This window comes from Bradyrhizobium sp. AUGA SZCCT0177 (genome assembly GCF_018130125.1).
In the GTDB taxonomy this organism is placed as follows: domain Bacteria; phylum Pseudomonadota; class Alphaproteobacteria; order Rhizobiales; family Xanthobacteraceae; genus Bradyrhizobium.
Genome location: NZ_JAFCMA010000010.1, coordinates 1 through 57,416 on the forward strand (window position 1 = coordinate 1; position 57,416 = coordinate 57,416).

General features: G+C 63.4%; 51 protein-coding genes and 1 pseudogene. 24 read left to right on the forward strand and 28 right to left on the reverse strand.

The annotated features are described in order from the left end of the window. The 4 genes from JQ597_RS13465 to JQ597_RS13480 form a co-directional block, all read right to left on the reverse strand. Positions 1–1,798, reverse strand: a 1,798-nt coding sequence (locus tag JQ597_RS13465; RefSeq protein WP_249147832.1) for an adenylate/guanylate cyclase domain-containing protein, incomplete at its 3' end; no start/stop codon positions are given. Positions 1,799–1,832: 34 nt separating this feature from the next. Beyond that, positions 1,833–2,804 (reverse strand): ABC transporter substrate-binding protein, encoded by a 972-nt coding sequence (locus tag JQ597_RS13470; protein ID WP_212264761.1) that lies wholly within the window; start codon positions 2,802–2,804, stop codon positions 1,833–1,835. A 140-nt stretch (positions 2,805–2,944) separates the two neighbouring features. Further along, positions 2,945–3,805: a tetratricopeptide repeat protein gene (locus JQ597_RS13475; RefSeq protein ID WP_212264762.1), complete on the reverse strand. Its 861-nt coding sequence runs from the start codon at positions 3,803–3,805 to the stop codon at positions 2,945–2,947. A gap of 44 nt (positions 3,806–3,849) precedes the next feature. Further along, positions 3,850–4,503 carry a FecR family protein gene (locus JQ597_RS13480; protein ID WP_212264763.1) on the reverse strand — a complete coding sequence of 218 codons (654 nt, stop codon included), beginning with the start codon at positions 4,501–4,503 and terminating at the stop codon, positions 3,850–3,852. A gap of 288 nt (positions 4,504–4,791) precedes the next feature. Between JQ597_RS13480 and JQ597_RS13485 the strand changes: the two genes are divergently transcribed. After that, complete coding sequence (locus JQ597_RS13485; RefSeq protein WP_212264764.1) at positions 4,792–7,428, forward strand: VCBS domain-containing protein; 2,637 nt, start codon at positions 4,792–4,794, stop codon at positions 7,426–7,428. A gap of 185 nt (positions 7,429–7,613) precedes the next feature. On the opposite strand, the gene JQ597_RS13490 is transcribed toward JQ597_RS13485, so the two are convergent. Next, positions 7,614–7,772: a hypothetical protein gene (locus tag JQ597_RS13490; RefSeq protein ID WP_212264765.1), complete on the reverse strand. Its 159-nt coding sequence runs from the start codon at positions 7,770–7,772 to the stop codon at positions 7,614–7,616. 80 nt (positions 7,773–7,852) lie between these two features. On the opposite strand from JQ597_RS13490, the gene JQ597_RS37625 reads away from it, so the two are divergent. Continuing rightward, positions 7,853–8,284 carry a hypothetical protein gene (locus JQ597_RS37625; protein WP_249147836.1) on the forward strand — a complete coding sequence of 144 codons (432 nt, stop codon included), beginning with the start codon at positions 7,853–7,855 and terminating at the stop codon, positions 8,282–8,284. 186 nt (positions 8,285–8,470) lie between these two features. On the opposite strand, the gene JQ597_RS13500 is transcribed toward JQ597_RS37625, so the two are convergent. Beyond that, positions 8,471–9,760 carry an ABC transporter substrate-binding protein gene (locus tag JQ597_RS13500; RefSeq protein WP_249135714.1) on the reverse strand — a complete coding sequence of 430 codons (1,290 nt, stop codon included), beginning with the start codon at positions 9,758–9,760 and terminating at the stop codon, positions 8,471–8,473. Between the two features lie 338 nt (positions 9,761–10,098). Here JQ597_RS13500 and JQ597_RS13505 point away from each other — a divergent pair, with 338 nt between their 5' ends. After that, the gene (locus JQ597_RS13505; RefSeq protein ID WP_212264767.1) at positions 10,099–12,294 is read left to right on the forward strand and encodes a PAS domain S-box protein; all 2,196 of its coding nucleotides are present in this window, start codon (positions 10,099–10,101) and stop codon (positions 12,292–12,294) included. Positions 12,295–12,485: 191 nt separating this feature from the next. Here JQ597_RS13505 and JQ597_RS13510 read toward each other — a convergent pair whose 3' ends face one another. Beyond that, positions 12,486–13,181: a hypothetical protein gene (locus tag JQ597_RS13510; RefSeq protein ID WP_212264768.1), complete on the reverse strand. Its 696-nt coding sequence runs from the start codon at positions 13,179–13,181 to the stop codon at positions 12,486–12,488. A gap of 233 nt (positions 13,182–13,414) precedes the next feature. Between JQ597_RS13510 and JQ597_RS38085 the strand changes: the two genes are divergently transcribed. Beyond that, positions 13,415–13,540 carry a hypothetical protein gene (locus tag JQ597_RS38085; protein WP_283813420.1) on the forward strand — a complete coding sequence of 42 codons (126 nt, stop codon included), beginning with the start codon at positions 13,415–13,417 and terminating at the stop codon, positions 13,538–13,540. 210 nt (positions 13,541–13,750) lie between these two features. Further along, positions 13,751–14,908, forward strand: a complete 1,158-nt coding sequence (gene rnd / locus JQ597_RS13515) for a ribonuclease D (RefSeq protein ID WP_212264769.1) — start codon at positions 13,751–13,753, stop codon at positions 14,906–14,908. 9 nt (positions 14,909–14,917) lie between these two features. Here rnd and JQ597_RS13520 read toward each other — a convergent pair whose 3' ends face one another. The 3 genes from JQ597_RS13520 to JQ597_RS13530 all read right to left on the reverse strand — a co-directional run bounded on the left by JQ597_RS13520 (position 14,918) and on the right by JQ597_RS13530 (position 17,568). Beyond that, positions 14,918–15,094: a hypothetical protein gene (locus JQ597_RS13520; RefSeq protein WP_212264770.1), complete on the reverse strand. Its 177-nt coding sequence runs from the start codon at positions 15,092–15,094 to the stop codon at positions 14,918–14,920. A gap of 139 nt (positions 15,095–15,233) precedes the next feature. Beyond that, entirely contained in the window at positions 15,234–16,367 is a 1,134-nt protein-coding gene (locus tag JQ597_RS13525) for an autotransporter outer membrane beta-barrel domain-containing protein (RefSeq protein ID WP_212264771.1), read from the reverse strand. A gap of 211 nt (positions 16,368–16,578) precedes the next feature. Further along, positions 16,579–17,568: an AraC family transcriptional regulator gene (locus tag JQ597_RS13530; protein WP_212264772.1), complete on the reverse strand. Its 990-nt coding sequence runs from the start codon at positions 17,566–17,568 to the stop codon at positions 16,579–16,581. A gap of 332 nt (positions 17,569–17,900) precedes the next feature. Here JQ597_RS13530 and JQ597_RS13535 point away from each other — a divergent pair, with 332 nt between their 5' ends. After that, the gene (locus JQ597_RS13535) at positions 17,901–19,037 is read left to right on the forward strand and encodes a YadA family autotransporter adhesin (protein WP_212264773.1); all 1,137 of its coding nucleotides are present in this window, start codon (positions 17,901–17,903) and stop codon (positions 19,035–19,037) included. A gap of 136 nt (positions 19,038–19,173) precedes the next feature. Continuing rightward, positions 19,174–19,500 carry a hypothetical protein gene (locus JQ597_RS13540; RefSeq protein WP_212264774.1) on the forward strand — a complete coding sequence of 109 codons (327 nt, stop codon included), beginning with the start codon at positions 19,174–19,176 and terminating at the stop codon, positions 19,498–19,500. Between the two features lie 31 nt (positions 19,501–19,531). Here the strand turns inward: JQ597_RS13540 and purN are convergent, their stop codons facing one another. Next, entirely contained in the window at positions 19,532–20,182 is a 651-nt protein-coding gene (gene purN, locus JQ597_RS13545; protein ID WP_212264775.1) for a phosphoribosylglycinamide formyltransferase, read from the reverse strand. Positions 20,183–20,186: 4 nt separating this feature from the next. Further along, the gene (purM, locus tag JQ597_RS13550) at positions 20,187–21,260 is read right to left on the reverse strand and encodes a phosphoribosylformylglycinamidine cyclo-ligase (RefSeq protein WP_212264776.1); all 1,074 of its coding nucleotides are present in this window, start codon (positions 21,258–21,260) and stop codon (positions 20,187–20,189) included. A 159-nt stretch (positions 21,261–21,419) separates the two neighbouring features. On the opposite strand from purM, the gene JQ597_RS13555 reads away from it, so the two are divergent. The 4 genes from JQ597_RS13555 to ppx all read left to right on the forward strand — a co-directional run bounded on the left by JQ597_RS13555 (position 21,420) and on the right by ppx (position 26,618). Beyond that, the gene (locus JQ597_RS13555; RefSeq protein WP_192740702.1) at positions 21,420–21,962 is read left to right on the forward strand and encodes a CDP-alcohol phosphatidyltransferase family protein; all 543 of its coding nucleotides are present in this window, start codon (positions 21,420–21,422) and stop codon (positions 21,960–21,962) included. 88 nt (positions 21,963–22,050) lie between these two features. After that, entirely contained in the window at positions 22,051–22,728 is a 678-nt protein-coding gene (locus JQ597_RS13560; RefSeq protein WP_212264777.1) for a P-loop NTPase family protein, read from the forward strand. A 161-nt stretch (positions 22,729–22,889) separates the two neighbouring features. Continuing rightward, on the forward strand, positions 22,890–25,088 hold the full coding sequence (locus JQ597_RS13565; RefSeq protein WP_212264778.1) for an RNA degradosome polyphosphate kinase: 2,199 nt from the start codon (positions 22,890–22,892) through the stop codon (positions 25,086–25,088). A 27-nt stretch (positions 25,089–25,115) separates the two neighbouring features. After that, a complete protein-coding gene (gene ppx, locus JQ597_RS13570) occupies positions 25,116–26,618 on the forward strand; it encodes an exopolyphosphatase (RefSeq protein WP_212264779.1) in 1,503 nt (500 codons plus the stop codon). Between the two features lie 158 nt (positions 26,619–26,776). Here ppx and JQ597_RS13575 read toward each other — a convergent pair whose 3' ends face one another. The 3 genes from JQ597_RS13575 to JQ597_RS13585 form a co-directional block, all read right to left on the reverse strand. Then, a complete protein-coding gene (locus JQ597_RS13575; RefSeq protein WP_212264780.1) occupies positions 26,777–27,616 on the reverse strand; it encodes a TerC family protein in 840 nt (279 codons plus the stop codon). Between the two features lie 60 nt (positions 27,617–27,676). Then, positions 27,677–28,099: a nucleoside-diphosphate kinase gene (ndk, locus tag JQ597_RS13580; protein ID WP_192740707.1), complete on the reverse strand. Its 423-nt coding sequence runs from the start codon at positions 28,097–28,099 to the stop codon at positions 27,677–27,679. A gap of 445 nt (positions 28,100–28,544) precedes the next feature. Then, complete coding sequence (locus tag JQ597_RS13585; protein ID WP_212264781.1) at positions 28,545–28,739, reverse strand: hypothetical protein; 195 nt, start codon at positions 28,737–28,739, stop codon at positions 28,545–28,547. An 82-nt stretch (positions 28,740–28,821) separates the two neighbouring features. Between JQ597_RS13585 and JQ597_RS13590 the strand changes: the two genes are divergently transcribed. Beyond that, positions 28,822–30,696, forward strand: coding sequence for an ABC-F family ATP-binding cassette domain-containing protein (locus tag JQ597_RS13590; RefSeq protein WP_212264782.1), 1,875 nt, complete (start codon positions 28,822–28,824; stop codon positions 30,694–30,696). A gap of 187 nt (positions 30,697–30,883) precedes the next feature. Here JQ597_RS13590 and JQ597_RS13595 read toward each other — a convergent pair whose 3' ends face one another. From JQ597_RS13595 to JQ597_RS13605, 3 genes are all read right to left on the reverse strand, one after another. Continuing rightward, positions 30,884–31,381: a hypothetical protein gene (locus tag JQ597_RS13595; RefSeq protein WP_212264958.1), complete on the reverse strand. Its 498-nt coding sequence runs from the start codon at positions 31,379–31,381 to the stop codon at positions 30,884–30,886. Between the two features lie 161 nt (positions 31,382–31,542). Then, complete coding sequence (locus JQ597_RS13600; protein WP_212264783.1) at positions 31,543–31,995, reverse strand: DNA polymerase III subunit chi; 453 nt, start codon at positions 31,993–31,995, stop codon at positions 31,543–31,545. A gap of 10 nt (positions 31,996–32,005) precedes the next feature. Continuing rightward, positions 32,006–33,505 carry a leucyl aminopeptidase gene (locus tag JQ597_RS13605; protein ID WP_212264784.1) on the reverse strand — a complete coding sequence of 500 codons (1,500 nt, stop codon included), beginning with the start codon at positions 33,503–33,505 and terminating at the stop codon, positions 32,006–32,008. Positions 33,506–33,867: 362 nt separating this feature from the next. Between JQ597_RS13605 and lptF the strand changes: the two genes are divergently transcribed. From lptF to JQ597_RS13645, 8 genes and pseudogenes are all read left to right on the forward strand, one after another. Next, positions 33,868–35,034 (forward strand): LPS export ABC transporter permease LptF, encoded by a 1,167-nt coding sequence (gene lptF / locus JQ597_RS13610; protein ID WP_212264785.1) that lies wholly within the window; start codon positions 33,868–33,870, stop codon positions 35,032–35,034. Next, positions 35,031–36,128 carry an LPS export ABC transporter permease LptG gene (gene lptG, locus JQ597_RS13615; protein WP_212264786.1) on the forward strand — a complete coding sequence of 366 codons (1,098 nt, stop codon included), beginning with the start codon at positions 35,031–35,033 and terminating at the stop codon, positions 36,126–36,128. The genes lptF and lptG overlap by 4 nt, the downstream gene beginning before the upstream one ends. 98 nt (positions 36,129–36,226) lie before the next feature. Next, positions 36,227–38,626 (forward strand): LPS-assembly protein LptD, encoded by a 2,400-nt coding sequence (locus JQ597_RS13620; protein WP_212264959.1) that lies wholly within the window; start codon positions 36,227–36,229, stop codon positions 38,624–38,626. Positions 38,627–38,707: 81 nt separating this feature from the next. Beyond that, a complete protein-coding gene (locus tag JQ597_RS13625; protein WP_502754430.1) occupies positions 38,708–39,655 on the forward strand; it encodes a peptidylprolyl isomerase in 948 nt (315 codons plus the stop codon). Positions 39,656–39,658: 3 nt separating this feature from the next. Further along, positions 39,659–40,654: pseudogene (gene pdxA, locus JQ597_RS13630) on the forward strand (4-hydroxythreonine-4-phosphate dehydrogenase PdxA); the annotation flags it as partial. A 71-nt stretch (positions 40,655–40,725) separates the two neighbouring features. Then, a complete protein-coding gene (gene rsmA, locus JQ597_RS13635; protein ID WP_212264788.1) occupies positions 40,726–41,592 on the forward strand; it encodes a 16S rRNA (adenine(1518)-N(6)/adenine(1519)-N(6))-dimethyltransferase RsmA in 867 nt (288 codons plus the stop codon). A 12-nt stretch (positions 41,593–41,604) separates the two neighbouring features. Continuing rightward, on the forward strand, positions 41,605–42,663 hold the full coding sequence (locus tag JQ597_RS13640; protein ID WP_212264789.1) for an alcohol dehydrogenase: 1,059 nt from the start codon (positions 41,605–41,607) through the stop codon (positions 42,661–42,663). Positions 42,664–43,120: 457 nt separating this feature from the next. Continuing rightward, positions 43,121–43,345 carry a hypothetical protein gene (locus JQ597_RS13645; RefSeq protein WP_192740718.1) on the forward strand — a complete coding sequence of 75 codons (225 nt, stop codon included), beginning with the start codon at positions 43,121–43,123 and terminating at the stop codon, positions 43,343–43,345. Between the two features lie 189 nt (positions 43,346–43,534). Here JQ597_RS13645 and JQ597_RS13650 read toward each other — a convergent pair whose 3' ends face one another. Beyond that, positions 43,535–44,017: an Lrp/AsnC family transcriptional regulator gene (locus JQ597_RS13650; protein WP_212264790.1), complete on the reverse strand. Its 483-nt coding sequence runs from the start codon at positions 44,015–44,017 to the stop codon at positions 43,535–43,537. A 112-nt stretch (positions 44,018–44,129) separates the two neighbouring features. Between JQ597_RS13650 and JQ597_RS13655 the strand changes: the two genes are divergently transcribed. Continuing rightward, positions 44,130–44,669 (forward strand): RBBP9/YdeN family alpha/beta hydrolase, encoded by a 540-nt coding sequence (locus JQ597_RS13655; protein ID WP_212264791.1) that lies wholly within the window; start codon positions 44,130–44,132, stop codon positions 44,667–44,669. Between the two features lie 63 nt (positions 44,670–44,732). On the opposite strand, the gene JQ597_RS13660 is transcribed toward JQ597_RS13655, so the two are convergent. After that, a complete protein-coding gene (locus tag JQ597_RS13660; protein WP_212264792.1) occupies positions 44,733–46,409 on the reverse strand; it encodes a tannase/feruloyl esterase family alpha/beta hydrolase in 1,677 nt (558 codons plus the stop codon). 273 nt (positions 46,410–46,682) lie between these two features. Here JQ597_RS13660 and JQ597_RS13665 point away from each other — a divergent pair, with 273 nt between their 5' ends. Together JQ597_RS13665 and JQ597_RS13670 are read left to right on the forward strand one after the other, a co-directional pair. Continuing rightward, positions 46,683–47,978, forward strand: a complete 1,296-nt coding sequence (locus tag JQ597_RS13665; protein ID WP_249132897.1) for a caspase family protein — start codon at positions 46,683–46,685, stop codon at positions 47,976–47,978. A gap of 33 nt (positions 47,979–48,011) precedes the next feature. Further along, positions 48,012–48,515: a hypothetical protein gene (locus JQ597_RS13670; RefSeq protein ID WP_212264794.1), complete on the forward strand. Its 504-nt coding sequence runs from the start codon at positions 48,012–48,014 to the stop codon at positions 48,513–48,515. A gap of 86 nt (positions 48,516–48,601) precedes the next feature. On the opposite strand, the gene JQ597_RS38280 is transcribed toward JQ597_RS13670, so the two are convergent. Continuing rightward, positions 48,602–48,997: a hypothetical protein gene (locus tag JQ597_RS38280; protein WP_212264795.1), complete on the reverse strand. Its 396-nt coding sequence runs from the start codon at positions 48,995–48,997 to the stop codon at positions 48,602–48,604. 370 nt (positions 48,998–49,367) lie between these two features. On the opposite strand from JQ597_RS38280, the gene JQ597_RS13680 reads away from it, so the two are divergent. Further along, positions 49,368–50,402, forward strand: coding sequence for a hypothetical protein (locus JQ597_RS13680; RefSeq protein WP_212264796.1), 1,035 nt, complete (start codon positions 49,368–49,370; stop codon positions 50,400–50,402). Positions 50,403–50,454: 52 nt separating this feature from the next. Here JQ597_RS13680 and gmk read toward each other — a convergent pair whose 3' ends face one another. The 7 genes from gmk to fabD form a co-directional block, all read right to left on the reverse strand. After that, positions 50,455–51,108, reverse strand: coding sequence for a guanylate kinase (gene gmk / locus JQ597_RS13685; protein ID WP_212264797.1), 654 nt, complete (start codon positions 51,106–51,108; stop codon positions 50,455–50,457). 3 nt (positions 51,109–51,111) lie between these two features. Further along, positions 51,112–51,999 carry a YicC/YloC family endoribonuclease gene (locus JQ597_RS13690; RefSeq protein WP_212264798.1) on the reverse strand — a complete coding sequence of 296 codons (888 nt, stop codon included), beginning with the start codon at positions 51,997–51,999 and terminating at the stop codon, positions 51,112–51,114. Between the two features lie 85 nt (positions 52,000–52,084). Further along, positions 52,085–53,371 (reverse strand): endolytic transglycosylase MltG, encoded by a 1,287-nt coding sequence (mltG, locus tag JQ597_RS13695; RefSeq protein WP_212264799.1) that lies wholly within the window; start codon positions 53,369–53,371, stop codon positions 52,085–52,087. A gap of 126 nt (positions 53,372–53,497) precedes the next feature. Then, positions 53,498–54,763 (reverse strand): beta-ketoacyl-ACP synthase II, encoded by a 1,266-nt coding sequence (fabF, locus tag JQ597_RS13700; RefSeq protein WP_212264800.1) that lies wholly within the window; start codon positions 54,761–54,763, stop codon positions 53,498–53,500. Between the two features lie 97 nt (positions 54,764–54,860). Then, complete coding sequence (locus tag JQ597_RS13705) at positions 54,861–55,100, reverse strand: acyl carrier protein (RefSeq protein ID WP_006020277.1); 240 nt, start codon at positions 55,098–55,100, stop codon at positions 54,861–54,863. Between the two features lie 305 nt (positions 55,101–55,405). Further along, positions 55,406–56,143 carry a 3-oxoacyl-[acyl-carrier-protein] reductase gene (gene fabG, locus JQ597_RS13710; RefSeq protein ID WP_212264801.1) on the reverse strand — a complete coding sequence of 246 codons (738 nt, stop codon included), beginning with the start codon at positions 56,141–56,143 and terminating at the stop codon, positions 55,406–55,408. Positions 56,144–56,165: 22 nt separating this feature from the next. Beyond that, positions 56,166–57,119 (reverse strand): ACP S-malonyltransferase, encoded by a 954-nt coding sequence (gene fabD / locus JQ597_RS13715; protein ID WP_212264802.1) that lies wholly within the window; start codon positions 57,117–57,119, stop codon positions 56,166–56,168. Positions 57,120–57,416 lie beyond the last annotated feature (297 nt).

Consider the following 57,416-nt stretch of genomic DNA (forward strand, 5'->3'; position numbering starts at 1 on the left):
TGCCAAATCCCGTCCCGACGGATGGAACGCAGGCAGGCTGGCGCTGACAGCCAAGATGCCGGACGGATGGATCGCTGCGAACGACGGCGAACACCTCGACAGCATGATCGTAACCCTTGATCAGCTGCTTTCCGATCGAGGCCAGCGGGATGCGATCCCTCACCTGTTCGGTGACAACGGGGTCGACCAGTATCTCGGCGTCGTCAGCCAGACTGCAAAGCCGTGATGCCAGATTGACGACGTTTCCGATCGCCGTGTAGTCGACACGCCCGTGATAGCCGAGGGTACCGACGGTCGCGGGTCCCATCGCGATGCCCACGCCGAAGCCCACGGTGCAGCCACCGGCGGACCAGTTGTTGGCAAGGGATTGCACCGCGGCCTGCATGTCGATCGCAAGCCTGATGCCGCAATGCGCCGGGTCCTCGCACCTGACCGGCGCGTTGACCAGAACCATCACGCCGTCACCGGCGAAGCGTATCAGGGTGGCGGCATGGCGTGCGGTGACCGCGCCAATGGCTTCGTAATATTCCCTCAGCACGGCCAGAATGGCCTCGGGCTCGGCGCGGGCGGAAAACGCGGTGAAGCCGCGCAGATCGCCGAAAATAGCAACCACGTCACGGCGCTGTCCATCCAGCAGCCGCGGATCGGAGTGTTCCACCAGTTCGGCGACCTGTGGGGCAAGGAATTGCTTCAGGCGATTGATGCGCTCGGATTTCTGCTGTGATGCCCCGAGCTCCTCCGCCATCTGGTTGAATCGGACTGCCAATTGCTCCAGTTCGTCGCGGCTTTCGATTGCGATGCGATGATCGAGCTGTCCCATCCCGATCCGTTCTGCGCCCTCCTCGAGCTTGCGGATCGGCACCCACATGCGGGATGCACGCCAATAGGCGAGCACCAGCGCAAAAACGGTTCCGATGGCGATGAACATCAGGGAACGCCACAGCGTCGCGCGCATGGATTCAAACGCCTCCACGATCGGCTGCTGGGCAATCACGGTCCAACCCACATTCGCGGCAGGTACCGACAGCGCGACGAAATCTCTCCCGTCATCGCCTGTGGTGACGACCGCCGACCCATTCGCAGCTGACACAACCGATTTGAGCCGGCTGAACTCGCCTGACCCGGCGCCACTGCGCAGCACCAGGCTGATGTCCGGGTGGGCAATCAGGCGTCCTCCGTCATCGACGACAAGGGCGTGGCCGGTGTTGCCGATCTTGATCGCCGCGATGACATCCCAGATCAGTTTCAAATTGATGTCGGCAACGACAATTCCGGCGGCCGCGCGGTTTCCCGCGACGGCGATCCGCATGTATGGCTCTGAATCGCGCTGATATCGCACAGGACCGTACCAGACCCGGTTCGCGCGCGCTCCCACCACCGCGGGATCACTAGACATGTCCGTACCTCGACCGGTCCGGTTCAGACTCATCCTGGATACGAACACGCGTTCGGTGCCGGCCGGGTCAACCAGCGACACCGAAACGATCGCCGGCACCTGCTGCAGCAGCCGCAGCCCGTCGACCCTGCGCCGGTCGTCCTCGCCCTGGGTCCAGGGAAACTGCACGAGCCAGCCGAGCTGATCGCGTATGCCATCGGTAAAGGTCTGGATCCGGTCGGCTGCAGCGCGCGCCTCGATCTGAAGCACTTCATTGAGATGAAGACGATGGTCGCGAAAGGCGAACCAGGCTTCGATCACGGAGCCAAGTGTGAGCGGCACCACCACTGCGACAAACAGTGTGATGAAGTATTTGACGAACAGGGAGCGGCGCGGCCGGGTCACGCTGATGGCGCCCGGCAACTGGAGCTCCAAGTCACGATGAGATGTGCCGGCCTCATTCGATCACCTTGTTGGCGCGAAACAGGATGGAGGATTTGTCCAGGTCGATGCCGAGTTGCTCAGCCGTCCTGAGATTGACGACCAGCTCGAATTTGGTCGGTTGCACAACGGGAAGCGTGGCGGGGCTTTCGCCGCGCAGGATCCGGTCGGCGTAGGTCGCAAGCGCGAAATAGGTCGCGCGCTGGTTCGCGCCATAGCTGATAAGCCCGCCCGCGTCGCAATACTCGCTCCATCCGAACATCGAAGGCAGCCGATGCTTGATGGCGAACTGGGCGATCTTGGCGCGGTGCACCAGCGTGAGAACATCCGGAAAGACGAGCAACCCATCCGGGTGTGCGTCACCCACCAGTCCAAGCGCGTGGTCCAGCTCGTTCGCGCCGGCAAAGGGCACATAAAGCAGCGTAATGCCGAGCTGACGGGCGGCGTCCTGGGTCGCGCGCCACTCCGACTGTTCGCCCGGATGAAGGGAATTCGAAAGTACTGCCAGGGAGCGCAGGGTTGGAAAGATTTCCTTCAGCAGCTCCACCCGCTTTCCCGCCACATCAAGCGACAGGAAGGTCGAGCCGGTGAAATTGCCGCCCGGTTCCCCGAGACTCTTGACGAGGCCGAGCGCCACCGGGTCGCCGCTCAGGGCAAACAGGACCGGAACATCCGTTACCTCCGTCAGCGCGCGGGTCGCGGGGCCGCTCGACACGGCAAGGTCGACGTTGCCGCGGCGAACGTTCGATACCACCTCGCGCAGCGCCTGCGGATTGCCGGGCGCATAGTGCAATTCCAGGGCAACGTTCTTGCCCTCGACATAGCCCCGCGCGCGCAATCCTTCGCGGAACCCGTCGAGGAACGGGTCGGGCTGGGACCCGGTGGAAACCCAGAAAATGCGATAGATCCTTGTTGGATCATGAGCCAGTGCGGCGACCGGCCAAGCCATCGCAGCACCGACAAGCGTTATGAAATCTCTTCGTTTCATGCTGGCCACCATGGCCCAATCCGGCTTTCCAAGCTTCGAGCCGGCATTCAGATGAGCTGCAGATAACCTTGATTTTTCCCTTTTTTGGGCGGCTCGGGGTGCCGGGGCGTCCTCGGCCCAAGGTTCCAGCTGCGACGTCCCTACTCCACCCCATAGCGCGTGAAGTGATCGCCGATGCCGGCCTGGATGGTCCTGGCCGCCAAGATATCGCTATCGCTGCCGGCCTTGTCGCCCTTCCTGAGCTTGGCAAGCCCGCGCCCATAGAGCGCGCTCGCCAGCTTCGGCTCGGTTCGCAGCGCAGAATCATAATCATCGATCGCCGCGTCGAGCTGGCCCATCTTCAGATGGACCAGCCCACGCGAGTCGTACGTTTCGGCATTGTTCGGTCCCGACTGAAGCGCCTTGTTGCAGTCCGCCAGCGCGGTTTCCAACGCCCCGAGGACAGCACGTGTCCAGCACCGCCCGCTCCATCCGGCTGCCAGATCGGGCTGAAGGCGAACCGCCTCGTCATAGTCCCGCGCCGCGCGGTCGTACGCGTGCTTCTTCAGGTAGATTCCCGCACGGTTGGCGAAGGCTCTGCCGTAGTTGGGATTGAGCTTGATCGCCTGATCGAGAGATTGGATGGCGAGGTCGTATTCGCCCTTTTTCAGGTAAATTACACCCCGGTTGTTGAACGGCTTGGCATCGCCGGGATTGAGCTTGATCGCGGCATCGAAATTAGGGATGGCGCGGTCGTAGTCGCTCCTTGAGGCATAGGCATTGCCACGATTGTTATAGGCAACAGCCAGGGCTGCCGTCGTGAGTTGACCCGATCCGATAAGCGCCGTGCAAGCATTGATCCGACGCTCGAGCGACGCGCGATGCGAACCGTTGCACAATTCGAGATTCCCGAGATAGCCATCCGGCTTCGGGTTCTGTGCCGCCGCCGGTGATCCGAACAGCAGCAAGGCGAGGATCGGCGCCAGGCCGAGGACAATGCGCCCGCTTGCGCTGGATTCCATGTCAGGCTTCCGATTTTGGAACGAGAGATCGACGGTCGACCGCCCTAGCACCCCCGACAAATTTTCAGATTTGATCCGGGAGGCGTTGGTTCGGATGGCGCCGCCGCCGGTCTCCCCGGCTTTCGCGTGACCTTGCTCTTGCCCTCTTCAATGAGGGTGGAAAACTTGAATGTCCCGTCGTCCGACATTTCGACGTGTGGCGTAGTGCCTCGAATCCCCATTGTGGCGACGGGGGTATCGACCTTCATATCGCCGGTCTTGGCGACCTGGCCGGCAACAAACGTGAAGGTTCCCTTGGTCAGACTGAGCAAGGTCTTGTTGGACTTCCCGTTTGGGTCATACACGAACTCGCTCAAGGCCATGCGCGCGTTGCTCGACAGATTGAATGCTGTGCCATCCGTAAAAGTAATGCCGACCCGGCCGTCGGCGCCGGTCGCGACCACATCGCCCTCATAGACGACATCACCAACCTTCGCCTGCGCGGCTTGAGCGTCGGCACGAACCTGAATGACGGTCGCACCGGCACGTTCGATGGTGACCGAACCTGTCGCGACAACGACTTTTCCAATCGGTTTGGACGCGACATCCTGAACCGCGGGCGTCGCAGAACCGCGTTGCGCCTGGGCCGGGCCCGGGAAAGATCCGGCGATCGCCAGAGCGAAGCCTGTCAGCAAAACCGCAATCTTATGGTTGCACATGATCGGCCCTTCCCGAGCAAATCTCGTTCGCGCGGCCACACCGGTTCCTTGAACCGCCGGCCAGGGCAAAATGGATGCGATTGGATATTATGCCGGACCGGCCGCTTCGCGCCACCTCCCCCAAAAGGAGTACCCCTTTTGCGTCGCCGGCTTTGTGAAGACTTTCATAATCTCTCCCACTGGATTGGGCTATTTTGGCACAGGAGATTTCGACGGTCAGTCTTTGGCTGACCGCGCCAAATGTTTTGACCTGAATGCAACAGGCAGCGGCAGGCCGGGACGGAACTCATGTTCACAGGGTCCCACGCCGAAACCGGGGACGATCGTAACGCGGCAGCGGAGCGGCTTCCCCGCGTCATCGGCAATGTTCGGACGGAAGCCCGTAGCGGCCCCCTCGGCCAGGGGGCAAAGAGCGATTGTCCCCAAGCCAACAGACCATTTCCTGCCATTACTGGCCGCACGCACGCCCGGTTCGGCATGCTGTGGCTCACAGCGCTGACCTTCTCCACGATGAACGAAGCCGGAGCCGCGGACCCGAATGTCGTTTTCCTGGACGACGGCAGCATAACCTACAAGGATATGGAGCACGGAAGCTTCGAGCTTGTGACCAAGGAGCCCATCCCGCGGCACTTCTTCGTTGAGGATCCCGGCGAAACAATCGTCCTGCGCGCCGAAGGATCCTCGATCAATATCAGCCGGGTGACAAATTCCTCCTCGCGAATGGCGGAGTTGCAGGCAGCCCAGCAGGAAGCGCTCGCCACCCTTGCGAAAGGCATGGAGTCAACGGGGTCGAGCACACCTCCTTTGGTCGATCGGCTGCCGGTGCAACCGATCAATTTTATCGAGACTGACGTCCTCACCCCAGCGGGGGATTCGCTCCTGCCGCTGCCGGTGCCCAACTTCCCGGTCACCGAAATTATTACCGCAGCCATCCCGCCTGTCCCGCCGACGCTGAACGCCGTGGCAGGGCCGACCGAAATCGACACCTCGGCGTTTGACACCTTCACTGCGACGAGCGGCACTTTCGTCGCCAGCACTACCAACGGCGACACACTGACTTACGGCATCAGCGGCGGGACCGCCGGCGGCACGGTACTGGATGGGGAGACATTCGATGTCTCGCAGACGGGCCCCTACGGCACGCTTTACGTCGACAGCACGACCGGCGATTACACTTTCGTTCCGGACAGTCACGCGATCAATGCGCTGACGGAGCCGACGACCACGAGCTTCACCATCACGGTGTCTGACGGCACGCTCGCAGCCAGCCAGACCTTCACGATAGCCATCAACGGCGCCAACGACGCGGCCATCATTTCCGGTGCCGCGACCGGTTCAACGGTCGAGGCCAGTGGCGTCGCCAACCGCGCGCTGGGCATGCCGACCGTGACCGGCACGCTCACGAACACCGACGTCGACAATCCACACGATACCTTCACGGCGATCGAGACGCCCACTGCGAGTGCGGGCGGTTACGGCAACTTCGCCATAACGGCGAATGGCGTGTGGACCTACACGCTCGACGAGACCAACAGCGCGGTGCAGGCGCTCAATGTCGGCGGCACACTGACCGACACCTTCACCGTGACCACCGTCGACGGCACCGCCAAATTGGTCACGGTCACCATCCAGGGCGCCAACGACGCGGCCGTCATTTCCGGCGCCACGGCCGGCGCGGTGATCGAGGCGGACAGCGCAGAGCACGGCACGCCGGGAGCGACCGGCACGCTTACGGACACCGATGTCGACAACACGCCGAACAGCTTCACGCCGGTTGACTCGCCGACCGCGAGCGCGGGCGGCCATGGCAGCTACACGTTGACGGCGGACGGCGTGTGGACCTACGCACTCGACGATTGCGACCACGCGGTGCAGGCACTCAACATCGGGGACACGCTGACCGATACCTTCACCGTGACCACCATCGACGGCACAGCGCAGGTGGTGACGGTCGCCATCCAGGGAACGAACGACGCGGCCATCATCTACGGCACCACAACCGGGTCGGTGACCGAGGCTGGTCACCATGAATACGGCAAGGCGACCGCGTGCGGCACACTCACCGACACCGACATCGACAATACGCCCAATACCTTTACGGCCGTCAGCGCGCCGACTGTGAGCGCGGGCGGCTATGGCACCTTCACCATGACGGCGGATGGCAAGTGGACCTACACGGTCGACGACAACAACGGCGCGGTGCAGGCGCTCAATAGCTGCGACACGCTCTGCGACAGCTTCACGGTCACAACCATCGACGGCACCGCCCAGGTGGTGAAGGTCACCATCCAGGGCGCCAACGACCCGGCTGTCATTTCCGGTAGCACAGCCGGTAGCGTGATCGAGGCTGCTTGTCATGAATACGGCCAGCCGGTCGCGTGCGGCACGCTCACCGACACCGACGTTGACAATACGCCCAATACCTTCACGCAGGTTTGCTGGCCGGAGGCGAGCGCGGGCGGCTACGGCACCTTCACCATGACGGCGGCCGGCGTGTGGACCTACACGCTCGACAACGCGAACTGCACCGTGGAGGCGCTCAATAGCTGCGACACCCTTTGCGACAGCTTCACGGTCACAACCATCGACGGCACCGCCCAGGTGGTGAAGATCACTATTTACGGCACCAGCGACGGATTCGACTTCAAGGCGTCGGCCGCCGGTGACTCGTTCCAGTTCAACGACGAGATTTCCGGCTTTGGCGGTTCAAACGTCATCGATCCCCTTGATGTGGACTTTGCCCAAGCTGCAATCAGCCAAAGCGAAGATGCCGCAGGAATCAACGGACAGCTGGCGACGTCGGCGGGAGCACAAATGCTTGCGCAATCACTGTCAGGAAATCCCGCTGATGACAATTTCGGTTTCGCTCTGGAGCCGTTGGCGAGCGTCACCGCTTTTCATGCGCCGCACGACCTGATGGTGTGATGGCTTCCGAAACCGTGGCGTCAAGTCGTGCCGGAGATGCCGGCGATTCCCATCGAGGCGCGAGATAAACAGTCAGCAAACACGGATCCCGTATATCGCTGCGCTGATGCAGGCTGCTCGCTGCGCGCCTTCCGAGGAAACCAGGCTTCTCCGAAAGGCGCTGCAGGACTTTTACTTGGTGGCTTTTACTTGGTGACCTTGTCGACCACCGCATCGATGCCCATGCGGATCGCGGTGCCGGTGGCGAAGGCAACCACGACGACCGGGATCCAGATGAATCCGCCCGAGACGGAGTCGAGTTCGGCAGCATTCAGTTCGCGCGCTTCAGTGTTCAGCTTTGTCATATCAGTCTCTCCCGTTGTCGGTGGAAGGACTGTCCCCGCCACTCGTAAGAGATCGATAGTCCGCGGCGCGCCAGGCCGCTGTGTCGGACATCACACTCAAGTCGGTGGGTGGAACGGGTGTAGAGCACGGCCCGATCAAACCGGAATCCGTGATGCTGTCGCACCATCTTGATCCCGCGCAGGCCTTGGCCGCCAGCGAAGGGCGCAACCTGTTTTGGCGCAAACGCCACAGAATCGTGAAGCCGCTACGGATTGCGACGGCTCGGCCCGCGCATTACCTCGCACAATACGGTTTGCCTGGAGCAAATGTAATGCGCGCTGTTTTGGCCTTGGGCCTTTTGATCGCCCTCTGTGCTTCTGCCAACGCCGCAAAGGTGCAGCACTCCAAATCGCCTGCGGGCCAGTCGCGCTCGGCCCAACCTGTTGCTGCCACCAAGGGCTATGCCGTTCCCGGTTGGACCGACGCACAGACGCGGTATTGGATGGACAGCTTTCACGGCGGAACGGATTGACGCCGAGCGGCACTATATTTTTTCCGGCCGGCGTTAGTGCCAAAGCTTCCACCCATGCTGCAGTCCGTAGGACGGGTGGAGCGACAAGCGTTCGCCGAACGCGCGTCGCGCCCGGGTTTTGCAAATCTCTCGCCTGATGGAGGGCGTGGGGAATGCCGGGCGCCCGCAACCCAAAAGCCGACTTGACTATCCGCGCATCACCGCATTGGCCTTCTCGGCGGCGGCGGTCATGGCAATCTTCGCCGATTTCGCTCCCGAGACGACTTCATTCACGCCGATCATGAAGGCGTCCATGATGGGTCTCGATTGCGGATGGAAAAGTATAGCCTTCGCGCGGTCGACGTCGGCATTTTGCAAGTTGGTCAGCGCCGCTGCGGCGGCCTGCGGGCCGAACGCCTTCTTGAAGCCCTCGCTCGACCAGGCCGACAGGCGTGTCGTCGCGAGCCCCGCCGCTGCGGTCTGCAGCGAGGTCGCCTTGCTTGTCGCCCACATCAGAAACAGGAAAGCGGCCCGCTTGTTTCGCGATTTGGAATTGATGCACGCCTGCCAGTGCGACATGAAGGGAACGGATGCGTGCCCGGCTGCATGCGGAAAAGCTGCAAACTCAGCCTGCCTCGTCACGCGACTCTTGGCCGGGTTGGAGATGTCGGTCGCAAAGTTGCTGCTGTCGATGGCCATTGCCGTCCTTCCCTGCAGGAAGTCGTCCAATACGTGGTACCATTCATAGCTGCCGACGCCGACCGGCCCGGCCTGGCTGAGCAGCTGTCCGAACATCTCGACGGCCGCGATCGCCTCCGGGCTCGCGAACGCGGCCTTCTTGTCCTTGACCATGTGCCCACCGTAAGAGAACACGAAGCTCATGGCCGGCACGGACGAATTGCCGCCGGCCTGCGCCCGCATGGCAATCCCGGACATCTCGTTGGTCTTGAGCGTCTTGGCGCCGGCAAGCAGTTCTTCGAAAGTCTGGGGAACCGGCAGATTCTTGGCTGCCCGCGCATCGCCGTTGAGGAACAAGGTCACCGCCTCGGAGGTGATCGGGACGGCGTAACGTTCGCGGTCCGACCACAGCGGAAAGGCGCGGGCGGTCTTGAGAAGGTCGCTCTCGTCGTACCAGCCGAGATCAGTCAGCGACTTGTCGGAATAATAGCCGTTCAGCGGCTCGAGCCATCCTGCCGCGATGCCCTGGCCATAGGTCGTCCACATGAAGACGTCGGGGGTGCTGCTGCCACGGTTGAGCTGTATCGGCAGTGCGCCCAGATACGCGGTCTCCAACCGGAAGTCGGTAGCGACGATGATACCGGTGAGCTTGGTGAAGTCCCACAAAAGCGGAGTGATCGCGTTCGACCAGGGATGAATTGCTCCCGCGAGCGTGATCGTCTGCCCCGCAAATTGCTTCCAATCAATCGCAGCCCTGGCATAGCTCGCGGCGGCATCCTCCGCAAAACCCCACCGCGGCAGCATGGCGAGGGCCGGCAATGTCGCCCCCGCCGCGCCCAATCCTTTGACGAAGCTCCGCCGGCTGGCCGAGCTTGGACTGCTCGGAAACTTTTCACCTGTAGCCAAGTGGTTTGGAGCCAAATGGTTTGGAGACAAGTGGTTTGGAGCCATGTGGTTGCTCCTGCCGGGGGATCTGCCTTCACAACAAGCGGTCGGGGCCTTACCCGTGACGTTCTGGCCCCTTGCGTGTAATCTGCACGGTGGAGCTTGCCGGTTCCCGTCGCATCCCGCGGACCGCGGCTATGTTTTCATTATACTAGCAATGTTCTGCGTCGGCATCAGAAAATAATCGCTCACGCGAGCATCGAAGCAGGCCAATGTCAGTCACTCTAAGCCAGTCCTCTCGGTGGTTTGCTCGTCCGCTGGCGCTGGTGGTCGCGGTTCTTCTAACTGTGGTTGTCGCGACCGGGTTTCTCGGCTTCAGATATTGGCAGGAGCGACAAGCGGCAGATCTCTTGTTCGAGCGTGGTCGCCAGGTGCTCGAGACGCTGGATCGGCTGCGGACAGTCATCGCCGACGTGGAGGCCCAAAGGCGCGGGTATCTGCTGACTCTGGACCCCTCATATCTCAAGGCCTACGGCGTCTCCGACGAAAGCGTGCGCCGCGACGCCCACGCGCTCCAGGCTCTGGTAGCGAGCGATCCATTGCAGAACCATCGTGCGGGACATCTGGCGCTGACCGTTGCAGCAAAGCTGCGCGAGATCGATGACATCGTCAATACTGCCCGAACCAGTTCTGGGCCGGCAGCGCTGGCGATGATCCGCAGCCTGGACGAGATCCGGTCGCAAATCGACCAGATGGTGGACCACGAGCGCTTCCTGCGCGTGGATCAAGAGAGGCGCGCCAAGGCACTCGAACAGCGCAAAGCCTGGCTGATCGCTACGGCTGTCGTCGTTGTCGCGGTCCTGGCAGGGGCAGCGCTGGCGCTCGCACGGTTCGAAGCGAGGCGCCGGCGAAAAGCGACAGAGGAGAATGTCCAGCTCCAGAGCGAAATCGAAGAGCGTGACAGGAAGATCCGGCGCCTGGTCGACGCCAACATCATCGGGATCATCATCTGGGAAGTCGACGGGCGCATTCTTGAGGCCAATGACGAGTTTCTCCGCATGGTGGGATATTCCCGGGAGGACCTCACCGCGGGTCGCCTGCACCGGACATCCCTGACACCGCCGGAATGGCGCGACCGCGACGCGCGTACCGTGGCAGAGCTGAAGCGGATCGGGACGGCCCAACCGTTCGAGAAAGCGTACTTGCGGAAGGACGGAAGCCGCGTCCACGTGCTGATCGGCGGGGCGATGTTCGAAGAAGGTACAAATCAAGGTGTTGGCTTTGTCCTCGATCTGACCGAGCGCAAGCGGGCGGAAGAGGCGCTGCGGCAGAGCGAAGAGCGCTTTCGCACCCTCGTGCAATTCTCGTTCGATGTGTACTGGGAGACCGACACGCAGCATCGCTTTACGCACCAGGAGTTCGCGGAGAGCCTTACCGATGCACCGGCGTGGGGCGCCGAGCTCGGGAAGACGCGCTGGGAAGTGCCTTACCTGGAGCCTGACGCAGAGGCCTGGCGCAAGCACCGGGAGATGCTCGATGCCCACCTGCCGTTCCGTGATTTCGAGCTCGCGCGCCCTGCCCCCGACGGCAGCAAGCGTTACGTGTCCGTCTCGGGGCTGCCGATGTTTGACGAGACGGGGCGCTTCGTCGGCTACCGCGGCGTCGGACGGCACATCACCGAACGCAAGCGGGCCGAAGAAGCCTTGCGCTCCGCGCAGTCGGAACTCGCCCACGCCAATCGCGTCGCCACGATGGGCCAGCTGACGGCCTCGGTCGCCCATGAAGTCAGCCAGCCGATCGCTGCGACCGTGCTCAACGCCCAGGCGGCCTTGCGCTGGCTAGGCGCTCAGCCACCGAACCTCGGCGAGGTTCGGCAGATCCTCGGTCAGATCACGGGTGACGGCAAGCGTGCCGGCGACGTCATCGGCTGGATCCGGGCCCTCATCAAGAAAGCTCCGCCGCGGAAGGAGAGCCTGGAGATCAACCAGGCGATCCTCGAGGTCATAGCCCTGACCCGCGGCGAAGCAGTACAGAACGGCGTCTGGGTGCGGACGCAACTCGCAGATGGCTTGCCGCTCATTCAGGCGGACCGGGTCCAGCTGCAACAGGTGATCCTCAACTTGATCATCAACGCCATCGAAGCGATGAACGGCGCCAGCGAGGGGACGCGGGAGTTGCTGATCAGCACTGCCGCAGATGCCTCGAACGGCGTGCACGTCAGCTTGCGGGATACCGGTCCGGGACTGGATCCGGCGAGCCTCGAGCACCTCTTCGACGCATTCTTCACCACCAAATCCAGTGGCCTCGGCATGGGACTAAGCATCTGCCGTTCGATCATCGAAGCGCAAGGGGGACGGATTTGGGCCGACGCGAATAAACCTTGCGGCGCCGCCTTTCATTTCACCCTGCCCTTGGAACGCGAAGAGACCGCTGCTGCCGAGCACGCCGGCCCAATGCAGGCGGTATGAAATGCTGGTCCGGGGAGCGAGCCGTCCTCGGCGGCGAAAGCGCCTGCTGCGATCGCGGGCGTTAGCGGAAGCCCAACAGCCCGCTTCCCTCGTCCGCTTCCTTACCGAGATCTCATTCCGCATACCGCTGCGCTCGTGCGGGCTCGCTTACCAAGGGGATTGGGTTTCGCAAAGGGCTCCGCCCATCCTTTTCAGCGTCCGCTAATCAAGAGCCTGCGAGGCTCGACCGACCCATTCGATTGAAATCCCGCGCCGTAGAGAGATCGCCAAAATGTTTCTGTGCCCGAACTGTCGTCCAGCCATGGAATTTCATCCCGGAGCTTGTGAGAAATCGGAACGCCGGAAAGGCCGATCTGATTTAGCGGCGAATATCCGGCATCGACGATTTCAATCGTCGCTCGCACCAGCTTCAATCCGTGTCCCGCCGGGGCAACCAATTCCACATTCTTCGGGTCATTCACGTTTCGAAGCCTCACCATGGGTGGCACTGACCCGAGCGGGACCTCGCGCCGGCCCTCCAACGCGCCAATACGGCCGAGTTCTTCCACCCCGACACCCCCGCTCGTAACACCGTAGAGGACCGGCAGGACGTACTCCGGCCTCCGCTGATCCCCGCCCGGCGCGAGCAGCGCGAGCAAGGTGTCGCGCTCACCCAGATCGACCCAAACGGCCTCACCACGAACCTCCGCAACCATACTGGCGGAAGCGCCCAGGAATTGTGGATTCTTCCGGTAGGAGACCTCGCTGACGTTCGAACCGGTTTTTCGTTCGCCGTTCAACTCCACTTCAAGCGTCAAGCGATATCGTACGGTGACGCTCGGAAAGGCCGTCATCCAGAGCACGACAACGCCGGCGATCAGCAAGATCGTAATGCCCAGCCGTTTCACTCAAATAGCCCATGCGATGTGAGCGAGACTGTCTGCCCTTCCATCGCCCATACATGGCGCAGCTTCATTGACAATTCGCCTCGCCCCAAAGTTGCATTCGCCTCCGCCCCGTTAACCCACTTCTTAAGCGCCCATCCACCATTGCCGGACGGACCCGGCGCTTAACCATTTCGATTAACATCCCCTCAATCCACTCCCGACAATTCTAACGACCGTACTGGGGAGTGATTGCCGTGGACGGCTTTTCGTTGAACGTCTTTGCCATCGAATTCATCGGGCTGATGATGGTCGCGCTCTGCCTCATCGTACTCGCACTGCCCTCGGGGCGCCGGCCGTCGAAGCGCGCCCGCTACGAGTAATTCTTCCGGCCAGCCTGGCTTCGACCTGGCTTCGACCTGGGATCCTTGGCCGGAACCACCGTTTGCAGGGCTCGCCCCAAGCGCGTCCTGCCGCAAAGCGCACGCAGAAAGCGGTGCTTTGCCTCCTATTCCGGGCCAAAATTTGCCCAAAGACCCTTGACATACCAGCGCTTTCGGCCGAACGCCTGTCGTAAGCGTCATGGACTGTTCATGGATCTGATTACCACCACTTCCGACCTCGCGGCTGCCTGCGATCGCCTCTCCAAGCACCCGGTCATCACCGTCGACACGGAGTTCCTCCGCGAGACGACCTATTATCCCCTGCTCTGCGTCGTGCAAATGGCCAGCGCGGACGAAGCCGTCGTGATCGACACGCTGGCCGAGGGCATCGACCTCAAGCCGTTCTTCGAATTGATGGGCAATGAGGCGGTCCTGAAGGTGTTCCATGCCGCGCGGCAGGACATCGAGATCGTCTGGCACCAGTCCGGCACCATTCCGCACCCGATCTTCGACACGCAGGTGGCAGCGATGGTGCTCGGCTATGGCGACAGCATCGCCTATGACGCGCTGGTCGAGCGCATCACCGGCCACCGCCCGGACAAGACGCATCGCTTCACCGACTGGTCGCGCCGGCCCCTGACCGCAGACCAGATGCATTACGCGGTCTCCGACGTCACCCATTTGCGCGACGTGTTCGCGGCGCTGGACGCCGATTTGAAGAAGCGCGGCCGCAGCGAATGGGTCAGCGAGGAGATGGAAGTCCTGACCTCGCCAAAGACCTATGATTTCCATCCCGAGCGCGCCTGGGAGCGGCTGAAGACGCGGGTGCGCAAGCCCAAGGAATTGGCCGTGCTGATGGAAGTCGCAGCCTGGCGCGAACAGGAAGCGCAGAGCCGCGACGTGCCGCGCAGCCGCGTGATGAAGGACGACGCGGTCGGCGACATCGCCACCCATGCGCCGACCTCGCTGGAGCGTCTCGCCAATCTGCGCTCGCTGCCGAAGGGTTTCGACCGCTCCAAATGGGGCAGCGACATCGTCGCCGCCGTACAACGCGGCATCGCGCGCGATCCTGCGACCTTGCCGAAGCTCGAAAAGCCGCGCGGCAATTCGAATGGCGCTGCGATCGTCGAACTCCTGAAGGTGCTGCTGCGAATGACCTCGGAGCGTCATGCGGTGGCCAGCAAGGTGATCGCGACCGTCGACGATCTCGAACAGATCGCGGCCGACGATCAGGCCGACGTCGCCGCACTGCATGGCTGGCGCCGCGAATTGTTCGGCGAAGCGGCGCTGTCGCTGAAGCACGGCAGGCTGGCGCTCGCGATCGAAAAAGGCCGCGTGGTCAGGGTCGATCGGGATAAGGCGGTTTAGGCGCGCGGCCTAAATAATCTTGGTTCCTACCGGGTTCACCGGCTTCGGCGGTGGCGATTGGGTTTCGAGTTTGTCGAAGCCCTGAGGCGGGATGACAACGCCGTGCCCGGCCGAGATGTTGTCGAGCTCATCGAGCGTCAATTCACGCGGGTCGCTGGCTTGCCCATGGCCGTCTTTGTTCGCCATTTCGATTTCTCCACGGTGAGCGAGAAATTGTACGCGCGAAGGCGCGTTGTTTCAATGACGCCAGCCGCTCCACGGCTTCCCTAACCTCTACGAGCGAGCTTCGCTCGTCTCGACCCCGCTTGCGAGGGAGAAGGAAAAATCACCACTTCAGCTCAAGGCCGAACGTGCCCTGATGCGACTGCATCGCGGCGCGGAATTTGGCGTCGTAGTTGATGTAGAGGCGCGCGGTGTTGGTCAGGCTGAGCGAGGCCGAGGCGCCGGCATCCGCGCCGTACTGGCTTTCGCCGATGCCCTGGAAGGTCACGCTCTGGGCGCCGAGGCTCACCGTGGTGTCGGAGAAATTCTGCACGACGTTGTTGACGAACTTGCCATAGGCCGACAGGTCCAAAATCTTCTGATCGAAGATCCAGTAATGCCCGACCTCGGCACCAACAAGCACGCGGAAGCGCTGCACCGTCGCGCCCGTTGCCGTCACCGGATCGAGGCCGCCGAACTCCTGGAACGCTCCGGTCTGGGCGTGGACATATTCGACCGCGCCCTTGGGCACGATGCGGTACTGGTCCTTGGACCAGTAGTAGCTGATTTCGCTCAGCACGCCGTCGAGCATGGCGTTGTAGCCGGCAGTCGCGAAACCCAAACCGGTATCGCGGCGCGAATTGACGTTGCCAAAACCGTGCACGATCACGCTGGCCCAGGTCCACGGCCCGGCATCCACGGAGGCATTGAAGCCGAACTGGGTCAGGTCGATCCTGGCCGACTGCAACGCCAGCGGCACGTCGATGTCGGTGCGGCTCTGGTCGACGGAGAAGCCGACATTGACGCCGGTTGCGATGCGCGCGCCGATGCCGGCGACGCCGCCCCAGGTCTTGCGGGTGTCGCCGACGAAAAACCCGAGCGGACCGTTGTTGGCCGAAATGCCATAGCCCTCGAACCAGGTCCGGTAGCGCGGTGTTTCCGCAGCCTCGGAGGCGCCGCCGCCGCCGGGATTGGTCCGCATCATGCGGCTGAAGCCGCTGGTGGTGCCGAACCGTTCCAGGAAATTGCTGCCGAGGTTGGTGATGGTCGCGGTCGACGACACCGCTGAGTTGATCATCTGCGGCGTCGGGGACGGCGATGGTGCGGGCGAGGCCGTCGGTGTTGGCGTGGGGGTCGGTGTCGGCGTCAGCTGTGCCTGCGCGGAAGACACGCCGAACGCGAGCACGAACGCGATCGCCGCCAGTCGCGCCAAAGCGCGACCGCCCCCGATCCTCTCCGCTCGCGATGCGCAGCGCATCAATTTCATTCCCGAAGAAAGCGCCCGCTCGAAAACAGTGCACGACATGCCGGTCAGCAAGCCCGGATTTGCGCCCAGTTCGTGCACAGCGTCAATCGCTTACGGGCCTCACCAGGGACCGAATAGAAGCCGCTGTTGTTCGGCGGCCACAGTACCTTGCACTGGGTGGCACTGGGCGGCACTGGCCTGGTCCAAGACGGGCGAAACGGAACTAGGCGTCCCCGCCCCCACTGCCACGATATTGCGCCGGCGACGCGCCGAAGCGGCGGCGGAAGCAGCGGTGGAAATACGACACCTCGTTGAAGCCGCAGGCGAACGCGACCTCGTCGATCTTGAGGCGATCGTTGCGGTGATCGGCCAGCATCATGCGTGCCTTTTGCAGGCGCAACTCCAGGACGCGCGCGGCGAAGGAGTTGCCGGTCTCGGAAAGCAGGTCGTTGACATAGCGGCGCGATACGCCGAGAGCGCGGGCCGCCCGTTCCGACGAGAAGGCCGGATCGGAGAATCCTTTCCGGATCGTGAGGAGAACGTCTTGCAGGCGGGCAGCGCGCAGCCCGCGGTTGCGGGCAACTTCAGTCACGTCGCGGCGTGCGCCGAGCGCGAGCGCAAAGAGATCCAGAAAGGTCGTCTCGATGTGCGCATCCAATGGATTGCCGCCATCGTCGTTCGGCTCCTGGATGATGTCGAGATATCGCGCCAGATGCCGGAGCGTCGGATTGTTCAGGTCGAATTGACTGAGAATGAGATCGTCCGGATCGGCAACCAGTTCAATGAGATTTTGGCGTGCCACTGCGACGGTCGTCGATTTCAACCCGGCCTTGCTTTGACATATGCCTGCGTTGTCTGCGGTATAAAATGTTGCCCCGCCAGGCGCCATGATGCATTCACGGTTCGTCAGCTCGCATCGTATCGATACCGATTCGCGGGCATGATTGAACGTGAAGGCAAAGAGTTCAGTGGTGTCGTTCGCGATGTGCCGCGGCGTTCGCGCTAACCCATTGATCGCACCGCTGCTGAACCGACTGGTCCTCACGTTTCCGTACTGGGAGAATTGATAGCGCGCCGAAAACAGGGAGTCGTTGAGCCTTGAATAGTCGAACGCGCAATAGAGGTCGCTATGAAGCTCTCTCCAGAGCTTGAACCGCCCGTTGTCGTCGAGTTCAGTGGACAAATCATCGGTAGAGAAAACGACCTTATTCATACTGTTCTTGCGTCATCCATGATGTTCTTGGGTCCCACGCGGCTGGCTTCATCATAGGTCAGCGGCCAGAAGATAAAGTTCAACGCACAAACATCGCGTGAACACCGATACCGAGCGATCGCTGCGCATCGAGGCGCTCCCCTGAGGTGCCGTTAGCGCCATGCAGTTCATGTTTTCCCGTCGCCGCCGCCGCTTTCCTGTGACGCATCCGCAACATCAGATGAAATTGCCTGGCCGGTGCCATCCTGTTCATAACCAATGCCGCCGGGGATACGACGGTTTGCCCTCAGTCGAATAAGCCCTGCGGGAGACAGGAAATTTCAGGGGTATTTATGATCAAGTTTGCAACGCCTGCGATCCTCGCATTGATTGGCGCCATGGCATTGCCGATCTCGAGCGCGCTTGCCGCCGAGGACGGCGTCACCTACAGCGGCGCCGAGGTCAACAACGCGTTCGCCACCGGCGTTGGCGCGATTGCAGCGAGCGGCACCGGCAGCCTCGGAGCGCACGCCACCGGCGCCGGTTCGATCGCCATCGGCGTCAACGCATCGAGCACCACCGGCTCGATCGCGATCGGGTCGAGCGCAAACGCCAATACCGCTGCCGGCGAAAGCGTGGCGGTCGGTACCGGTGCCAGTGCGACCGCCACCAGTGCTTCGGCCTTTGGCACGGGCGCAACCGCAAACTTCAATTATGCCGCGGCTTTCGGCACCGACGCGACGGCAGGCGCCGCCAGCGCGACGGCGGTCGGCCGCGGCGCCAATGCCGGCGGCCAGGAAAGCGCGGCGTTGGGCTACAACAGCACCGCATCCGGAACCAACAGCGTGGCCGCCGGCGCCAACAGTGCCGCATCGGGGGTCAACAGCGCGGCATTTGGCACCAGCGCCAACGCCACGGCGACCGGCGCCGTTGCGGTCGGCGTCAACGCCTCCGCCACCGCCACCAACTCCGTCGCAATCGGCGCCAATTCGACCGCCACCGCCGCCAATACGGTCTCCGTCGGCTCCGCCGGCAATGAGCGGCGCGTCACCAATGTCGCCGCCGGCGTCAGCGCGACGGACGCTGCGAATATCAGCCAGCTCAACAGCGCGACGGCGAATTTCCAGTCGCAGGCCGCGGGGCTGCAGACCCAGGCCACCGGGCTGCAGAGCCAGGTTACCGGCCTGCAAAGTCAGGTCACCGGGCTGCAAACCCAGCTCAATGGCGTGCAAAGCCAGGTCGATGCCAACCGCACCGAAGCGCGCCGCGGCATCGCAGCCAGCGCAGCACTCGCCCCCGTCGTGATGCCTTCCGCCGCAGGCAAGCTCACGGTATCGGCGACCGGCGGCGCCTATCGGGGCGCCTATGGCGCGGGCCTCGGGCTTGCGTATCGCCTCAACACCCCGGCGCCGACCGTGCTGTTCGGCAGCTATTCGAACGGCGGCGGCACCGAACATATCGGCCGTGTCGGCATGGCCGCTGAATTCTGAGCAGCGATATTCAGCGATGCGGCGAAGTCGACGAACGCAGGGCCGGCGGCGCGCCCTGTCCACATGGCGCGTGTGTGCGGCAAGCCTTGCGCTGTCGCCGCCGCTTGCGCACGCCCAGCCGGTGGATTGGAGCAAGATGCCGACCATGCAGATCGAGCGGCAATTCGGAGGGCCGTTGAAAGATACCGTCATCCAGCGATTGCGCGATCCAGTCGACGGCACGATCTGCATGGTCTATCTGCCGATCAATGCGCCACATTCGCCGCAGCAGACCAGCGGTTACGTGCAATATGGTTCGACCACGATCGGCTCGATCAGTTGTTTTGCAGGCCCCGCACCTGCGCCGCCCCTAGCCGCCGCCCGGCCCAAACCAGCGCCGGCACAGCGCGCCAGCGTGCCCCCGCCAGAGCCCCCGGCGCCGCTTGACCAGCGCTGGCCGCCCGCCGCAGCGCCTGCCCGTTAGCCAGCCGCCCGCGCGCGCTGCAAGCGCCGCATCACACCGCGGGCCAGATCAGGGTTCCGTCCGGCGCGGCCTGTCCCGAAATCCTGCAGATGTCGCCTTCGAGGCGGACCTTGCCGCTGGCGAGCAGCCGCAGCGCTTCGGGATAGATGCGGTGCTCGATGACGAGGATGCGCTGAGCCAGCGTCTCGGCGGTGTCGCCATCGGCCACCGCGACCGCGCCCTGCATCACAATCGGCCCCGCGTCGGTTTCCGGGATCACGAAATGCACGGTGGCGCCTGAAATCTTCACGCCGGTCGTCAGCGCCTGGCCGTGCGGATCGAGGCCCGGAAAGGACGGCAGCAGCGAGGGATGGATGTTGAGCATCTTGCCGTACCAGCGTTTGACGAATTCGGCGGTGAACAGCCGCATGAATCCGCCAAGGCAAATCAGCTCGACATTCTTTTCATCGAGCGCCCGCTGCAGCACCGCTTCGAAGGCTGCGCGGTCCTTGCCGAACGGCTTGCTCTCGATCACGGTCGTGGGAATGCCGCTCGCAGCAGCCTTTTCCAGGCCACCGGCATCGGCGCGGTTGGAAATCACGGTGACGATTTCCGCCGGGAAATCCGGTGCTTTGGCCGCGTCGATCAGCGCGGCCATGTTCGATCCACGCCCGGAGATCAGAATGGCGACGCGGCGCTTCACGGCGTCACCGCGACAGGTCCAGATGACCGTTATAGACCACGCGATGCTCGCCTTCCGCCGCGATCACTTCACCGAGCAGGGCGACAGTCTCGCCGCCCTCGGTGAGGATTTCGGTGACCCTGTCGATCGCATCCGGCTTGACGATCGCGATCATGCCGATGCCGCAGTTGAAGGTGCGCAACAATTCGAGCTCGGCGATGCCGCCCTGCTCGGCCAGCCATTTGAAGACAGGCAATACCGGCAGCCGCGCCAGATCGATGCCGACCCCGAGATGCTTCGGCAGCACGCGCGGAATGTTGTCGGTGAAGCCGCCGCCGGTGATGTGGGCGAGGCCTTTGATGGCGCCGGTTTCGCGGATCGCGCGCAGGCACGATTTCACATAGAGCCGCGTCGGCGCCAGCAGCGCGCCGCCGAGCGTCATCACGGGCGAGAACGGTGCCGGGGCGTCAAAGCCGAGGCCGGAATTCTCGACGATTTTGCGGACCAGAGAGAAGCCGTTGGAATGCACGCCCGAGGAGGCAAGACCGATCACGGCGTCGCCGATCGCAATGTCTGAACTCGGCAGCAGCGTGCCGCGCTCGGCAGCCCCCACAGCAAAGCCCGCGAGGTCGTAATCGCCGTCCTTGTAGAGGCCAGGCATTTCCGCGGTCTCGCCGCCGATCAGGGCGCAGCCGGACTCCCTGCAGCCCTCGGCAATGCCGGCCACGATGGCGGCCGCAGCTTCCGGATCGAGCTTGCCGCAGGCGAAATAGTCGAGGAAGAACAGCGGCTCGGCGCCCTGCACCACGAGGTCATTGACCGACATCGCCACCAGGTCGATGCCGATTCCGCCGTGCAGGCCGGTCTCGATCGCGATCTTGACCTTGGTGCCGACGCCGTCGGTCGCGGCCACCAGCACCGGGTCCGTGAAGCCGGCTGCCTTGAGGTCGAACAGCCCGCCAAAGCCGCCGATCTCGGCGTCGGCGCCGGCGCGGGCGGTGGCACGCACCATCGGCTTGATGAGATCGACGAGGCGATTGCCCGCATCGATATCGACGCCCGAATCGGCGTAAGTGAGCCCGTTTTTGCGGTCGATCATGCTCAATTCCCGTCAGAAGACGGCTGGTTACGAGGATTTCGGCGATCCTGCAATGGCTCGCAAGCGCGGGGTCGATATACTATGTAGATAACAACCGGCCCGCCCCGCAAAGGGCCGGATCTGTTACGCAATTAGGCCGGTAGCCGGGAAGCGACCGAGTTGAATATTCCGAATATCATTACACTGGGTCGCATCATCCTGGTGCCCATTATCGTCTGGGCGATCGCCTCGAGGCAGATGGAGATCGCGTTCGCTATCTTCGTGATTGCCGGCGTCAGCGACGCCGTCGACGGTTTCCTCGCCAAGCGCTTCAATATGACCAGCGAGCTCGGCGCCCTGCTCGATCCCCTCGCCGACAAGGCGCTTTTGGTCTCGATCTACGTCTCGCTCGGAATCTGGGGCGCGGTGCCGCTGTGGATCGTGATCCTGGTGGTGTCGCGCGACATCATGATCGTCACCGCCGTGATTGTGTCATGGTTGTTCGACAAGCCTATCCCGATGAAACCCTTGATGGTCTCGAAGCTCAACACGGTGGCGCAGGTGGCGTTCGCCGCCCTGGTGCTGGCGTCGCTCGGCTTCAACTTCAAGCCGACGCCATACGACCTGATCCTGATGGGCTTTGTTACGGTCTTTACTTTGGTTTCCGTCTCCCTCTATCTCGTGGAGTGGGTGCGGCACATGAGTACGATCGAGGCCAAATAGGCGTTTTGTTTGAAGCGTTTTGTTTGACGCGTCCTCACGCGAACCGGTACCCACTTCGCTTGAAAACGCCATGGTTCCGGAGACTTGCGTGGCAGTTCGCGTTCAACCCCGTCAGCTTGCCTTTGCGCTGCCGCATGCAGAAAGCCTGACCCGCGACAATTTTCTGGAAGGGCCGGCCAATGAGGCGGGCCTGGCGCTGATCGAAAGCTGGCCCGACTGGCCCAACCGCATCATGCTGCTGGTAGGCCCGGAAGGCTCCGGCAAGAGCCATCTCGCCGCGATCTGGGCCGAGCAAGCCGGCGCCCGCTCGATATCCGCACGCGCTTTGACGCCCACCGCCGTACCCGGCGCGCTTGCGACGGGGGCGCTGGTGGTCGAGGACCTGAAACCGGGGGATTTCGACGAGCGTGCGATGTTCCACCTGATGAATCTGGGGCGGGAAGACGAAGCCTTCATTCTGATGACGGCGCGGATGGCACCATCGGCCTTCGAGGTCGAGCTGCGCGATCTGCGGTCGCGGCTGCGCGCGGTGCCGACGGTGCCGCTATTGCCGCCCGACGATCTGTTGTTCCGCAGCCTGATCGTCAAATTCTGCGCCGACCGGCAGCTGAGCATCGACGAGACTGTCGTGAGCTATCTCGCCAGCCGGATCGAGCGATCCTATGCGGCTGCGCGCCAGGCCATCGACCTGCTGGATAGCGAGGCGCTGCGGCTCGGCCGGCCGGTGACCCGGGCGCTGGCAGCCGAATTGCTGCGCAACGCCTGACGGGCGCTGCTGCCGCTGCGCGCCATGTCACGCCCCCGCCGCCTTGACGGCGGCGGCGGGCGGAACATCAATGTCATCGAAACGTCATCCAACTATCACATGGTGCGCACGGCATCCGCCTAAACTGGCGCTGCGCTCCAACTGAGATGGACCGAAACTTCATGGACTCGGCACAAGCTATTGAAATAACAGAAAAAGACGCAGTTGCCGAAGCGCCACTGGCCATCGCCACCAGCCCGGAGCGGTTCATCAATCGCGAGCTGTCCTGGCTGCACTTCAATCGCCGCGTGCTCGAGGAAGCGGTCAATCCCGGCCACCCCACGCTGGAGCGGGTCCGGTTCCTGTCGATTTCAGCCAATAACCTTGATGAATTCTTCATGGTCCGTGTCGCCGGTATCAAGGCGCAGGTCCGTGAAGGTATCGCCGAACGCAGCCCCGACGGCCTGACCCCGTCCGAGCAGCTCGTCGCCATCAACAAGACGGTTTCGGAACTCGCCTCGGATCAGCAGGCGATCTGGAGCGACCTGCGCACCATTCTGTCCAAGACCGGGATCATTCTGGTCGATGGCCATGACGTCACCAAGGCCGAGCGGAGCTGGATCGAGGATCACTTCCTCCATAACATCTTCCCGCTGCTGACGCCGCTCGCCATCGATCCGGCGCACCCCTTCCCGTTCATCCCGAGCCTTGGTTTCACGATCGCGCTGCATTTGTCGCGGGTCGCCGACGGCAAGCCGATGAACGCGCTGATCCGCATGCCCGGCAAGATCGACCGCTTCATCCGCATGCCCGCGGGCAAGGACGGCGCGGTACGCCTGATCACCCTGGAACAGGCCACCGGCCTGTTCATCGGCCGCCTGTTCCCCGGCTATACCGTCAAGGGCCAGGGCGCCTTCCGCATCATCCGCGATTCCGAACTGGAAATCGAGGAAGAGGCCGAGGATCTGGTCCGCCTGTTCGAGACCGCGCTGAAGCGGCGGCGGCGCGGATCGGTGATCCGGCTCGAGATCGAAGCCAAGATGCCGGAGGAGCTTCGCGCCTTCGTGCAGCAAGCGCTGTCCACCGCCGACGACGAGATTTTCCTGGTCGACGGCGTGCTGGCGATGAACGAGCTGTCGCAGCTGACGCGGCTCGACCGGCCCGACCTCGAATTCGTGCCCTATGTGCCGCGCCATCCCGAGCGCGTGCGCGACCATGGCGGCGATATCTTCGCTGCGATCCGGCAGAAGGATCTGGTGGTCCATCACCCCTACGAATCCTTCGACGTCGTCGTGCAGTTCCTGCAACAGGCCGCCCGCGACCCCGACGTGGTCGCCATCAAGCAGACGCTCTACCGCACCTCGAACAACTCGCCGATCGTGCGCGCGCTGGCCGAAGCCGCCGAAGCCGGCAAGTCGGTGACCGCCTTGATCGAGCTGAAGGCGCGGTTCGACGAGGAAGCCAATATCCGCTGGGCGCGCGACCTCGAACGCGCCGGCGTGCAGGTGGTGTACGGGTTCATCGAACTGAAGACCCACGCCAAATTGTCGATGGTGGTGCGCCGCGAGGGCGGCAACCTCACCACCTATGTCCACACCGGCACCGGCAATTATCACCCGGTCACCGCGCGCATCTATACCGACCTGTCCTACTTCACCTCGGACCCGATCATCGGGCGCGATGCGGCTCGGGTATTCAACTACATCACCGGCTACGCCGAACCCAGCGACATCGAGCGCATGGCGGTGTCGCCGCTGACGCTGCGCAACCGCATCATCGAACACATCAAGGGTGAATCCAATTACGCCCGCCACGGCAAGCCCGGCGCGATCTGGATGAAGATGAACTCGCTGGTCGACCCCGACATCATCGATGCGCTGTATGAGGCCTCGCAGACCGGCGTCGCGATCGAGCTCGTGGTGCGCGGCATCTGCTGCCTGCGGCCCGGGCTGCCCGGACTTTCCGAGAACATCCGCGTCAAATCCATCATCGGCCGGTTCCTCGAACACGGCCGAATCTACTGCTTTGGCATGGGTCAAGGCCTGCCGAGCACAAAAGCTGCTGTGTATATCTCGTCCGCCGACATGATGCCGCGGAACCTGGACCGCCGCGTCGAGGTGCTCTGTCCGCTGCAAAATCCCACGGTTCATCAGCAGGTTCTCGAACAGATCATGGTCGCGAACCTGAAGGATACCGAGCAAAGCTGGCAATTGTTGCCGGACGGGTCTTCAACGCGTATGAAGGCCGCGAAAGGCGAAGAGCCGTTCAATCTGCACAACTACTTCATGACGAATCCGAGTCTGTCAGGCCGTGGAAAGTCTCTCAAGGAATCTTCGCCGCGCCGCCTCACGCGCCGTAATGAGCGTCAGCATTCGTCCTAGCGGGTTGCGTCATATGGGGGATTGGCGGTGAAGCGGCCGCGCCAGCGCGCAACCAGCGTCGCCGTCATCGATATCGGTTCGAACTCGGTTCGTCTCGTCGTCTATGAAACGATGGCGCGCAGCCTCGTCACGATCTTCAACGAGAAGGCGCTGTGCGGGCTCGGCCGCGAGGTCCAGACCACCGGGCTGCTGGCGACCGACGCCGTCGCCAAGGCATTGACCGCGCTGCGGAGGTTTCGCGCGTTGTGCAAGATCCAGAAGGTCGGCCGCGTCTATGCGATCGCCACGGCGGCCTGCCGCGACGCCTCCAACGGCCCCGACTTCATCGCCAAGGCCGAGCGCATCTGCGGCGCCCCCATTCAAATTCTGTCGGGACCGCGCGAGGCCAAATTGTCGGCGCTCGGCGTCGTGTCCGGCGTGCACAATCCCGACGGCATCGTCGGCGATCTCGGCGGCGGTTCGCTCGAACTGATCGACGTGCACCGCAACCGCGTCCGCAGCGGCGTCACGCTACCGCTCGGCAGCCTGGCGCTGCAGGATCTGTCGGACAAATCGCTGAAACGCGCCGACCGAATCGTCCGGGACGAACTGTCCGACGTCGCCCAGCTCAAGGCCGGCCGCGGCCGCACCTTTTATGCGGTCGGCGGCACCTGGCGCGCGCTGGCGCGCATCCACATCATCCAGAGCGACTACCCGCTGCGGGTGATGCACGGCTATTCGATCCCGGCGGCGGAAGCGCTCGACTTCGCGCAGCGGCTGAGGCGGCTGGCCGCGGCCAACATGCTGGCCAATATCGAGATGATCTCCGACGCGCGGCGGCCGCTGCTGACCTACGCGGCGCTGGTGCTCGAACACATCATTCGCGTTGCCAGGCCCAAGACCATCGTGTTCTCGACCTTCGGCGTGCGCGAGGGGCTGCTGTATGAAAAGCTGCCACCATCCGAACGCGCCCTCGATGGATTTATCTGCGCCGCGCAAACGCTGAACCAGCTGTTGTCGCGGTCCGCCCGCCATGCCGAAGAACTGGTCTCGTGGACCGATCGTCTGGTCAGGGTCGTCAAGCTGCGCGAAACCGTCGAGGAACGGCGGCTGCGCCACGCCGCATGCCTGCTGTCCGACATCGGCTGGCGGGTGCATCCGGACCATCGCGGCGAGGAGACGCTGAGCCTGATCACCAACGGCAATTTCGGCTCGATCAGCCACCAGGGCCGCGCCTTTGTCGCGCTGTCGGTGTTTTATCGCTACGCCGGTCTCAGCGAGGAAAACGAACCGCCGGCGCGCATTCGCGAGCTGGTGCCTCCGGCGATGGACGAACGCGCCAGAATGCTGGGCGCGGCGTTCCGCGTTGCGCATCTGATCTCGGCGGCGCGAACCGGCGTGCTGCCCGCGACGCATTTCCGCAGCCAGGGCCGCAAGCTGATGCTGGTGTTCGAGCACCGGATGGTCGATCTGGTCGCCGACCGTGTCGGCAGCCGCTTCAAGCAACTGGCGCGGCTGGTCGGACGCTCCGGCTCGATCGTGCGGCGGTAAAGACAGAATTATCCCTGTCTCATTGCACAGCGGCCCCAAGGAGGGATGCGACGGATCGCCGAGAACGCCAAGCTCACATAAAAAACGCCCGGGAGATTCCCGGGCGTTACCGTTTTCGCGATGCGAGCCGTTCGCTACGCAATCCGCTGTCTGAACACCTACGCCGCCTTGGCGGCGTGCTCGGCGGCGTGTTTTTGCTGCGCGCTTTTGCGCCACATCGATCCCACCACCAGCACGATCGCGATGCCGATCAGCCCGCACACCACCTCGGCGCCATGACCGCCATTGGCGAAGTGCAGGCCGGTCCAGCCGAATAGCTTGTCGAGCTGGACGCCGACCGGGCCGTCGGAAAGCGCACGCAAATGCGGAACGACGGCAGGATCGGTGGCCATCACCTCGCCCGCGACCCAGCCGAGCAGGCCTGCACCGGCCCACACCAGAGCCGGCATGCGCGTCAGCAGCGCCATGATCAGCGCCGCACCGGCAACGATCAGGGGAACGCTGATCGCAAGGCCGATCACCAGCAGCGGAATGCTGCCATTGGCGGCCGCCGCAACCGCGATCACGTTGTCGAGGCTCATCACGATGTCGGCGATCGCCACGATCCGCACGGCAGCCCACAGATGCGCCGCCGCGTGCACGTCGCCCTCACCTTCATCTTCGGGCACCAACAGCTTGGCCGCGATGTAGAGCAGCGCCAGTCCGCCGACCAGCTTGAGGAACGGTAGCGCCATCAGCGACACGACGATGCCGGTGAAGATGATGCGCAGCCCAACGGCGACGCCGGCGCCGAGGATCATGCCCCAGAACCGCTGGCGCGGCGGCAGCCCGCGGCACGCCATCGCGATGACGAGCGCATTGTCGCCCGACAGCAGGATGTTGATCCACATGATCTTGCCGAGCGCGACCCAGAAGGCGGGCTGCTGCATCTCGGCCTGGAACTGCGTGAAGAAAGTCGAGATCGTCGCCGGATCGAAAATTTGCAGCACCCAGTTCACAGCATGCTCCCCCCGGCGCTTGGCCGTCCTGGGCGGCGCTCGCGCGCCGCTCGTTTTGAATTAACCGACGATTTCGTTGCCGGAGAAGAACTGCGCGATTTCAATCGCGGCCGTCTCCGTCGCGTCCGAACCATGCACCGAATTCTCGCCGATCGACTTGGCGTGAACCTTGCGGATCGTGCCCTCGGCCGCCTTCGACGGATCGGTGGCGCCCATCACGTCGCGATATTTCAGCACCGCACCCTCGCCCTGCAACACCTGCACCACGACCGGGCCCGACGTCATGAAGTCGACCAGTTCGCCGAAGAACGGACGCGCCTTGTGGACCGCGTAAAAGGTTTCAGCCTGGTCGCGCGTCATGCGAATGCGCTTCTGGGCCACGATCCGAAGACCCGCCTTCTCGATCAACGCGTTGACGGCGCCAGTCAGATTGCGCTCGGTCGCGTCGGGTTTGATGATCGAGAAAGTGCGTTCCATCGCCATAGTTACGTCCTTACAAACACTGATTGGGAGTTGGGGGCTTATATCGGCGCAGTCCTGCGACGGCAAGCGACCCAATGCCGCGCTATCGCGCAGTTTTGACGCGTTTTCGCTGGCCAGCCCCCTGCCCGCCCCCGGATCGGGCGTCTTGCGGGCCGATCCGAAGCGAGCTCACGGATGGCGCGTTTTCCGCGCCGAAACCTCGCGGAGACGATCACGCTTCGCGATCGGATGATCGCGTTTCGCAATCGATCGCATTGCATTGCCGGGGCTTCGCTGGGAGTAGGCCCGCATCCGCTTCGGCGGGCCCGCTATGGCCCCCGGCCATTCAGGGAACCAGTGGGACTGCGCTTTTTCGGCTCGTTTCAGATGCATGCATAGGAGTTCTGCAACCGGAAACAAATCGCAGCCTCGTGACTTGATCCTGCAGCAACTTACTCAGATCTACTCAAAAGCGACGCTGGAACTCGCCATGGATAGCCGAATCAATCCCGTTTTCGAGCAGATCGATCACCGGACTTCGCAATCGATCTGCGATGCCGTCGGCGAACGCTTGCAGCAGTATATGCGTCCGGAAACCGAACTCTCGCCCCGATTGCAGCAATTGATCAATGAGCTCCGCCGGCGCGAGAACGAGCGGCATTAACCTGTATCGGGAGGCTCAGGAGAGCCTGTTCGTCAGATAAATCGGTTGCGTTTGGCGGCGGGTCCGGTGACAAGGCCGCATGCTTTCAATCACAGATATCTCGATCCGGATTGCCGGACGGCTTTTGATCGAGGACAGCTCGGTACAGATCGTGCCCGGCGCGCGCGTCGGCTTTGTCGGCCGCAACGGCGTCGGGAAATCAACGCTGTTTCACGCGATTCGCGGTGATCTGCCGACCGAATCCGGTAGCATCTCGATACCTCCGCGCTGGCGCATCGGCAGCCTTGCGCAGGAAGCACCCGACGGGCCGGAAAGCCTCATCAACGTCGTGCTGAAGGCCGACCTGGAGCGCGACGCGTTGTTGCAGGAAGCCGAGATTGCCGACGATCCGCACCGGATCGCCGAGATCCAGACCAGGCTGGTCGATATCGATGCGCATTCGGCGCCTGCCCGCGCCGCGGCGATCCTCTCGGGCCTCGGCTTCTCGACCGCGGATCAGGCCCGCCCCTGTTCGGAATTCTCCGGCGGCTGGCGCATGCGCGTCGCACTCGCCGCGACGTTGTTCGCGGCGCCCGATTTGCTGCTGCTGGACGAGCCCACCAACTATCTCGACCTCGAAGGCACGCTCTGGCTGGAAGACCATCTGGCGAATTATCCGCGCACGGTGATCGTGATCAGCCATGATCGCGATCTGCTCGACACGTCGGTCGACCAGATCCTGCATCTCGATCGCGGCAAGCTGACGCTTTACAAGGGCACCTATTCGTCGTTCGAGGAGCAGCGCGCCACGCGCGAGATGCTCGACGCCAAGCACGCCAAGCGGCAGATGGACGAGCGCAAGCGGCTGCAGGCGTTCGTCGACCGTTTCAAGGCGAAAGCATCCAAGGCGCGCCAGGCCCAGTCGCGCGTGAAAATGCTGGAGCGGATGAAGCCGGTCACGGCGCTGGTGACGCAGGACGTGCGCGAGATTTCATTCCCGACGCCTGAAAAGATGCTGTCGCCGCCGATCATCGCGGTCGATGACGTCTCGGTCGGCTACGATCCCAAAAAGCCCGTGCTCAACCGCGTCACGCTGCGGATCGACACCGAAGATCGCATCGCGCTCTTGGGATCGAACGGCAACGGCAAATCGACACTTGTAAAACTGCTCGCGAACAAGCTGCCGCCGTTCTCGGGGCGGATCACGCGTGCGGAAAAACTGTCGGTCGGCTATTTCGCGCAGCATCAGGTCGACGAACTCAACCTCGATGGCTCGCCCTACGACCATGTCCGCAAGCTGATGCCCGAGACGCCCGAGAGCAAGGTGCGCGCGCGGGTCGGCGCCATCGGATTTTCCGGCAAGGCCGGCGACACCCTGGTGAAGAGCCTGTCGGGCGGCGAGAAGGCGCGGCTGCTGCTCGGCCTCGCGACGTTCTACGGCCCCAACATGATCATCCTGGACGAGCCGACCAACCATCTGGACATCGACAGCCGCGCCGCCCTGGCCGAAGCCATCAATGAATTTCCCGGCGCCGTCATCATGGTCTCGCATGACCGCTATCTGATCGAAGCCTGCGCCGATCAATTGTGGGTGGTCGCCAACCAGACGGTGACGACCTATGACGGCGATCTCGACGATTATCGGCGGATGGTGCTGTCGATCCGCGACGTCAGACCCGCTTCGCGCGACCGTGGCAATGAGCGCGCAAGGGAAAACGCAAAACCCGAGCGCGGCAAAAGCGAAAAGCGCACGCCGCTGCGGCAGAAAATCGCCGAGGCCGAGGCCGAGATCGCGCGCATCAACGGCATCATCGCCAAGATCGATACCGCGCTCGCGCTGCCGGATCTGTTCACGCGCGATCCGAAGCAGGCCGCCCAGCTCAGCAAGGCCCGCGCCGGTGCAGCCAGCGCGCTACAGCGCGCTGAGGAAGACTGGCTGGAGGCGAGTTCGCAATATGACGAGGCGACGGGTTAGCCAAGCCTATTGCTACGCGATTGGTGCGTAGTGCGCAGGATGGGCAAAGCCAACGGGTCGCGCGAACGCGCGCCCGATGACAGGCTCCGCGTCCCCACCATCAAGATCGCAAAAATGGAAGGCGGTGGGCGCGGCGCTGATGCGCCTTTGCCCACCCTACGGCTTCATGATGCCCTGAGGCAGATGACTACGTCGCTGCCGGCTTTCGCTTCGGCTTGGCGCCCCTCGGCTGTTGCACCGGCTCGGGCCCGCGCTCGATCGACGACAGACGTCCGGCGGTGAAGGTGTAGATGCCGGCGCGCTGGCCGCGCGAATAGGTAACGATAGCAACGCGATCGCCGCGGCCGTTATTGGAGAAGTTGACGTTGTCGGGCGCGCCGATGCCGCGCACCACGTCGCATTCGGTATGGCCAAGTGCGACGGTACCGCTCGTCGAGGGCGGCGGATTGCTACCCGCCTGCGCATTGGCGTCGGCCGCACCGGGCGGCGGCGCCATTCCCGGACAGGCGCCGTCGGCGGAGACAAGATCTTCCGCCGTGACCGGCTTGTCTGGCGTGAGCGGCGGCGTCTCGATCGAAATGTTTTTGATGAAGATGCGGCTGGGACGCGAAAACCAATCTGCATCCTTCGAAAGCAGGTCGGGCGCGCCGCTGCAGCCCGCGATCACGGGACCGAGCAGAAGCAACGCCAGCAATGGCTTTCGATTGAACGTTCCGTCTCGCACGCTGGACCCAGGCTCCCACCCCTAATGTAACTACTTGTCCCAACATCACTTTGCGGCACGACCATGGCTACCCACAAGCCCGCCGGAAGAAACTTCAAATTATCATTAATTGTCTTATGTCGCTATTGTCGGCGCTGCCAGCGGCCCCGCTCGTCGGCCTGCCAATAGGTCACCTCGAAGCCGCGGGCCTTGCAATCGGTCCAAACGCCACGCGCCGCGGTCAGCGCGTCGGAATCGTCGCCGTTGAACACCAGCACCAGGCGCTCGTAGCTGTCGGAATCGGCGGGCAACGTGGCATTGTCGATCAGGAACCTGACATTGGCGCGATTCGGATTGCCCTCCTCAGTCGAAAGGATGATGGGCTGATCCGGCGCATCCGCGGCGCGCCAGGTGGCGTGCGGCAGGAACGAATCATCACTGTAGGTCCACAGATGCGCATCGAGCGCATCGGTGCGTTCCTGCGAGGTCGATTGCACGACCACGCGCCAGCCGCGCTCCAGCGACTTTTCCAGGAGCGGCGGCAGGACGCTTTCGAGCGACATGTTCTGCAGATGGTAGAACAGGACTTCCGTCATCCGGCCTCTACTATTTCTTTGCTTCGTAGTATTCCGAGACCAGCCGGTCGAGCAGACGGACGCCGTAGCCGGAACCCCAGCTGTGATTGATCTCGGTTTTCGGCGCGCCCATCGCTGTTCCCGCGATGTCGAGATGCGCCCACGGCGTATCGTCGACGAAACGCTGCAGGAACTGGGCGGCGGTGATCGAGCCGCCGTACCGTGCACCGGCATTCTTCATGTCGGCAAACTGCGAATCCATCAGCTTGTCGTATTCCGGACCGAGCGGCAGACGCCAGACTTTCTCACCGGTCTCAAAGCCGGCATTGCTCAGCCGTTCCGACAACTCGTCATTGTTGGAGAACAAGCCGGCATGTTCGGTGCCGAGCGCGACCATGATCGCGCCGGTCAGCGTGGCCAGGTCGACCATGAATTTCGGCTTGAACTTCTTGTTGACGTGCCAGAGCACGTCGGCCAGCACGAGCCGGCCTTCGGCATCGGTGTTGATGATTTCGATGGTCTGCCCCGACATCGAGGTCACGATGTCGCCGGGACGCTGGGCATTGCCGTCAGGCATGTTCTCGACGAGGCCGATGGCGCCGACGACGTTGACCTTGGCCTTGCGCGCCGCCAGCGCATGCATCAGGCCGACGACGCAGGCAGCTCCCCCCATGTCGCCTTTCATGTCTTCCATGCTGGCGGCGCCCTTGATGGAAATGCCGCCGGTGTCGAAGCAGACGCCCTTGCCGATGAAGGCAACCGGCTGCGCGCCCTTCTTGCCGCCGTTCCAGCGCATGATCACGGTGCGGCTGGGCTGGGTCGAGCCCTGGCCGACGCCGAGCAGCGCACCCATGCCGAGCTTGGTCATCGCCTTGACGTCGAGCACCTCGACATTGACGCCGACCTTCTTGAGCTGACTGGCGCGGCGAGCGAACTCGATCGGGAAAAGCACGTTCGGCGGCTCGTTGACGAGCTCGCGCGCGATGATCACGCCGTCGACGACGTGCGATTCCGGCGCGAAGGCCTTGCGAGCGGCGGCAACGTCAGCCACCGCAATCGAAACATCTGATCGCAAGGCGCCGTTTTCGTCCTTTTTCTTGGTTTTGTAGCGGTCGAATTTATAGGCGCGCAGCCGGACGCCCGCCGCGATCGCGGCGGCCTGATCAGGCTGCATCGCGCCATCGGGCAGTTCGGCGATGATGGTGACGGCGTCGCTGGCGGCATTGAGCTTGCCAGCGGTGACGCCGCCGAATTTGAGAAAATCCTTCTCCTTCAACGCCGACAGTTTGCCGAGACCGACGACGATCAGCCGCGGCGCCTTGATTCCCTCCGGCGCCAGGATGTCCAGCGCCGCGCCGCTTTTGCCCTTGAACTGGTTGGCCGCCGCCGCCCGCTTGACGGTGTCGGCCGCTGATCCCAGCGCCTTGCGGGTCGCCGCGCCGAACTTCAGCGCATCGTCGCAAAACACCACCAGAATGCCGCGGGACGCCGCGGAAAACGGGACAAAGCCGACCTTGACGGCGTCGGACATAGGCAATTCCTCCAGAATTCAGGGCTGATTGCGGGACCGGAAACGGTCCCAAGGATACGCGGAGCGGTATTCAGAATGAGTCTCTTGGTGGCGGTCCCGATCTGCCGGGACCTTGATTTGCCACACTATGGCCTGTCAGCCGCGGCGCTGCCAAGCGCCTGCGTGGCCCCAAGGCCACAGGGGCCGAATAATTAACCATATCCTAAGGGTGCCACGGCCCGGCCATTTTGTTGACGGATCAAAGGGATGGTAGAGAGAGTGGAGACGGCTGAAAGGCTGGCGGCGCGACCTTGGGGATCCCGGTTTCGGGATTGGTCGCAAGCCGCTCTTTTGGCACGCTAGGTGGGATCGTGCGGTAAACGATGGGGTCTATCGACAAGTATATCTTCCGCACGACGCTTGCGTCGTTTGCGCTGGTCCTGGTCAGCCTGACGGGCGTGATCTGGATTACGCAGGCGTTGCGCGGCATCGACCTGATGACGAGCCAGGGTCAGACCATCATCACCTTCCTCGGCATCACCAGCCTGGTGATTCCCGCGCTGGTTCTGATCATCGCGCCGATCGCGCTGATGATCGCGGTCTCGCACACGCTGAACAAGCTCGCCACCGATTCCGAGATCATCGTGATGAACGCCGCCGGCTTCTCGCCTTTCCGGCTGTTCCGTCCCTTCTTCTACGCCACCTGCGTGGTGGCGCTGATGGTCGCCTTCATCGGCGCCTTTCTCGCTCCCGACGGCATGCGCCGGATCAAGCAATGGGACGCCGAGATCACCGCCGACGTGCTGACCAACATCCTGCAGCCCGGTCGCTTCGCCCAGCTCGACCAGAACCTGACGATTCGCATCCGCGAACGCCTGCCGGGCGGCGTGCTCGCCGGCATCTTCGTCGACGATCGCCGCGATCCGAAAGAGCGCGTCACCATCATCGCCGATCACGGCACGGTGCTGAAGAACGAGAACGGCTCGTACCTGGTGCTGGAAGACGGCAATCTCGAACGCTTCGAGGCGGGAAAACGCGACCCCGCGCTGGTGGCGTTCGGCCGCTACGCATTCGACATGTCGAAATTCTCCAATCAGCGCGACGCGGTGCTGGGGATTCGCGAACGCTACATCTGGGAACTGGTTTCGCCCGATGAAAACGATCCGGCGTTCAAGAAACTGGGCGGGCAATTTTACGCCGAATTGCACGACCGCTTGATGGCGCCGGTGTATCCGTTCGCGTTCGCGGTCCTGACGTTCGCGTTTCTGGGCACGCCGCGCACCACGCGGCAGAGCCGCAACTTTTCGATCGGCGGTTCGATTATCGCGGTGTTCGGCCTGCGCATGGCCGGATTCGCCTGCTCCGTCATGGCGGTGAAAAATCCCGCCGCCGCGCTGGTCCAGTACGCGATGCTGTTCGCATCGATCGGCGTCGGCTTGTGGATGATTGTCGGCGGCGTGGTGGTGGAACCGCCGGCCGCACTGATCGAGGCGATCAACAAATCGAATGCGCGCCTCGCGCGGCTCTTTGGACGGCCGGCCACAGCATGAGCATGTTGACCAATACGCTCGGGCGATACTTCGCCGGCCGCTTCCTGGTCGCGGCGGTGGGCGTGTTTGCGAGCATCTTCGTGCTGCTGGTGCTGGTCGACTACATCGAAATGGTGCGCAAGACCTCGGGGCTGGCGTCGGCGTCGGCGATCACGGTCGCGCAGACGTCGCTGTACCGCGTTCCGCAGCTGCTCGAAAAGCTGATGCCGTTCTGCGTCCTGATCGGCGCGATGACCTGCTACCTCGCGCTGTCGCGGCGGCTCGAACTCGTGGTGGCGCGCGCCGCCGGCGTATCGGCGTGGCAGTTCATCTCGCCGGCGCTGGCCAGCGCGATCATCCTCGGCACCATCGCCACGGTGGCCTACAACCCGATGTCGGCCAACCTGCGCGAACTTTCCAAGCGGATGGAGGCCGAACTGTTCGGCTCGGCACCCGGCGGCGGCATCCAGGACGCGTCCGGATTCTGGCTCAACCAGATCAACAGCGAGGGCCAGACCATCATCAACGCCGCCCGCAGCGAGCGCCAGGGCGTGCGGCTGACCGGTCTCACGGTGTTCCGGTTTGATACAAACCTGCAGTTCAAGGAACGAATCGAGGCCCGCGAGGCGTCGCTGGAAGAAGGCCGCTGGGCGTTCAAATCGGTGCGCCGATACTCCCTCGACAAGCCGCCGATCGAACAGGAAAACCTGTACATCACAACCACCCTGACGCCGGCCCAGATTCGCAACAGTTTCTCGACCCCGGAAACTGTGTCTTTTTGGCAACTCCCCGGCTATATCCGATCTTCGGAGAGCTCGGGATTTGCGACCGCCGGCTACCGTTTGCAGTATCACAAGCTCATCGCACAGCCGTTTTTGCTGGCTGCAATGGTGATGTTGGCGGCGTCGGTCAGCCTTCGCTTCTTCCGGATGGGCGGCGTGCAAAAGATGGTTTTGAGTGGCGTGGGTGCGGGCTTTCTGCTCTACGTTCTGTCGAAAGTAACTGAGGATTTGAGCAAGGCTGAGTTGATGCATCCCATCGCTGCGGCGTGGTTGCCCGTATGCGTGGGCGGCCTCACCGGTTTTTTGGCCTTGCTGTACCAGGAGGACGGGTAGTGGCCGTTGTCGCCGCCCGCCAGTTGAGGTCGCCTGCGTTCAGGCGGCGCAGCCTGCTGCGCCGCTATCGGAGCCGCTTGGCCGCCGTTGGCGTCCCGATGATCGCCCTGCTCGCCGGCTTTGCGCTCGCAGGCATGATCGGGCTTGCCTGGACGGCACCCGCCTCGGCGCAGGGCTTCACTTACAATCCGCGGCCGCCCAAACCGCCGCCCCGGCCCGTCAACAACAACGGGCAAATGCTCGTGCAGGCCGTCGAGGTCGACTACGACTACAATAACCAGCGCGTGTCGGCGGTCGGCAACGTGCAGATGTTCTACAACGGCACCAGCGTCGAGGCCGACAAGGTCATCTACGACCAGAAGACCAAGCGCCTTCACGCCGAGGGCAACATCCGCCTGACGGATGCCGAAGGCAAAGTCACCTACGCCAACATCATGGATCTGAGCGACGACTACCGTGACGGTTTCGTCGATTCGCTGCGCGTCGACACCGAGGATGCGACGCGGATGGCGGCAACCCGTGCCGACCGGACCAGCGGCAATTACACCGTGTTCGAAAACGGCGTGTATACCGCCTGCGCGCCCTGCAAGGACGATCCGAAGAAGCCGCCTTTGTGGCAGGTCAAGGGTGCGCGCATCATCCACGACCAGACCGAGAAGATGCTGTATTTCGAGAACGCCCAGCTCGAATTCTTCGGTGTGCCGATGGCGTATCTGCCGTATTTTTCGACGCCCGATCCCACCGTGAAGCGCAAGACCGGCTTCCTGATGCCGTTCCTCAGCTCGTACACGCCTTACGGCTACGGCGTGGAAACGCCGTTCTATTGGGCGATTGCGCCGGACTACGACGCGACCTTCAATCCGCGTATCACGACCCGGCAAGGCGTGCTGTTTCAGGGCGAATTCCGCCAACGCCTGATCAACGGCTCGTACCAGATCCGCGCCTATGGCATTAACCAGCTTGAGCCCAGCGCCTTCGCCGGCCAGCCCGGCGACCGCAACTTCCGCGGCGGCGTCGAAACCAGGGGCCAGTTCGCCATCAATGACAAATGGACCTGGGGTTGGGACGGCGTGCTGCTGTCCGACTACTTCTTCATGTCCGACTACCGGCTGGCCCAGTACAGGGATACGCTGGGATCGTTCCTGAGCCTGCCGACCGAAGCGATCTCGCAGCTCTATCTGACCGGCGTCGGCAATCGCAGCTTCTTCGACGCGCGCACGATCTACTACCTCAGCTTCTCCGGCAGCCAGGAGAAGGTTCCGGTCATCCATCCGGTGGTCGACTATTCCAACGTGATCAACAGTCCGATCTTCGGCGGTGAGGTCGGCTACAAGACCAACTTCACCAGCCTGTCGCGCTCGACCGCGGCGTTCGACCCGATCACGACGATGGCAAACACCAACGCGCTCTGCACCACCGCGTCCGCCGATCCGCTCGCGCGGGTACCCACGCAGTGTCTGCTGCGCGGCATCCCCGGCACCTACACAAGGTTCACCGCGGAAGCGCAATGGCGGCGGTCGTACACCGACCCTTACGGTCAAATCTGGACGCCGTTCGCGATCGCCCGCGTCGACGCCGTCGATGCCTCGATTTCGAATCAGCCGGGCGTCTCGAATTTCCTGCCTGTCGGCGATACCACCGCGCTGCGCGTGATGCCGACCGTCGGCCTCGAATATCGCTATCCCTTCATCAACGTTCAGCCCTGGGGCACCACCACGATCGAGCCGATCGCGCAGGTCATCATCCGCCCCAACGAGACCTATGCCGGCAGGCTGCCCAACGAAGACGCGCAGAGCATGGTGTTCGACGCCAGCAATTTGTTCGCGATCGACAAATTCTCGGGCTACGACCGCATCGAAGGCGGCGGCCGCGCCAATGTCGGCGTGCAGGCGACCACGCAATTCGACCGCGGCGGCAGCGTCAATGTGCTGTTCGGACAATCCTATCAGCTGTTCGGCATGAACTCGTTCGCGGTCGCCGACCTGACCAATACCGGTGTCGATTCCGGCCTGCAGAACACGCGCTCCGACTATGTCGCCCGCGTCAACTATTCGCCCAACCGGACCTATACGTTCAGCGTGCGCTCGCGCATGGACGAAGCAACGCTCAACCTCAATCGTTTCGAGGCCGAGGGCCGCGCCTCATTCGACCGCTGGTCGGTCAGCCTGCTGTACGGCAATTATGCGGCGCAGCCAGCCCTTGGATACCTGACCCGGCGCGAGGGCCTGCTCGGCAGCGCATCGGTCAAGCTGGCGACGAACTGGGTGGTGTCGGGTTCCGCGCGGTGGGATCTTGAAGCCAACAAGCTCAATCAGTACATCATCGGCGCAGGCTATGTGGACGACTGCTTCGTGCTCGCTGCCAATTATGTGACGTCCTATACCTATTCCGCCGGCACCACGCCGCCGGTCCTCAGTCACGGGTTCATGCTTCAGATCGGCCTGCGGACCATTGCCAATTCGTCCACGTCGGCCTCCGGCGCCGGCGGCATTCAGTAGCGTGGGCGAAGCCTTGAACGTGGGAAGCCTTGCCGAACAGTTCCCGGCGTATTGCGGATCGAATTGGTTGATGCGCCTGACATGAGCATGACGACCATCAAGCCTCGACATCATCGCCTTCGGTCCCGGATCGCAGGCTGCTCGGTTGCGCTGGCCATGCTCACCAGCAGCGGCACTCACCTGCACGCGCAATCGATCGCCTGTATGGTCACCGGCGAACCCATCACCAATCTCGATATCGAGCAGCGCACCAAGCTGAACTTCCTGACGACCCGCAAGCAGATGCCCCGCCAGGAAGTGATCGACCAGCTGATCGACGAAAAGGTGAAGATCCGGGAAGCCAAGAAGTATGGCGTCGACCCCACGGGCAGCGATGTCGATCAGTCCTACGCCCAGATGGGTTCGCGGATGCGGCTCTCGACCGAGCAGCTGACAAAATCACTTGAAAGCCAGGGCATCCGGCCGGAGACCCTGAAGGCCCGCCTCAAGGCCGAGATGGTTTGGACCAGCCTGGTGCGCGGCCGGTACAAGGAGAGCCTCCAGGTCGGCGAGAAGGAGGTCAACGCCGCCGCCCAGGAAGGCGGCGAGGCAACGAAGGTCGAAGCCTTCGAATACAAGATGCAGCCGATCGTGCTGCTGGTGCCGCGGGGTGCTCCGCCGGGCGCGATCGAAGCGCGGAAAAAGGAAGCGGAAGTGCTGCGCGAGCGCGTCCAGAGCTGCGAGGCGGCCAACTCCTACTTCAAGTCGATGCAGAACGGCACGATCCGCGACTCCGTCACGAAAACATCGGCTGAGCTTGCTCCCCCGTTGCGCGAGATGCTCGACAAGACTCCGATCGGCCATCTGACCCCGCCCGAGATCACCAAACAGGGCGTGGAAATGGTCGCCCTGTGCAGCAGGAAGCCCACCACCGTCGATTCGCCGAAGAAGCGGGAAATCCGCGAAAAGATGTATACCGAGAAGTACGAGGCGAAGCAGAAAGCCTATCTGGCCGAGATCCGCAAAGCCGCAATGATCGAATGTCGTTGATGCATGGCAAAGCCCCTCGCGCTGACATCCGGCGAGCCTGCGGGCATCGGTCCCGACATCGCCATCGCAGCGTGGCTCCGGCGTAACGAACTGGACCTCCCGCCGTTCTATCTGCTCGGCGATCGCAACTGCTTCGCCGAGCGGGCAAAGATTCTCGGATTGAAAATCGAACTCGCGGACACCAGTCCGGAGGATGCGGCCGCCGTTTTTGCCAGCGCATTGCCTGTCGTGGCGACGGGCGAAGCCGCAACCGCGCCGCCGGGCCAGCCGGATACCACCAGCGCAAGCGCCGCACTCGCTTCCATCCGTCAGGCCGTCGACCATGTCCGAGCCGGACGGGCCAGCGCTGTGGTCACCAACCCGATCGCCAAGAGCGTGCTGTACCGCGCCGGCTTCCGTCATCCCGGTCATACCGAATTTCTCGCCGAGCTTGCCGCCAATGGCGGGGCGGCACCGCAGCCGGTGATGATGCTGTGGTCGCCGGCGCTCGCGGTGGTGCCGGTGACGATCCATCTATCGGTGCGCGACGCGCTCGCGCAGCTTTCGACCGATCTGATCGTGACGACGGCCCGCATCGCGGTGGCCGACCTGAAAGCCCGCTTTGGCCTCGCCAGCCCGCGTCTGGCCGTATCAGGCCTCAATCCACATGCCGGCGAAGACGGCTCGCTCGGCATGGAAGATATCGAGGTGGTGGCGCCGGCCGTCGACATCCTGCGGCGCGACGGCATCGAGGTCCGGGGGCCGTTGCCCGCCGACACCATGTTCCACGAAGCCGCGCGAAAAACCTACGACTGCGCGATCTGCATGTATCACGATCAGGCGCTGATCCCGATCAAGACCATCGCGTTCGAGGATGCCGTCAACGTCACGCTGGGATTACCGTTCATCCGCACCTCGCCCGATCACGGCACCGCGTTCGACATCGCCGGCACCGGCCGCGCCAACCCGTCGAGCCTCGTCGCGGCGTTGCGGCTCGCCGCGCGCATGGCGGCGGCCAGAGCGTTTTCCAGCGAAGTGGATACCGGTTCGCGTCAAGAAAACGCGTCAAATCAAAAAAGCTCTAGCCCTGAATGAGCGCGATCGACGATCTGCCGCCGCTGCGCGACGTCATCCGCGAACATTCCCTGTCGGCCCGCAAATCGCTCGGCCAGAATTTTCTGCTCGACCTCAACCTCACGGCACGGATCGCGCGCGCCGCAGGTCCGCTCGAGGGCGCCACCATCATCGAGATCGGCCCCGGCCCCGGCGGGCTGACGCGCGCATTGCTGGCGCTGGGCGCGCGGCGCGTTATCGCGGTCGAGCGCGACGAACGCGCACTGGCGCCGCTCGATTATATCGCCAAGCGCTATCCGGGACGGCTGGAGATCGTGCATGCCGACGCGCAGCATTTCGATCCCCGCCCCCTGCTCGGCGGCGAGCCTGCCAAGATCGTCGCCAACCTGCCCTACAACATCGCCACGCCATTATTGGTGGACTGGCTCTCGATCGAGCCCTGGCCGCCCTGGTACGACATGATGGTGCTGATGTTTCAGCGCGAGGTCGCCGAACGGATCGTCGCGAAAGAAGACGACGAGGCCTATGGACGCCTCGCCGTGCTTGCCAACTGGCGCGCCGAGACCAAGATCCTGTTCGACATATCGCCGGCAGCCTTCGTGCCGCAGCCCAAGGTTACGTCGTCGGTGCTGCGGCTGGTGCCGCGCAGCGCGCCGGAGCCGTGCGACCGCCGCGCGCTCGAGCAGGTGGCGGCTGCAGCCTTCGGCCAGCGCCGGAAAATGCTGCGCCAGAGCCTCAAATCGCTGTCGGTCGATCCGGCCCGGCTGGCCGCCGCGGCCGGCGTCGATGCGACCCGGCGCGCCGAGACGATCCCGGTTTCCGGCTTTGTTGCCATGGCCCGTGAATTGACCAATATACGAAGCACAAAATCAAACGTTCCCTGAGGAGAAAATGCCATGGCGCTGATGCGACGCCAATCGCTGGTCAAATTCGATGCGCCCCTGTGCGAAACCATCGTCGACACGCCCAAACCTCAAGGTAGCGAAGTCCTGGTCCGCATCGAACGTTGCGGACTGTGCCACTCCGACCTGCATATCCAGGACGGCTACGCCGATCTCGGCGGCGGCAAGAAGCTCGATACCACGCGCGGCATGACGCTGCCGTTCACGCTGGGCCATGAGATCGCCGGCGTGGTCGAGGAAGTCGGACCCGATGCGCCGAAAGACCTGATCGGAAAGAAGCAGGCGGTATTCCCCTGGATCGGTTGCGGGCAATGCCGCGACTGCGCGAACGGCGATGAGAATCTCTGCGTCAAGCAGCGCTTCCTCGGCGTTTCCATCGACGGCGGCTTTGCCAGCCACGTGCTGGTGCCCGACGCGAAATATTTGCTGGATTACGATCCGCTGCCGGTCAACCAGGCCGCGACGCTGATGTGCTCCGGCGTCACCGCCTATGGTGCGCTCAAGCGCCTGGTCGATCGTCCGCGGCAGCGCAATCTGCTGCTGATCGGGCTCGGCGGCGTCGGTATGATGGGGCTGTCATTCGCGCAGGCGATGTTCACGCAGAAGATCGCGGTGGCGGACCTAAGCCCGGCTGCGCGCGAGAGCGCCTTGAAGAACGGCGCCGCGGTCGCCTACGACCCGTCAGAGCCCGACGTGGCCAAGCGCATGATCAAGGAGACCGAGGGCGGATTCGACGCGGTCGTCGATTTCGCCGGCAACGAGAAATCGATGGCCTTTGCGGTTTCGGTGGTGGCGCGCGGCGGCAAGGTCGTGGTGTCCGGCCTGATGGGCGGCAATTTCAGCCTGCCGATGGTGCAGTGGGTCTACAAGCGCATGACCATCGAGGGCTTCATGGTGGGCACGCTGGCCGAGGGCAAGGAATTGATGGCGCTGGCGCGCGCCGGCAAGATCAAGCCGACGCCGATGAAGGAAGAACCGATGGCCGACGTCCAGAAATGGATCGACGAGCTGCGCGCCGGCAAGGTGGTCGGGCGGATCGTGCTGAAGAACTGAGGCGATGCAGGCGCGCAGCGTTGCCATGAATTGCGGCAACAGCGACGCTGTCGCGTCTTCCAAGGCATTACCGATAAGTTAGATGCACCGTCACCGTAGTTCCACGGAATCGTTGGCGGTGTTGCTCCTGATCTTTCTTCCTCCATTCAACCAGCCAAAGCGAATCTTGTCCGATCGTTGAACAACAGGCTTGAGGTCAAGCAAGGTATCCTAGGCTGCTTGCGCTTGCGATCGCTTGAAGGTGCTGCGCGTTTTTCGAATCGAGATCGATCTTCATAGGTAGCATGCTGCAGCCGAGCGACCCGCGGGTGCCTCGTCGATGTGCACGCGATGATGCGGTCGCGATACCGAAACGCAACAGGCGACCGCAATCAGATGTCGCGCGCGGAATTGTAATGAAGGAACCAAACAGACTCAGGTTAGATTCCATGCAGTTGGAATTTGGCAGGGGGCTCTAATGCCATACTTCAATTTTGATCTCGTCGTCGGCGCTGAGTTTAAAAACCAGGGCGGCATGATCCTCGAGAACACAGATTACGCGATCGATAAAGCTGATAGCCTCGCGAACGAGCTTTGCATCGTTCGCCCCGAGCTGTGTTCGACAGGATGTGCCGTGCGCGTTACTGACGGGGACAGCAACGAGCTCTACCGCACTCCGCTCGAGACTATCGGCCGCGGATGAAATCGTCCGGTCGTGCACGATGAGCGCATGATCTTGCGAATTGCTGCGATGCGTCCATTGAGTGCACTGTCACCGTAATTCTCCAGTGGTGGCGCGCGACGGCAAGATGGTCGGCAGCATTGTTCTGAAGAACTGAAGCGAGCCTGCTCGACAAAATACGGTGCGAAATGACGACTGACGGAGAAGCCGTCACGCGCCGGCGAGCTGGATCAACTTGCGGCCGATCGGTTTGGGTTGCTCGCTGCGCAGGACCAGCGACGTCGTTACAGAGCCGTGTTTGGCAACAGCGTCCACGATCGTTTCAAGCTGTTGCGGAGACGGCACGAAAACCTTGAGAATGAAACAATCCTCTCCGGTTAGTCGCAGCACCTCCATGACGTGAGGCATTTGGGAAAATTGCTTCAGGCAAGCCTGAATATGTTCGTGGGTTGTGCGCACGCGGATGACAGCCATCATTCCCAACCCCAGCGCGGCAGGGTTAATTCGAGCTCCATAGCCGGTAATGACGCCGCGCTCCTCCAGTCGCTTGACCCGTTCGGACGTCGCGGGCTGAGAGAGTCCGATCCTCCGGCCAAGCTCTGACATCGCGATACGTCCATCCTCCTGCATGGCTTCGATGATCGCGATGTCTGTGGGATCGAGGGCTACGACGTTGTTTTCTCGGGATGACATGGGGTGAACCTTAAATCCATCGGTGCGCGCGCTTCTTTTCCGATCATTTCCCATTCCTGATCGCAACGGAAGACGTCAACTTTGTCCCCTTACAAGGGATAACGGAGCGGACATGGTTGAGATCATTATTGTGCCGGGGATCGGAGGATCGGGTGAGTTGCACTGGCAAACCCGCTGGGAAGTTGCAAATCCGCAATGGCACCGCCTCCAACCGACGGACTGGAATCAGCCTGAACTCGATGACTGGATCGCGGCGCTAGATCGCGCGGTTGGTGCAGCCTGGCAGGCGCCGCTCCTCGTCGCTCACAGCCTGGGGTGCCTCCTGGTGGCGCATTGGCAGCAAGTTTCAACGGCGCCGGTAGCTGGCGCATTCCTCGTGGCGGTGCCGAACCCGGAAGCTCCGGCCTTCCCCGTCGAGGCCGCCGGTTTTGCCAATCCGCCGCGGACGGAATTCAGATTTCCCTCGCTCATCGTCGCGAGCGCGGACGACCCTTATGGCACGGCCGAATATGCCCGAGAGAGAGCGAACCAGTGGGGAAGCGGTATCGTCGAGGTTGGAGAACTCGGACACATCAACGAGACCAGTGAGCTTGCGGACTGGCCGCAGGGAAAGGCCTTGTTCGCGGCTTTCGCCGCGGGAACAGCGAGCTGACGGCAAGGCAGTCCCGGCTAACGCCAGCACCCCGCCGTCAGATCGGATCGCGTTTCTCCCGCCTCACCGCCCGCAGACGAAGCTGGCGGCATTTTTTGAATCGCCTGACTTGTATTGCGGCCAGGCCGGCCACTGGCACAGCGGCAGTGAGCGATCAACGGTGATCGGCAGCGCCGGCTGCTGTTCGACGACGGTGAGATTTCCCGGAGCACGGCCATGCTCCACCCAATCGACCAGAACCGACAGCATGTCGACGTTTGCCGGTGCGCCGCTTCCGACGTGGTCGACACCGGGCGCGGCATAGAGGCGGGCGAATTCGGCAGTCGCCGCCTCACCCATCCGCTTCTGCACCTGTTCGAAATAACCGATCCCCGCGTAGGGGCTCTGCGCGTAGTCGGCCATGTATTCAAGCATGATGAGCTTGCCGCCCCGGGCCTTGAACGCGCTGAGGTCGGGATTGGTCGAATCCATCAGCGCGGAAACCTCGCGCACCCGCTCGGCAAAATCCTCCACCCGGTATTTGCGGACATCGAAATTCGGATCGCGCGCGAAGATATGCGCGATGCCGCCCGCCCCGTAGACCCAGGCGATGCCGTTGGCAGGCACCGGCGGCAGCGCCGGAGGTGCGGAGCCCAGCCACCACGCGCTCCATCCGCCGGTCGGGCCAAAGGATTTCGTCCCCTCGCCGGAAACGCCCCACCCCGGATATTCGGTGACGCCGTTGGCAAGCGCGAACGGGAATTTATAGGGGGAAAGCAGCGTGCGAATGGCGGTGAGCTGCGCTTCGCTGAGGCACGCGTCGCCGCTCGTGCCGCTGGCGCAGAGCAGTTTCGCCGGATCGAAGCGCGCCTTGCAGCCGACCGCGTCTTCCACCAGCGCATCGGCAACACCGTCCTGCGCATCGCAGGCGGCGAGCACCGCATCGTGCACGAGCTTGACCTGCGCCGGGCGAATCCACCCCTCCCCCCAGGTCGCAAGGCCGGCGCGGGTGCCGGCGTGCTGCAGGCCGACCCAGTTGATTACGGGAACGCGGGCGAAGATGCCGTCGAAATCGGCAGGATAGCGCTGCGCCATGGTCAGCCCCTCGCGGCCGCCTTCCGAACTGCCGACGAAATACATCCGCTCGGGCTTCGCGCCGTAAGCCCGCTCCATCAGCATGGCGGCAGCGTCGCGCACTTTCTTGTAGGAGGCATGCGCAAAATTGACGAAGGCCTCGTCGTTCGCGGCAAACAGCTGAGGCGGTTCGCCCGGCTTGGTCTCGTGACCGGAGTCAGTGCCGTAGGTCGCAAACCCCCGCGCCAGCGGCGAGGCGCTGTCGAAGGGGGCGGCCGGCGGCAGGCTGAGCCCGGTGATCAACACGCCGTTGAAACCGCCGCCGCCATATTGCACCGAGCGGCCGTTCCATTGCAGCGGCAGATTGAGCTGAAAGCGGATCGGCGGCGCCTTCGGATCGGTCGGATCGATATGACCCAGCACCCGGCAGAATTGCGGGGTCGCGGGACTGATGCGGGCGGCGGGGGTCGGTCCGCCCGGCGCGACGGTCAGCGGCTTCGCCTCGGTGAGCGCGGCCGTATCGACCTTGATCGCGCCGCTGCCTGCACCCGACAATGCGGCGCACGCCGCGACCGGGTCGGCGCCGAGAGGCCGCTCGGCCGCAGCGGCCAGGGCTGGCAGTGCGATGAGACCGCATAGAAATACCGTCGTCGTGATTGGCCGCGATACGGCAAACTTCGTGCTCATGCGATCCTCCTGCGGACCTCTCTTTTGGGTCCTGTCAGACGAAAACTGCCACAAAGCCCGACCGGCGTCACGCCTCGGCCTTGCAGCGACGCGCCACACCACGCTGCGACGCTGTCGAAGCAATAGGCCGCACCGATCGGACATCCGGCCCGCTTTTCGGGGGCCGCGCAGGCTGGTATCCTGCCGGCATATTGCGGGGAATTATTGGAAATGCGCGGGGCTTTCGACGGCAAAGTCTGGACGTTTGCAGCGTTGGCGCTTCTGCTGTCGCTGATGACAGCCGCGCCCGCCGCCGCCGAGAAACGTATCGCGCTCGTCGTGGGCAACTCCGCCTACCAGAACGTTCCCCGGCTCGACAATCCCCGCAACGACGCGGCGCTGATGGCCAACACGCTCGCCGGCCTCGGCTTTACCCTGGTCGGCGGCCGCGCCCAGCTCGATCTCGACAAATCGGCCATGGACACCGCCGTGCAGAATTTCGGCCGCCAGGTCCAGGGCGCCGATGTCGCGCTGTTCTACTACGCAGGCCACGGTGTTCAGGTATCGGGTTCGAACTATCTGGTTCCGGTCGGCGCCAATCCGACGCGCGAGGCCGATGTCGATTTCCAGATGGTGGACGTCAACCTCGTGCTGCGCCAGATGCAGGGCTCTGGCACGCGGCTCAACATGGTGATCCTCGATGCCTGCCGTAACAATCCGTTCGGCGCGCGCGGCCTGCGCGCCTCCGACGGCGGCCTCGCCCAGATGCGCGCGCCGGAAGGCACGCTGATTTCCTACGCGACGCAGCCCGGCAACGTCGCGCAGGACGGCACCGGCGGCAACAGCCCCTACACCAAGGCGCTGGCGGCGACGATCAAGCAATCGGGCCTCGATATTTTCCAGACCTTCAACCAGGTCGGCCTCGCGGTGAAGCGTGAGACCGGCGGCACGCAGCAGCCCTGGGTGTCGTCCTCGCCGATCGACGGCACCTTCTACTTTGTCGCGCCCAGCTCGCCCGCCTCGCCGCAGGTCGCGGTCGCACCGCAACCGGCGCCGCAGCTCTCCAGCACGCTACGCCCCGATCCCGACCGGATCGCGATCAAGGACGTCGCGTTGCTCAGGGAATTGAGCGACCGGCTCTACGAGCACAATTTCGATCCGGAGCCGCTCGACAGCAAGAACGGCATGCGGCTGGCGATCAGCCAGTTCCAGGCCAAGAGCAGCATGACGCCGACCGGCGAGGCCACCGAGGGCGTGCTGACGCGGCTGCGCAAGATGGACGATCTCAAACCCTGGGGATCGATCGTCTACGGCCCCGACAGCAACAAATGGGGCATCTCCTGGAATCACGCGTCGCGGCGCGCGGCGGTCGACGATGCGCTCAAGAATTGCGGATCGAGCAAATGTCCGCTCGAGCTCAGCTTCTATGGATCGCGCTGCGGCGCGTTTGCGATCTCGGGGAATTCTTACTCGCTGGTTCAGCGCGACACGGTCCAGCGCGCCAAGGAGGCCGCGCTTGACGAGTGCAACAAGGCTGGCAAGTCTTGCCGCGTCATCGGTGCGGTCTGCGCCGACGGATCCGGCCGCTAGATTTTAGATTCGAGTCATTGAAAGCACCGGTTTATGCAAAACGCTGTTCAACGTTCGATCAAGGTTGGTCTGCTCTGCCTTTTGATGTCAGCTGGGTTCGGAACGACCGGCTTCTCGCAATCCGGCAGCGCCGGCGGCAGCATCGGCAATGACGAGAAATCGCTGTCGGGATCGCGCACGACGCCGCGGGCGGTTGAGACCGAAAAGCCCGCACGACGCAGCAAGCCAAGGCCCGAGCCCGACGAACCGCGTCGCGCTGCGCGGAAGAGCGGTGGCGGTGGCGGCAATTTCGATGGCACGTGGGTTGCCCAATCCCAGGGCTGCGGCAGCAGCACGGAGCGGTTCGTGATCAGCGGCGGCAGGATCTCGGGCGAATTGAGTTCCGGTCAGGTTAGTGCAAGCGGCGCAACGACGTCAGGCGGATCCGTCTCGGGTTTGAGTTGGAGCAGCTCCGGCCGTTTCTCGGGCCGCAGCGGCTCCGGAACGTTCAGGCGATCGGACGGCTGTTCCGGAACGTGGACAGCGTCGAAACAGTAGCATCGCACTTGGCTCCCGCTCGTCTCAGATGAAGCCGACTCTACATTCGAGAAATTGAAGGCACCTGTTATGAAAAACGCCGCCGGTCAACGCTCGGTCAGGATTGCTCTGTTCTCCCTGTTGATGTCAGCCGCATTCGGCGTAAGCGCCAGCTTGGCGCAATCCGGCAGCGCCGGCGGCAGTATCGGCAATGACGAGAAATCACTGTCGGGCTCTCGCGCCACGCCGCGCGCGATTGAGACGGAGAAGCCCGCACGGCGCAGCAAGCCCGAAGCCGAGAGCCCGCGCCGCGCCTCGCGCAGCAGTGGTGGAGGTGGTGGCGGCGGCAATTTCGACGGCGCTTGGATGGTTACATCCGTCGGCTGCGGCAGCACCACGACTGGCGCGGTGGTCGTGACCAGCGGCAGGATCATCGCCCAGGGCGTCAGTGGCAGCGTCAGCGGCAACGGTTCCGCCCGCACGGTCGGCAATTTCAACGGCATCACGGTCACCAGTTCCGGCCGTCTCTCCGGCCGCAGCGGCTCCGGAACGTTCCGGCAATCGACCGGTTGTGGTGGAACGTGGACGGCCAGCAAACAGTAGCTTTCGTGCCTGTTTCTAGAGCGTTTTCCAGCGAAGTGGCTACCGGTTCGCGTTAAGAAAACGCGTCAAATCAAGAAGCTAGAGCCCCGTTCCGATCGATCAATCGGAACGGAAAAGGCTCTCGCTCCCACCCGCCTCTCAGATGCGGCCGGCGAGCCCCAATTATGCCCTGCCCGCTCCGGAATTGCGGCCCATTACGACCCAAGTCTTTAACGAAAACTTGAGACGTAAGTGTCGCGTAAGCGTCGCGTATCATCATCGGGGATGGCCATGTCAAAGCGTTCAGCGAAATTCATCTCGGCGTTCTTCGCCAGTATTCTGGCGGGAACCAGTTTCGCTGCCGTTGCCCAGGATGCCGCCAAGGAGAACAGCGCGAACAAGGAGAACAGCGCGAAAACGGCGGACACCTGCCTGACGCGTCCAAAAGGACCTTTGCCGGCAGGCGGTCATTGGTATTACCGGACCGATCACGCCACCAAACGCAATTGCTGGTACATCGGCGAAGGGAAGAACAAGACCGCGCGCGCCGCGCCGAAGGAATCTTCATCCACGCCTGCAGCATCGGATTCCGCATCGGCGGAGGCGGCCAATGCCGTTTCGCCGCAGCAGAGCATCAATGCACGCAAAGCGATCGCCAACGCACGCGCCGAACTGACCGCGCCGCAGGCGCGCGTCGAGGATCTGATCGAGCCGCAGAGCACGGGTGCCGTGCCCGCTGCTAGAATCGCAAATAGCCAAATTGCGGCCGCACCGGACTCGCCGCCGCCATCGTCCGTCGCGTCGCGCTGGCCGGAATCTTCGGGCGTCAGCCCCTCGAGCGGTCCGCGCCTTGCCGCGGCCGAGCCATCGCAGAGCCTGCAGACTCAAAACCCGCAGACCCAAAGCCTCCAGACCCAGAACCTTCAAACCCAGAGCCTTCAAACCAATCCCACAGCGGCGCCGCAGCCCGCCGTCCCCCCGGTTGCGCTCGCTGCCGCGGATTCATCGCAGGAAAGACGGTCGGCATCGATGCAGATGCTGCTGCTGGTGATGGCCGGTGCGCTGGCGCTGGCAGGCATCACCGCAAGTCTGGTTTACCGGTTCGGCCGCGCACAGGCGGTCCCGCTGGAAGCGCGCGGTGATCGCCGTGCGATCTGGGACTCGATCCCGACCGAACGGACGTCGCCATCGATGTTCCCGGACGAGACGCCGATCTGGCGCAGCAATACTCCCCGCGACGTTCCCCGCGATCCGCGCGCGCCCGACGATCCGGAGCGGCGGGTAACGGAGATGCTGGCGCGTTTGGCGCGCAGTGCGCATACGTAAGGCCGGGCGTAGCGTAACCCAGGCACGGACAGGCCTGCGACCGCCGTCGGGATTATTTTTCGAGCTGGCGCTGCAGGCCGCGAACGAATTCCGTCAATCCGGTGCGGCGCTCGCGCTTGAGCCGCTCGGCCTTGAGGATCGACTGCACCTCGGCGAAGGCGTGGTCGACGTCCTGGTTGATGACGATGTAGTCGTATTCCGCCCAATGGCTCAGTTCGTGGGTGGCGCGGTCCATCCTTCCGCGAATGACCTCGTCTGAATCCTGGGCGCGGGTGTGCAGGCGCTTTTCGAGGGCGGCCGCCGAGGGCGGCAGAATGAACACGCTGACCACGTCGGCGCGAGCTTTCTCGCGCAATTGTTGCGTGCCCTGCCAGTCGATATCGAACAGCACGTCCTGCCCGGCCGACAGCGCGGCCTCGACCGGCGCGCGCGGCGTTCCGTAGCGGTTGTCGAACACGGTGGCCCATTCAAGCAATTCGCCCTTCTTGGCCATTGCTTCGAATTTCGGTTTGTCGACGAAGAAATAGTCGCGCCCGTCGACCTCTCCCGGCCGCATCGGCCGGGTGGTCGCCGACACCGACATCTTCAAGCCCGGCATCTTGTCGATCAGCATCCGCGACAGCGTGGTCTTGCCCGCGCCGGATGGCGAGGAAAGCACGAACATCAGTCCGCGCCGCTCAACCCCGTCGAAACCACCAGCCGTCATCGCTCACTCCAGATTCTGGACCTGCTCGCGGAACTGCTCCACCACGTTTTTCATCTCGAGGCCGGTATTGGTCAACTCCAGATCGTTCGATTTCGAGCAGCAGGTGTTGACCTCGCGGTTGAACTCCTGGGCGAGAAAATCCAGCCGGCGCCCCACCGGGCCGCCCTTGCCGATCATCTCGCGGGCCTGGGCGATGTGGGAGGCGATGCGGTCGAGTTCCTCGCGGATGTCGGCCCTGGCCGCGATCATGATCGCTTCCTGATTGAGCCGGTCAGGATCGAAACGATCCGACGTTTCCAGCAGCGCTGCGACCTGTTCGGCCAGACGCGCCCGGATCGCTTCCGGCTTGCGGCCGGGCGCCGCCTCGGCCCTCTTCGCGAGCTTCTCGACCTCGTCCATGCGCTGGTTGAGGATCTGCCCGAGCGTGACGCCCTCGCGGCGGCGCATCTCGACCAGATTGGCCAGCGCCTGCTCGAAGGCGGCGGCCGCGGCGTCCTTGGCCGCCTTGTCTTCGGCCTCATCGCTTTCGGGTTCGACCACCTCGATGACGCCCTTGATGCCGAGCAGACCATCGATGCTGGGCGCCACCGCGTCGATCTTGCCGGCGAGCACACCCGCCACCTTTACGATCGAGTTGAGCACGTCCTCATTGATGCGGATGGTCGAGACCGCGTTGGCACGCTTGACGTTGAGATTGGCGTAGACCGTGCCCCGCGACAGCACCTCGCCGGCGCGCTTCTTGGCGAAAGCCTCGAGTTCGTCCCATCCGGGCGGCAGCCGCAACCGCAGGTCAAAGCCCTTGGCGTTGACCGACTTCAGTTCCCATTCGAACGTGTACGGACCGCTGGCGCCGTTGCTCCGGGCAAAACCGGTCATGCTCGATAGCGCCATCGCGTAAAACTTTCCGAAAACAGGGAGATGCGAGACTCGGGGTGCGGCGCGAGCTTAAAACGAATTCACGCCTGATGGAATTGACTTAGCGCTGAACCACCGGCGCCGTGGTGGTCGATTGCGCCGCGCCCTGGCGGGCGCCGGGGGCGGCCGCAGGCGCCGCCGGACGTGCGGGCTGTCTCTTCGTCCCCGTTGGCCTCGGCGTCGTCGCCGTCGGGTTGGTGTCGGCCGCCGGCGCGCCTGCCGCTGCAGGAGCTGCGGCCTCTTCGGCCGGTTCGACCGTGTCGTTCTGGATCTGCTTTTCCAGCACCCGCAGCTTGGCGACGTTCTTCTGGTGCTGGTCGTAGGTTTCAGTAAAGGTATGTCCGCCGCTACCATCGGCGACGAAGAACAGGTCGCGGGTCCGCGCCGGGTTGGCGACCGCCTCAAGCGAGGCGCGGCCGGGATTGGCGATCGGGCCCGGTGGCAAGCCTTCGATCACATAGGTATTGTAGGGCGACGGCTGGGTGATCTCGGAGCGCTTGATCGGCCGGCCCAGCGTACCCTTGCCGCCCACCAGCCCGTAGATGATGGTGGGATCGGACTGCAGCTTCATCTTCTGTCGCAGCCGGTTGGTGAAGACAGCGGCGACCCGGCTGCGCTCGTCGGCCCGGCCGGTTTCCTTCTCGACGATCGAGGCAAGCGTAATCAACGCCTCCGGCGACCTGACCGGAATGTCCGGATTGCGGCGTTCCCAGATTTCCGCAAGCACCCGCTTCTGGGTCTGCTGCATGCGCTGGACCACCTGTTCGCGGCTGGTGCCGCGCGGGAATTTATAGGTTTCCGGCAACAGCGTGCCCTCGCGCGGCATTTCCTTCAGCGAGCCCGAGAACAGGTCGTTGTCGGTGAGGCGCGCCACGATCTGCTCGGAGGTCAGGCCTTCGGGAATGGTGACGCCATGCTGCACCACCTTGCCTTCGACGATGGTGGCGATGACATCGCGCAGGCTGGCGCGCTTCTGGAACGAATATTCGCCGGGCTTGAGATCGGAACTCGCCTTCAACGCAAACACGCTGCCGATGAACAGCCACGGATTGACGTTGATCACGCCCTCGCGCTGCAGCGCGTCGGCGATGTCCCTTTTTCCGGCGCGTGCCGGAATATTGACGATCTTGTCTTCCTGCAGCGGACCCGGCGTCTCCAAAAGCTGGCGGCCGTAATAATACGCCGTGCCCGCGCCGATCATCAAAATGATCAGAATGGTGATGATGGCATTGCCGATCACGACAAACGGATTGCGGGCACGCTCGGACCGCTTCGGCGGCGGCGGTACCTGCTCGGGCTCCAGCGCAGCGCGCGGGCTCCGGGGGGAAATGGGCGGCCTTTCACTCATCGATGCAACCTGAATCCTGCCGGTTCAATCGTGGCCTGACAAACCCCTGCCCGGCCAATAGCATACGCCCACGTCTAGGAGTCATCGCCGAATACGGCAAAACGGTGGAGTCGCTCTAAACACTTGCTAACTAACTACGCGCCGAACGATGACGGAGGCGTTGGTACCCCCGAAACCGAAAGAATTCGACAGCGCGACATTGATCTCGCGTTGGCGCGCCGTTTGAGGCACGAGATCGATCGACGTCTCCACCGACGGATTTTCCAGATTGATGGTGGGCGGGGCGATGTTGTCGCGAATCGCAAGGATGCTGAAAATCGCCTCGATCGCGCCGGCCGCGCCGAGCAGATGCCCGGTCGACGACTTGGTCGACGACATCGACACCTTGGACGTTGCATTGCCGAGCAACCGCTCCACCGCGCCGAGCTCGATCTCGTCGCCGATCTGCGTCGAGGTGCCGTGCGCGTTGATGTAGTCGATATCGGAAGCGCTGATTCCAGCACGCTTCAACGCCGCACTCATGCTGCGGAAGGCACCATCGCCGTCCGGCGCTGGCGAGGTGATGTGATAGGCGTCGCCGGACAGGCCGTAGCCGATCACCTCGGCGTAGATTTTCGCGCCGCGCTTTTTGGCGTGCTCATATTCCTCGAGCACCACGATGCCGGCGCCCTCGCCCATCACGAAGCCGTCGCGATCCTTGTCGTAGGGACGCGAAGCCCGTTCCGGCGTGTCGTTGAAGGCGGTCGAGAGCGCGCGCGCCGCGCAGAAGCCTGCCATCGCCAGCCGGCAGATCGGCGATTCGGTTCCGCCCGCCACCATCACCTCGGCATCGCCGAGCGCGATCAGGCGGCTGGCGTCGCCGATCGCGTGCGCGCCGGTCGAACATGCGGTGACTACGGAATGGTTAGGTCCCTTGAGACCATGCTCGATCGAGACGTAGCCGGAAGCGAGATTGATCAGCCGCCCTGGAATGAAGAACGGCGAGACCTTGCGCGGCCCGCGCTCCTTGAGCAGCAGGGCGGTATCGGCGATGCCGGACAGGCCGCCGATTCCGGACCCGATCAGGGTGCCGGTCGCGCATTTGTCTTCTTCGCTCTCGGGATGCCAATCGGCGTCGTCGAGCGCCTGGCGCGCGGCGGCCATCGCAAAGATGATGAAATCATCGACCTTGCGCTGGTCCTTTGGCTCCATCCACTGGTCCGGATTGAAGGTGCCGCCGCTACCGTCGCCGCGTGGAATCACGCAGGCGATCTGGCTGGAGAGATCGGCAACTTCGAAGGTCTCGATTCGCCTGGCGCCACTCCGGCCGGCGAGGATACGCGTCCACGTTGCGTCAACGCCGCAGCCGAGTGGCGTAACCATGCCCAGCCCCGTGACGACAACCCGCCTCATATCAAAAACTCCGGCCCGAAACTGGCGGTCCATAACAAGAAACCGGGGGACCGTTCGACAACGGCCCGTCCGGCTCTATGCGCACCGCGCGGGGGCGTCAGCTTTTCGCGTTCTTTTCGAGAAATTTTGTCGCGTCGCCGACGGTCAAAATCGTTTCCGCGGCGTCATCGGGAATCTCGCAACCGAACTCTTCTTCAAATGCCATCACAAGCTCGACGGTGTCGAGGCTGTCAGCGCCAAGGTCATCGATGAAACTTGCCGCATCGACCACCTTCTCGGGTTCAACACCGAGGTGCTCGACCACAATCTTCTTAACCCGCTCGCCAATCTCACTCATCGTTCAACCTCGTGCTTGTTCCATTGGACCCGACCCCAAGATACCGCAAGACGATACGAGCCATCGTGGTCGTTAAACTTCCTTCGCAATCGCGCATAGTCTTGATTCGGCACGGTGGTAGCCGATAAAGGCCCGGCGAACGGCAGGCGTCGCCACGCCAATATACAGGGTTTCAAAATCCTGCAATGGCCTTGTTTGCCCATCCGTCGGTGGTTCGGTTATCATACTTCCCTACCGTTGACTACAAGCCCTCGCCCGGCCCCCCGAAACCGCCTTTGAGCCCATCGATCGGGCCGTTAACCGGCTCAAATCATGGCCATTCCGCCGTTGACGTGGATGGTTTGCCCGGTGACGTAAGCCGCCTCGTTCGAACTGAGATAAACCGCCGCCGCGGCGATGTCCTCGGGCGTTCCCAGCCGCGCTGCAGGAACCTTCGACAGGATGGTCTCGCGCTGCTTGTCGTTGAGCGCATCCGTCATCGGTGTCTTGATGAATCCGGGCGCGATGCAATTGGCGGTCACGTTGCGCTTGGCGTACTCGGCGCCAAGCGTCTTGATCAGGCCGATGATTCCCGCCTTCGACGCGGTGTAATTGGCCTGTCCGGGATTGCCGGTCACACCGACGATCGAGGTGATGGCAATGATGCGGCCGAAGCGCTTGCGCATCATCAATTTGGTCGCGGCGCGCGCCAGGCGGAAGGTCGCGGTCAGGTTGACGTTGATGACGTCGTCCCAATCCTCGTCGCGCAATTGCACGAACAGGTTGTCGCGGGTGATGCCGGCATTAGCGATCAGGATATCGACCTGCCCCATCGCCGCCTCCGCCGCAGGCACCAGGGCCTCGACTTCCGCGCTGTCGGAAAGATTGCACGGCAGCACGTGAACGCGCTCGCCGAGCTTGGTGGCGAAGGCATCCAGCACTTCGCGGCGCGTACCCGAGATCGCCACTGTCGCGCCCTGCGCATGCAGTGCCTGCGCGATGGCGTTGCCAATGCCGCCGGTCGCGCCGGTCACCAGCGCCGTCCTGCCCGTCAAATCGAACATCGAAGTCTCCTTTTCGGCGCGCTTACGCTGAAGCCGCCAATGCGTCCTTGGCGGCGGCAATGTCCCCGGGCCCGCCGACGGATACGCCAACGGCACCGTCGGCGATGCGCTTGACCAGCCCGCTCAGCACCTTGCCGGCGCCGATCTCGAAAAATCGCGTGACACCGTGGCCCGCCATATAGGCGACCGACTCGCGCCAGCGCACGGTGCCGGTGACCTGCTCGATCAGGCGGCGCCTGATCTCATCGGGATCCGTGATCGGCGCGGCCAGCACGTTCGACACCAGCGGCGAAGCCGGCGCCTTGATCGTCACATCGGCCAGCGCCTTCGCCATGGCGTCGGCCGCGGGCTGCATCAGCTTGCAATGGAACGGCGCGGACACCGGCAGCAGCATCGCGCGCTTGGCGCCCTTGGTCTTTGCAATTTCAAGCGCGCGTTCGACCGCGGCCTTGTCGCCGGAGACCACCACCTGCCCGCCGCCATTGTCATTGGCGGCCTGGCAGACCTGGCCTTGCGCAGCTTCAGCCGCGACAGCCACCGCCGCCTCGTAGTCCAGACCCAGCAGCGCGGCCATGGCGCCGACGCCGACCGGCACGGCCTTTTGCATCGCAAGGCCGCGGGTGCGCAACAGGCGCGCGGTATCGCTGAGGCTGAGGCTGCCGGCCGCGGCCAGCGCCGAATATTCGCCGAGCGAGTGACCGGCCACGAATGCCGCATCCCGCCCGACCGAGAAGCCGGCCTCGGTCTCCAGCACGCGCAAGGTCGCGATAGACACTGCCATCAGCGCCGGCTGAGCATTTTCGGTGAGCTGGAGGGTTTCGGCAGGCCCCTCCCAGATGATCGCGGTCAGCTTTTCGCCGAGCGCCGCATCGACCTCGTCGAATACCGCCCGCGCGGCCGGAAAGGCGTCCGCCAGGGCCTTGCCCATGCCCACGGCCTGCGACCCCTGGCCCGGAAAGGTGAATGCTGCGGTCATTTTGACTGAAAACTCCTTCAAGTGCAGCCGTAAGACACCGGCTTTCGCCGCCCTGTCAAGCCGGACGGAGCGTGCATCGCACAAGCAATCGCGGTGCAAAATTGGTTACGCCGCCCGGAACCTCGCCGCGGCGCTTGCCGGCATCATCGCAGATATCGATCAACCCAGCTATTTCGGCACCGGAGCAGCTCCTGCTGTCTTGAGCGCCATGTAACAAGCGTGTAACGGCGCGAGCGGAAACGGATGCCGCGCCAGCCCCGCAATCGCCGAGCCCCGGCCAAGTCGTGCTCATAAGTC

Excerpts from the sequence above, each read along its gene's own strand:
- JQ597_RS13640 (WP_212264789.1), top strand. The coding sequence starts at position 41,605 with ATGGCGCTGATGCGACGCCAATCGCTGGTCAAATTCGATGCGCCCCTG.
- mltG (WP_212264799.1), bottom strand. The coding sequence starts at position 53,371 with ATGAGTGAAAGGCCGCCCATTTCCCCCCGGAGCCCGCGCGCTGCGCTG.
- JQ597_RS13590 (WP_212264782.1), top strand. The coding sequence starts at position 28,822 with ATGCTTTCAATCACAGATATCTCGATCCGGATTGCCGGACGGCTTTTG.
- JQ597_RS13520 (WP_212264770.1), bottom strand. The coding sequence starts at position 15,094 with ATGGCGAACAAAGACGGCCATGGGCAAGCCAGCGACCCGCGTGAATTG.
- JQ597_RS13660 (WP_212264792.1), bottom strand. The coding sequence starts at position 46,409 with ATGAGCACGAAGTTTGCCGTATCGCGGCCAATCACGACGACGGTATTT.
- JQ597_RS13485 (WP_212264764.1), top strand. The coding sequence starts at position 4,792 with ATGTTCACAGGGTCCCACGCCGAAACCGGGGACGATCGTAACGCGGCA.
- rsmA (WP_212264788.1), top strand. The coding sequence starts at position 40,726 with ATGAGCGCGATCGACGATCTGCCGCCGCTGCGCGACGTCATCCGCGAA.
- lptF (WP_212264785.1), top strand. The coding sequence starts at position 33,868 with ATGGGGTCTATCGACAAGTATATCTTCCGCACGACGCTTGCGTCGTTT.
- lptG (WP_212264786.1), top strand. The coding sequence starts at position 35,031 with ATGAGCATGTTGACCAATACGCTCGGGCGATACTTCGCCGGCCGCTTC.
- JQ597_RS13600 (WP_212264783.1), bottom strand. The coding sequence starts at position 31,995 with ATGACGGAAGTCCTGTTCTACCATCTGCAGAACATGTCGCTCGAAAGC.
- JQ597_RS13690 (WP_212264798.1), bottom strand. The coding sequence starts at position 51,999 with ATGGCGCTATCGAGCATGACCGGTTTTGCCCGGAGCAACGGCGCCAGC.
- JQ597_RS13605 (WP_212264784.1), bottom strand. The coding sequence starts at position 33,505 with ATGTCCGACGCCGTCAAGGTCGGCTTTGTCCCGTTTTCCGCGGCGTCC.
- JQ597_RS13655 (WP_212264791.1), top strand. The coding sequence starts at position 44,130 with ATGGTTGAGATCATTATTGTGCCGGGGATCGGAGGATCGGGTGAGTTG.
- ndk (WP_192740707.1), bottom strand. The coding sequence starts at position 28,099 with ATGGCGATGGAACGCACTTTCTCGATCATCAAACCCGACGCGACCGAG.
- JQ597_RS13565 (WP_212264778.1), top strand. The coding sequence starts at position 22,890 with ATGGACTCGGCACAAGCTATTGAAATAACAGAAAAAGACGCAGTTGCC.
- JQ597_RS13475 (WP_212264762.1), bottom strand. The coding sequence starts at position 3,805 with ATGGAATCCAGCGCAAGCGGGCGCATTGTCCTCGGCCTGGCGCCGATC.
- JQ597_RS13645 (WP_192740718.1), top strand. The coding sequence starts at position 43,121 with ATGCCATACTTCAATTTTGATCTCGTCGTCGGCGCTGAGTTTAAAAAC.
- purM (WP_212264776.1), bottom strand. The coding sequence starts at position 21,260 with ATGATCGACCGCAAAAACGGGCTCACTTACGCCGATTCGGGCGTCGAT.
- gmk (WP_212264797.1), bottom strand. The coding sequence starts at position 51,108 with ATGACGGCTGGTGGTTTCGACGGGGTTGAGCGGCGCGGACTGATGTTC.
- JQ597_RS13525 (WP_212264771.1), bottom strand. The coding sequence starts at position 16,367 with ATGCGCTGCGCATCGCGAGCGGAGAGGATCGGGGGCGGTCGCGCTTTG.
- JQ597_RS13470 (WP_212264761.1), bottom strand. The coding sequence starts at position 2,804 with ATGAAACGAAGAGATTTCATAACGCTTGTCGGTGCTGCGATGGCTTGG.
- JQ597_RS13670 (WP_212264794.1), top strand. The coding sequence starts at position 48,012 with ATGCAAAACGCTGTTCAACGTTCGATCAAGGTTGGTCTGCTCTGCCTT.
- JQ597_RS13585 (WP_212264781.1), bottom strand. The coding sequence starts at position 28,739 with ATGCCGCTCGTTCTCGCGCCGGCGGAGCTCATTGATCAATTGCTGCAA.
- fabD (WP_212264802.1), bottom strand. The coding sequence starts at position 57,119 with ATGACCGCAGCATTCACCTTTCCGGGCCAGGGGTCGCAGGCCGTGGGC.
- JQ597_RS13530 (WP_212264772.1), bottom strand. The coding sequence starts at position 17,568 with ATGAATAAGGTCGTTTTCTCTACCGATGATTTGTCCACTGAACTCGAC.
- JQ597_RS13620 (WP_212264959.1), top strand. The coding sequence starts at position 36,227 with ATGATCGCCCTGCTCGCCGGCTTTGCGCTCGCAGGCATGATCGGGCTT.
- JQ597_RS13540 (WP_212264774.1), top strand. The coding sequence starts at position 19,174 with ATGCCGACCATGCAGATCGAGCGGCAATTCGGAGGGCCGTTGAAAGAT.
- JQ597_RS13650 (WP_212264790.1), bottom strand. The coding sequence starts at position 44,017 with ATGTCATCCCGAGAAAACAACGTCGTAGCCCTCGATCCCACAGACATC.
- JQ597_RS13665 (WP_249132897.1), top strand. The coding sequence starts at position 46,683 with ATGACAGCCGCGCCCGCCGCCGCCGAGAAACGTATCGCGCTCGTCGTG.
- JQ597_RS38280 (WP_212264795.1), bottom strand. The coding sequence starts at position 48,997 with ATGCCGTTGAAATTGCCGACCGTGCGGGCGGAACCGTTGCCGCTGACG.
- fabG (WP_212264801.1), bottom strand. The coding sequence starts at position 56,143 with ATGTTCGATTTGACGGGCAGGACGGCGCTGGTGACCGGCGCGACCGGC.
- JQ597_RS13680 (WP_212264796.1), top strand. The coding sequence starts at position 49,368 with ATGTCAAAGCGTTCAGCGAAATTCATCTCGGCGTTCTTCGCCAGTATT.
- JQ597_RS13705 (WP_006020277.1), bottom strand. The coding sequence starts at position 55,100 with ATGAGTGAGATTGGCGAGCGGGTTAAGAAGATTGTGGTCGAGCACCTC.
- JQ597_RS13505 (WP_212264767.1), top strand. The coding sequence starts at position 10,099 with ATGTCAGTCACTCTAAGCCAGTCCTCTCGGTGGTTTGCTCGTCCGCTG.
- JQ597_RS13625 (WP_502754430.1), top strand. The coding sequence starts at position 38,708 with ATGAGCATGACGACCATCAAGCCTCGACATCATCGCCTTCGGTCCCGG.
- rnd (WP_212264769.1), top strand. The coding sequence starts at position 13,751 with ATGGATCTGATTACCACCACTTCCGACCTCGCGGCTGCCTGCGATCGC.
- JQ597_RS13535 (WP_212264773.1), top strand. The coding sequence starts at position 17,901 with ATGATCAAGTTTGCAACGCCTGCGATCCTCGCATTGATTGGCGCCATG.
- JQ597_RS13480 (WP_212264763.1), bottom strand. The coding sequence starts at position 4,503 with ATGTGCAACCATAAGATTGCGGTTTTGCTGACAGGCTTCGCTCTGGCG.
- fabF (WP_212264800.1), bottom strand. The coding sequence starts at position 54,763 with ATGAGGCGGGTTGTCGTCACGGGGCTGGGCATGGTTACGCCACTCGGC.
- JQ597_RS13490 (WP_212264765.1), bottom strand. The coding sequence starts at position 7,772 with ATGACAAAGCTGAACACTGAAGCGCGCGAACTGAATGCTGCCGAACTC.